Source organism: Vibrio glycogenivorans (genome assembly GCF_051660965.1).
In the GTDB taxonomy this organism is placed as follows: Bacteria; Pseudomonadota; Gammaproteobacteria; order Enterobacterales; family Vibrionaceae; genus Vibrio.
In genome coordinates this window covers 57,672-114,030 of sequence record NZ_JBPVIS010000004.1, presented here as the reverse complement: position 1 = coordinate 114,030, position 56,359 = coordinate 57,672, and the positions used below count along the sequence as shown (strand labels likewise).

Annotated in this window: 56 protein-coding genes and 1 pseudogene (2 of these 57 only partly in view); 24 read left to right on the top strand and 33 right to left on the bottom strand. The window is 47.6% G+C overall.

Annotated features, from left to right (window positions below; genetic code table 11):
* The 3 genes and pseudogenes from ACSTTG_RS11245 to ACSTTG_RS11235 form a co-directional block, all read left to right on the top strand.
* Positions 1-29, top strand: a pseudogene (locus ACSTTG_RS11245) (short chain dehydrogenase) (its annotated part extends 172 nt beyond the left edge of the window); the annotation flags it as partial.
* 416 nt (positions 30-445) lie between these two features.
* A complete protein-coding gene (locus ACSTTG_RS11240) occupies positions 446-2,689 on the top strand; it encodes an alkaline phosphatase (RefSeq protein ID WP_438474891.1) in 2,244 nt (747 codons plus the stop codon).
* 56 nt (positions 2,690-2,745) lie between these two features.
* Positions 2,746-3,225: a DUF3299 domain-containing protein gene (locus ACSTTG_RS11235; RefSeq protein ID WP_438457034.1), complete on the top strand. Its 480-nt coding sequence runs from the start codon at positions 2,746-2,748 to the stop codon at positions 3,223-3,225.
* A 52-nt stretch (positions 3,226-3,277) separates the two neighbouring features.
* On the opposite strand, the gene ACSTTG_RS11230 is transcribed toward ACSTTG_RS11235, so the two are convergent.
* The 7 genes from ACSTTG_RS11230 to ACSTTG_RS11200 all read right to left on the bottom strand — a co-directional run bounded on the left by ACSTTG_RS11230 (position 3,278) and on the right by ACSTTG_RS11200 (position 10,677).
* Entirely contained in the window at positions 3,278-4,150 is an 873-nt protein-coding gene (locus ACSTTG_RS11230; RefSeq protein ID WP_438474890.1) for a Brp/Blh family beta-carotene 15,15'-dioxygenase, read from the bottom strand.
* 13 nt (positions 4,151-4,163) lie between these two features.
* Complete coding sequence (locus ACSTTG_RS11225; RefSeq protein WP_438474889.1) at positions 4,164-5,321, bottom strand: lycopene cyclase family protein; 1,158 nt, start codon at positions 5,319-5,321, stop codon at positions 4,164-4,166.
* Positions 5,308-6,222, bottom strand: a complete 915-nt coding sequence (locus ACSTTG_RS11220; RefSeq protein ID WP_438474887.1) for a phytoene/squalene synthase family protein — start codon at positions 6,220-6,222, stop codon at positions 5,308-5,310. Before ACSTTG_RS11220 ends, ACSTTG_RS11225 begins: the two co-directional genes overlap by 14 nt.
* Positions 6,203-7,804, bottom strand: a complete 1,602-nt coding sequence (gene crtI / locus ACSTTG_RS11215) for a phytoene desaturase family protein (protein WP_438474885.1) — start codon at positions 7,802-7,804, stop codon at positions 6,203-6,205. The genes ACSTTG_RS11220 and crtI overlap by 20 nt, the downstream gene beginning before the upstream one ends.
* Entirely contained in the window at positions 7,791-8,657 is an 867-nt protein-coding gene (locus tag ACSTTG_RS11210) for a polyprenyl synthetase family protein (RefSeq protein WP_438474884.1), read from the bottom strand. The genes crtI and ACSTTG_RS11210 overlap by 14 nt, the downstream gene beginning before the upstream one ends.
* A 250-nt stretch (positions 8,658-8,907) precedes the next feature.
* On the bottom strand, positions 8,908-9,570 hold the full coding sequence (locus tag ACSTTG_RS11205) for a bacteriorhodopsin-like (protein WP_438475021.1): 663 nt from the start codon (positions 9,568-9,570) through the stop codon (positions 8,908-8,910).
* A 447-nt stretch (positions 9,571-10,017) separates the two neighbouring features.
* The gene (locus tag ACSTTG_RS11200) at positions 10,018-10,677 is read right to left on the bottom strand and encodes a CatB-related O-acetyltransferase (RefSeq protein ID WP_438457040.1); all 660 of its coding nucleotides are present in this window, start codon (positions 10,675-10,677) and stop codon (positions 10,018-10,020) included.
* Positions 10,678-11,342: 665 nt separating this feature from the next.
* Between ACSTTG_RS11200 and ACSTTG_RS11195 the strand changes: the two genes are divergently transcribed.
* The 6 genes from ACSTTG_RS11195 to ACSTTG_RS11170 all read left to right on the top strand — a co-directional run bounded on the left by ACSTTG_RS11195 (position 11,343) and on the right by ACSTTG_RS11170 (position 17,454).
* Positions 11,343-12,512, top strand: coding sequence for a porin family protein (locus tag ACSTTG_RS11195; RefSeq protein WP_438474882.1), 1,170 nt, complete (start codon positions 11,343-11,345; stop codon positions 12,510-12,512).
* Between the two features lie 25 nt (positions 12,513-12,537).
* On the top strand, positions 12,538-13,467 hold the full coding sequence (locus ACSTTG_RS11190) for a metal ABC transporter solute-binding protein, Zn/Mn family (RefSeq protein WP_438457042.1): 930 nt from the start codon (positions 12,538-12,540) through the stop codon (positions 13,465-13,467).
* Positions 13,468-13,479: 12 nt separating this feature from the next.
* Positions 13,480-14,256, top strand: a complete 777-nt coding sequence (locus ACSTTG_RS11185; protein ID WP_438475020.1) for a metal ABC transporter permease — start codon at positions 13,480-13,482, stop codon at positions 14,254-14,256.
* The gene (locus tag ACSTTG_RS11180; protein WP_438457043.1) at positions 14,257-15,504 is read left to right on the top strand and encodes a leucine-rich repeat domain-containing protein; all 1,248 of its coding nucleotides are present in this window, start codon (positions 14,257-14,259) and stop codon (positions 15,502-15,504) included.
* 382 nt (positions 15,505-15,886) lie between these two features.
* Entirely contained in the window at positions 15,887-16,906 is a 1,020-nt protein-coding gene (locus ACSTTG_RS11175; RefSeq protein WP_438474881.1) for a transposase, read from the top strand.
* 215 nt (positions 16,907-17,121) lie between these two features.
* Positions 17,122-17,454 carry a zinc-binding dehydrogenase gene (locus ACSTTG_RS11170; RefSeq protein WP_438474880.1) on the top strand — a complete coding sequence of 111 codons (333 nt, stop codon included), beginning with the start codon at positions 17,122-17,124 and terminating at the stop codon, positions 17,452-17,454.
* 38 nt (positions 17,455-17,492) lie between these two features.
* Here ACSTTG_RS11170 and ACSTTG_RS11165 read toward each other — a convergent pair whose 3' ends face one another.
* Entirely contained in the window at positions 17,493-17,906 is a 414-nt protein-coding gene (locus ACSTTG_RS11165) for a GFA family protein (RefSeq protein ID WP_438474878.1), read from the bottom strand.
* Positions 17,907-18,128: 222 nt separating this feature from the next.
* On the opposite strand from ACSTTG_RS11165, the gene ACSTTG_RS11160 reads away from it, so the two are divergent.
* Entirely contained in the window at positions 18,129-19,118 is a 990-nt protein-coding gene (locus ACSTTG_RS11160; protein WP_438474876.1) for a zinc-dependent alcohol dehydrogenase family protein, read from the top strand.
* An 8-nt stretch (positions 19,119-19,126) separates the two neighbouring features.
* Here the strand turns inward: ACSTTG_RS11160 and ACSTTG_RS11155 are convergent, their stop codons facing one another.
* The 4 genes from ACSTTG_RS11155 to ACSTTG_RS11140 form a co-directional block, all read right to left on the bottom strand.
* Positions 19,127-20,044 carry a DMT family transporter gene (locus tag ACSTTG_RS11155; RefSeq protein WP_438474874.1) on the bottom strand — a complete coding sequence of 306 codons (918 nt, stop codon included), beginning with the start codon at positions 20,042-20,044 and terminating at the stop codon, positions 19,127-19,129.
* Positions 20,045-20,276: 232 nt separating this feature from the next.
* The gene (locus ACSTTG_RS11150; protein WP_438474873.1) at positions 20,277-21,839 is read right to left on the bottom strand and encodes a hydantoinase/oxoprolinase N-terminal domain-containing protein; all 1,563 of its coding nucleotides are present in this window, start codon (positions 21,837-21,839) and stop codon (positions 20,277-20,279) included.
* Positions 21,839-22,966 (bottom strand): S-methyl thiohydantoin desulfurase family protein, encoded by a 1,128-nt coding sequence (locus ACSTTG_RS11145; RefSeq protein ID WP_438474871.1) that lies wholly within the window; start codon positions 22,964-22,966, stop codon positions 21,839-21,841. The genes ACSTTG_RS11150 and ACSTTG_RS11145 overlap by 1 nt, the downstream gene beginning before the upstream one ends.
* A complete protein-coding gene (locus tag ACSTTG_RS11140; RefSeq protein ID WP_438474870.1) occupies positions 22,953-24,254 on the bottom strand; it encodes a purine-cytosine permease family protein in 1,302 nt (433 codons plus the stop codon). Before ACSTTG_RS11140 ends, ACSTTG_RS11145 begins: the two co-directional genes overlap by 14 nt.
* A gap of 116 nt (positions 24,255-24,370) precedes the next feature.
* On the opposite strand from ACSTTG_RS11140, the gene ACSTTG_RS11135 reads away from it, so the two are divergent.
* On the top strand, positions 24,371-25,309 hold the full coding sequence (locus tag ACSTTG_RS11135) for a LysR family transcriptional regulator (protein ID WP_438475019.1): 939 nt from the start codon (positions 24,371-24,373) through the stop codon (positions 25,307-25,309).
* Positions 25,310-25,344: 35 nt separating this feature from the next.
* Here the strand turns inward: ACSTTG_RS11135 and ACSTTG_RS11130 are convergent, their stop codons facing one another.
* The 4 genes from ACSTTG_RS11130 to ACSTTG_RS11115 all read right to left on the bottom strand — a co-directional run bounded on the left by ACSTTG_RS11130 (position 25,345) and on the right by ACSTTG_RS11115 (position 28,365).
* Entirely contained in the window at positions 25,345-25,644 is a 300-nt protein-coding gene (locus tag ACSTTG_RS11130; RefSeq protein ID WP_438474869.1) for a DUF3861 domain-containing protein, read from the bottom strand.
* 51 nt (positions 25,645-25,695) lie between these two features.
* Complete coding sequence (locus ACSTTG_RS11125; RefSeq protein WP_438474867.1) at positions 25,696-26,187, bottom strand: DUF2798 domain-containing protein; 492 nt, start codon at positions 26,185-26,187, stop codon at positions 25,696-25,698.
* 363 nt (positions 26,188-26,550) lie between these two features.
* Entirely contained in the window at positions 26,551-27,606 is a 1,056-nt protein-coding gene (locus ACSTTG_RS11120) for a hypothetical protein (protein ID WP_438474866.1), read from the bottom strand.
* A gap of 261 nt (positions 27,607-27,867) precedes the next feature.
* Positions 27,868-28,365 carry a peptidylprolyl isomerase gene (locus ACSTTG_RS11115; protein WP_438474864.1) on the bottom strand — a complete coding sequence of 166 codons (498 nt, stop codon included), beginning with the start codon at positions 28,363-28,365 and terminating at the stop codon, positions 27,868-27,870.
* A 232-nt stretch (positions 28,366-28,597) separates the two neighbouring features.
* Here ACSTTG_RS11115 and ACSTTG_RS11110 point away from each other — a divergent pair, with 232 nt between their 5' ends.
* Both ACSTTG_RS11110 and ACSTTG_RS11105 read left to right on the top strand, forming a co-directional pair.
* The gene (locus ACSTTG_RS11110; RefSeq protein WP_438474862.1) at positions 28,598-29,782 is read left to right on the top strand and encodes an amino acid aminotransferase; all 1,185 of its coding nucleotides are present in this window, start codon (positions 28,598-28,600) and stop codon (positions 29,780-29,782) included.
* Positions 29,783-29,802: 20 nt separating this feature from the next.
* On the top strand, positions 29,803-30,474 hold the full coding sequence (locus tag ACSTTG_RS11105) for an ATP-dependent zinc protease family protein (RefSeq protein ID WP_438474860.1): 672 nt from the start codon (positions 29,803-29,805) through the stop codon (positions 30,472-30,474).
* Positions 30,475-30,567: 93 nt separating this feature from the next.
* Here the strand turns inward: ACSTTG_RS11105 and ACSTTG_RS11100 are convergent, their stop codons facing one another.
* The 3 genes from ACSTTG_RS11100 to ACSTTG_RS11090 form a co-directional block, all read right to left on the bottom strand.
* Positions 30,568-30,759 carry a hypothetical protein gene (locus ACSTTG_RS11100; protein WP_438457058.1) on the bottom strand — a complete coding sequence of 64 codons (192 nt, stop codon included), beginning with the start codon at positions 30,757-30,759 and terminating at the stop codon, positions 30,568-30,570.
* 254 nt (positions 30,760-31,013) lie between these two features.
* A complete protein-coding gene (locus ACSTTG_RS11095; protein ID WP_438475018.1) occupies positions 31,014-32,618 on the bottom strand; it encodes a VRR-NUC domain-containing protein in 1,605 nt (534 codons plus the stop codon).
* A gap of 70 nt (positions 32,619-32,688) precedes the next feature.
* Positions 32,689-33,930, bottom strand: a complete 1,242-nt coding sequence (locus ACSTTG_RS11090) for an L-lactate MFS transporter (protein ID WP_438475017.1) — start codon at positions 33,928-33,930, stop codon at positions 32,689-32,691.
* Positions 33,931-34,399: 469 nt separating this feature from the next.
* Between ACSTTG_RS11090 and ACSTTG_RS11085 the strand changes: the two genes are divergently transcribed.
* Positions 34,400-35,494: a patatin-like phospholipase family protein gene (locus tag ACSTTG_RS11085; RefSeq protein ID WP_438474859.1), complete on the top strand. Its 1,095-nt coding sequence runs from the start codon at positions 34,400-34,402 to the stop codon at positions 35,492-35,494.
* 33 nt (positions 35,495-35,527) lie between these two features.
* On the opposite strand, the gene ACSTTG_RS11080 is transcribed toward ACSTTG_RS11085, so the two are convergent.
* The gene (locus ACSTTG_RS11080) at positions 35,528-36,691 is read right to left on the bottom strand and encodes a threonine/serine exporter family protein (RefSeq protein ID WP_438474858.1); all 1,164 of its coding nucleotides are present in this window, start codon (positions 36,689-36,691) and stop codon (positions 35,528-35,530) included.
* 401 nt (positions 36,692-37,092) lie between these two features.
* Between ACSTTG_RS11080 and ACSTTG_RS11075 the strand changes: the two genes are divergently transcribed.
* Positions 37,093-38,130 (top strand): lactonase family protein, encoded by a 1,038-nt coding sequence (locus ACSTTG_RS11075; protein ID WP_438474857.1) that lies wholly within the window; start codon positions 37,093-37,095, stop codon positions 38,128-38,130.
* A 216-nt stretch (positions 38,131-38,346) separates the two neighbouring features.
* On the opposite strand, the gene ACSTTG_RS11070 is transcribed toward ACSTTG_RS11075, so the two are convergent.
* Positions 38,347-38,760 carry a nuclear transport factor 2 family protein gene (locus ACSTTG_RS11070; protein WP_438474856.1) on the bottom strand — a complete coding sequence of 138 codons (414 nt, stop codon included), beginning with the start codon at positions 38,758-38,760 and terminating at the stop codon, positions 38,347-38,349.
* A 222-nt stretch (positions 38,761-38,982) separates the two neighbouring features.
* Between ACSTTG_RS11070 and ACSTTG_RS11065 the strand changes: the two genes are divergently transcribed.
* Positions 38,983-39,549 carry a TetR/AcrR family transcriptional regulator gene (locus ACSTTG_RS11065; protein WP_438474855.1) on the top strand — a complete coding sequence of 189 codons (567 nt, stop codon included), beginning with the start codon at positions 38,983-38,985 and terminating at the stop codon, positions 39,547-39,549.
* Positions 39,550-39,736: 187 nt separating this feature from the next.
* Here the strand turns inward: ACSTTG_RS11065 and ACSTTG_RS11060 are convergent, their stop codons facing one another.
* Positions 39,737-40,267, bottom strand: a complete 531-nt coding sequence (locus ACSTTG_RS11060) for a cytochrome b (RefSeq protein ID WP_438474854.1) — start codon at positions 40,265-40,267, stop codon at positions 39,737-39,739.
* Between the two features lie 126 nt (positions 40,268-40,393).
* Between ACSTTG_RS11060 and ACSTTG_RS11055 the strand changes: the two genes are divergently transcribed.
* Together ACSTTG_RS11055 and ACSTTG_RS11050 are read left to right on the top strand one after the other, a co-directional pair.
* On the top strand, positions 40,394-41,785 hold the full coding sequence (locus ACSTTG_RS11055) for a glycoside hydrolase family 1 protein (protein WP_438474852.1): 1,392 nt from the start codon (positions 40,394-40,396) through the stop codon (positions 41,783-41,785).
* A gap of 31 nt (positions 41,786-41,816) precedes the next feature.
* A complete protein-coding gene (locus ACSTTG_RS11050) occupies positions 41,817-42,278 on the top strand; it encodes an NUDIX hydrolase (RefSeq protein WP_438474850.1) in 462 nt (153 codons plus the stop codon).
* Between the two features lie 41 nt (positions 42,279-42,319).
* Here ACSTTG_RS11050 and ACSTTG_RS11045 read toward each other — a convergent pair whose 3' ends face one another.
* The 7 genes from ACSTTG_RS11045 to ACSTTG_RS11015 all read right to left on the bottom strand — a co-directional run bounded on the left by ACSTTG_RS11045 (position 42,320) and on the right by ACSTTG_RS11015 (position 47,233).
* A complete protein-coding gene (locus ACSTTG_RS11045; RefSeq protein ID WP_438474849.1) occupies positions 42,320-42,793 on the bottom strand; it encodes a peptide-methionine (S)-S-oxide reductase in 474 nt (157 codons plus the stop codon).
* Between the two features lie 3 nt (positions 42,794-42,796).
* Positions 42,797-43,552: a BPL-N domain-containing protein gene (locus tag ACSTTG_RS11040; protein ID WP_438457068.1), complete on the bottom strand. Its 756-nt coding sequence runs from the start codon at positions 43,550-43,552 to the stop codon at positions 42,797-42,799.
* Between the two features lie 24 nt (positions 43,553-43,576).
* Positions 43,577-44,125 (bottom strand): biotin transporter BioY, encoded by a 549-nt coding sequence (locus ACSTTG_RS11035; protein ID WP_438474847.1) that lies wholly within the window; start codon positions 44,123-44,125, stop codon positions 43,577-43,579.
* On the bottom strand, positions 44,126-44,740 hold the full coding sequence (locus ACSTTG_RS11030; protein WP_438474846.1) for an energy-coupling factor transporter transmembrane component T family protein: 615 nt from the start codon (positions 44,738-44,740) through the stop codon (positions 44,126-44,128).
* A complete protein-coding gene (locus ACSTTG_RS11025; protein WP_438474844.1) occupies positions 44,715-45,476 on the bottom strand; it encodes an energy-coupling factor ABC transporter ATP-binding protein in 762 nt (253 codons plus the stop codon). The genes ACSTTG_RS11030 and ACSTTG_RS11025 overlap by 26 nt, the downstream gene beginning before the upstream one ends.
* Positions 45,477-45,808: 332 nt before the next feature.
* Positions 45,809-47,023, bottom strand: a complete 1,215-nt coding sequence (locus ACSTTG_RS11020; protein WP_438474843.1) for an MFS transporter — start codon at positions 47,021-47,023, stop codon at positions 45,809-45,811.
* Positions 47,024-47,032: 9 nt separating this feature from the next.
* Positions 47,033-47,233 carry a hypothetical protein gene (locus ACSTTG_RS11015; RefSeq protein WP_438457073.1) on the bottom strand — a complete coding sequence of 67 codons (201 nt, stop codon included), beginning with the start codon at positions 47,231-47,233 and terminating at the stop codon, positions 47,033-47,035.
* Positions 47,234-47,558: 325 nt separating this feature from the next.
* On the opposite strand from ACSTTG_RS11015, the gene ACSTTG_RS11010 reads away from it, so the two are divergent.
* On the top strand, positions 47,559-47,750 hold the full coding sequence (locus tag ACSTTG_RS11010; protein ID WP_438457074.1) for a hypothetical protein: 192 nt from the start codon (positions 47,559-47,561) through the stop codon (positions 47,748-47,750).
* A 143-nt stretch (positions 47,751-47,893) separates the two neighbouring features.
* Here the strand turns inward: ACSTTG_RS11010 and ACSTTG_RS11005 are convergent, their stop codons facing one another.
* A complete protein-coding gene (locus ACSTTG_RS11005) occupies positions 47,894-48,109 on the bottom strand; it encodes a cysteine-rich CWC family protein (RefSeq protein WP_438457075.1) in 216 nt (71 codons plus the stop codon).
* Between the two features lie 166 nt (positions 48,110-48,275).
* Between ACSTTG_RS11005 and ACSTTG_RS11000 the strand changes: the two genes are divergently transcribed.
* The 5 genes from ACSTTG_RS11000 to ACSTTG_RS10980 all read left to right on the top strand — a co-directional run bounded on the left by ACSTTG_RS11000 (position 48,276) and on the right by ACSTTG_RS10980 (position 54,451).
* Complete coding sequence (locus tag ACSTTG_RS11000) at positions 48,276-49,022, top strand: phosphatase PAP2 family protein (RefSeq protein WP_438474841.1); 747 nt, start codon at positions 48,276-48,278, stop codon at positions 49,020-49,022.
* Between the two features lie 271 nt (positions 49,023-49,293).
* Positions 49,294-50,979, top strand: coding sequence for a cation efflux transmembrane domain-containing protein (locus ACSTTG_RS10995; RefSeq protein WP_438474839.1), 1,686 nt, complete (start codon positions 49,294-49,296; stop codon positions 50,977-50,979).
* A gap of 11 nt (positions 50,980-50,990) precedes the next feature.
* Positions 50,991-51,875: a protease modulator HflC gene (gene hflC, locus ACSTTG_RS10990; protein WP_438474838.1), complete on the top strand. Its 885-nt coding sequence runs from the start codon at positions 50,991-50,993 to the stop codon at positions 51,873-51,875.
* Positions 51,875-52,789 carry a protease modulator HflK gene (gene hflK, locus ACSTTG_RS10985; RefSeq protein ID WP_438474837.1) on the top strand — a complete coding sequence of 305 codons (915 nt, stop codon included), beginning with the start codon at positions 51,875-51,877 and terminating at the stop codon, positions 52,787-52,789. Before hflC ends, hflK begins: the two co-directional genes overlap by 1 nt.
* A 165-nt stretch (positions 52,790-52,954) precedes the next feature.
* Positions 52,955-54,451, top strand: coding sequence for an alkaline phosphatase (locus tag ACSTTG_RS10980; protein ID WP_438474835.1), 1,497 nt, complete (start codon positions 52,955-52,957; stop codon positions 54,449-54,451).
* A 65-nt stretch (positions 54,452-54,516) separates the two neighbouring features.
* On the opposite strand, the gene ACSTTG_RS10975 is transcribed toward ACSTTG_RS10980, so the two are convergent.
* The 3 genes in view from ACSTTG_RS10975 to ACSTTG_RS10965 are tightly spaced (at most 11 nt apart) and all read right to left on the bottom strand, a layout consistent with a single transcriptional unit that may run on beyond the window.
* Positions 54,517-55,278: an iron ABC transporter ATP-binding protein gene (locus ACSTTG_RS10975; protein ID WP_438474834.1), complete on the bottom strand. Its 762-nt coding sequence runs from the start codon at positions 55,276-55,278 to the stop codon at positions 54,517-54,519.
* 11 nt (positions 55,279-55,289) lie between these two features.
* Complete coding sequence (locus ACSTTG_RS10970) at positions 55,290-56,240, bottom strand: iron chelate uptake ABC transporter family permease subunit (RefSeq protein WP_438457082.1); 951 nt, start codon at positions 56,238-56,240, stop codon at positions 55,290-55,292.
* A protein-coding gene (locus tag ACSTTG_RS10965) for an ABC transporter permease (RefSeq protein ID WP_438474832.1) crosses the window boundary here: on the bottom strand, positions 56,233-56,359 show its final stretch. Its footprint extends 833 nt past the window's final position; 127 of the gene's 960 nt are visible here — the last part of the coding sequence; its start codon lies beyond the right edge, outside the window; it ends in the stop codon at positions 56,233-56,235. The genes ACSTTG_RS10970 and ACSTTG_RS10965 overlap by 8 nt, the downstream gene beginning before the upstream one ends.

The window sequence follows — 56,359 nt, the reverse complement described above, 5'->3', positions numbered from 1 at the left end:
GCGGTCAGGTGTTATTTATTGATGCTTAAGCTTAGTTAGCAAATTATCGAAATAACACAGTAGAAAGGCATGCCTATAATGGTGTGTCTTTTTACATTTCGAATGCCTTTTAGAATGAAAATATAATACTCATCAATGGTATTAAAATAAAAGCTATTGTTCGCTCTATTTAATATGCGTAATATCTCTCGCAACAATTGTTATAATATAACATTTATAGGGGTTGATTTATTGGTTGTTTAGGGTGTAGTTGAAAGGATGGTAATAACCCTTACTTAACTAGAGGGGGAGTAGTTAATGTAATTAAGGGCTGAGTTTTTAAATTGTTTGGGGTTGAATTATTTATTGCTTTTAATTATTTCTGCCTGAAAATAAATTGTAACTTTTGTGAAGTAATTTGCTGATAAATTAATTTGTGCTTTGAACTAATTAAAGGAAAGAAAAGGTGAAAAAGAGCCCGTTTATATTTTCAGTACTGGCACTAGCTGTGCTCGCAGGCTGTAATGAAACAGATACCAAGTATGTTGAAGTTGATAGGGAAATTGCGGAAAGCATAGATACTGGCCCCTATGCCTGTACCGAAGAAGAGATTGCCACTTCACCGAACAAGGACTGCCGCCTATATATTAAAGGCTCAATGAACAGTTGGTCTGCGCCACCTGAAGCTCAGTTCCATTATCAGGGTGAGGGAGTGCATACAGCGCTGTTCAAAATGGAGTCGGGCTCGTATTCATTCAAAATATCTGATCCAGAATGGAGTGCTGAGCGTGATCTTGCCATTTCTGAAAGTGAAGATAGCCTAGTCACGACAGATGTCCTTTACGAATTACAGCGAAAATACGATGAATTCACCAACCAAAATATGGACATTAAGGTTGATGGCCAGGAGCAAATTTACAAGTTTTCTCTAGATGCAAGTGCGGGTATTAATAACCCTACCTTGTACATTGAGAACATTACCGACTCTGATGTTGATACATTGAGTTCGAGCGTATACTTAACCGGTAGCTTTAGTGACTGGGAGCTACAAGATCAATATCAGTTTGATTATGTAGGTGCTGGAAATTATCAGGTCACGATTAACTTTGAGCAGCAACAAGATATTCAATTTAACCTAGTGCAAAATCTTGACGGTGAAGAGTTGGTTTACGGTGGGCTTAAAAACCAATTAGTAGACCTGAAAGAAGGTGCTTCAGCACTAACGACTTATCCAGGTGGTGTGATGCACGCCTCTGTAGAGGCGGGTAGCTATGTGTTTGGCATCTCCACCTTAGGTGATGGACAAGTTGCGATACCGGTATCAATGTCTAAGGTTCGTGCCAATTCTGGTTATGACAAGCTAACAGCGCCATATACTCCAATTAATCTAGGGGCGGACGGCAGTACCCATGCTAATAGCGTCGATTGGGCAATCGTCTCTGACAACATTCAAGTTACGCTAGAAGATGATGAAACCCAAGACGAACCGGGCTTCCGTCAAATCGCAACCGCTGATTCGACAGGTCGATATCAGGTTGAACTCACCACCAACCTTGGCACAATTGCCGAGTCAAGCGATGCACACGAAGTTGATGTAGTCGATATGAGCCATGCGAATAACGTCATCCTCATGATTGGTGATGGTATGGGGTATGCTCAGCTGGATGTGACTCGTGCCTACAATGGTGAATTGCTGTTTATGGACTCGGCACCACACCGCGGCCAGATCCATACCGCCAGTGCCGATACGCTTGGGTTTGAGAAGCTAGCTGGACTAGGAATGAACTACTACACCGACTCGGCCGCTGCAGCAACTGCGATGTCTACTGGGGTTAAAGTTGTGTCGGGTACCATTGCGCAAGCAAGACCCGGTGACGGCTCGAACCTAGAAACAATCGCTGAACAGGCGCAAAAAATGGGTAAATCGATTGGCGTGGTTGCGACTTCACACTGTGTGCACGCAACGCCTGCAGCGTTTGTTTCTCATGGTCCAAACCGCAATGACTTTGCTCAGCTCTCTGAGAGCATGTTTGGCGATGTTCAACCTAACTTAGCCATCTGTGGCAGTAAGAAAGTGAAGGATGTTGATGTTATCAGTCAAGCGGCTGAGAACAACGACTACATTGTGGTGAAGAACAAAACAGACATGTTGGCGGCGATCGAAACATTACCAGCAACTGACGAAGATGCCTCGATTAAGTTTGCGGCGATCTTCGGTGAGGATGAGATCCCGTATGTGAAGCCTTCAGATTACCAAGTGGAGCAGGGATGGAGTTACGAGAGCCTCGATATCCCGCATATTGAAGAGATGACGGAAGTTGCGATCGAAATCCTATCGCGCAATCCAAATGGCTTTTTCCTGATGGTGGAAGGGTCTCAAATTGACTTTGCCGGCCACCTTAACGATGAAGAGCGCCTAATTATTGAGACGTTGAAGTTCGATGAATCTGTTGAGAAAGTGGCTAATTGGGTCGAGCAACGTGATGACACTATGGTCATTGTCACGGCAGACCATGAAGTCGGCGGGCTAGAGTTGATTAAAACCAATGGTGCTGGCGAAATTCCACAAGTGAGCTGGCTGTGGGGTAATCACACCAACGTCCCTGTACCTATGGTGGCTTGGGGCGTAAACAGTGAGGTCGTACACGGCCGATCTATTGATAACACCTCGATTCACGCAATTATGCATGGTGCATTCGTCGCGAATTAATCGCTAAAGCAGAGTAAAAGAGACGCCCTTGCGCAAGCAAGGGCGATACCATAGATATGATAAAGATGTTACTCGTTATCGGCTTGAGCGCATGGAGTAGTCTGGTGGCTGCAGCTTTAACGCCACTGTCATGGCAGGAGCTGATCCCACTAGAAGAGCGTCATCAGGGGCTGATTCAGCCGATCAACCATGATATTCCATTGGATGTACAAGCGCCTCAGATTAGGCAGGGCAGCATGGTGACTGATCTAAATAACACCGAGCAAACCCTCGCTGGTTTTGTGGTGCCACTGGGTATCGAAGCCAACAAGATAACCGAGTTTTTACTGGTGCCCTTTTTTGGCGCGTGTTTACATATCCCCCCACCGCCGCCAAATCAATTGATCCTTGTCGAGCAGGCTATCGATTATGTCGAGCCTTGGGAGCCAATCGTGTTGCAGGGGACGCTCAAGGTACAGACCCATACCTCTGATGATATCGAAAGTGGTTATCGTCTTGAGACAAAAGGTGAGTACACACTTCTCAGCAGCCTCTGATTGGGTAAACCATTGTGGTAGCGAGGCTAGATGAGTTCTAGTGCTCATTTATCTAGGTGTTTTGCTTTTCAATTAACCTCTGATAAACCAATGTCAAAATGAGGTGGGGGACAGTCAATGCGAACAAACCAATAAAAACCGTCGACAGCAGAGCATCGTTGGTGGGACCTTGTGGGATATAGGCAAAGAAACCACCTAGTATTAGACCAGTCCCAAGTAAAGGAGCAGTCGTTGCGTGCGCCAGTGATGGCCAAGACAGCTGGTTTTGCACCTTGATTTGCAGAGTATGCAGTGGCGCGTGCAGTGCACAAAAGTAGAGGCTAAAGAAATACAGAACCGGCAGCAAATAGCACGTTGAGACCAATACCAAAATCCACACCCGGGTACTGACACTGAGTTTATGAGCCATTGCGAGCAGACTAATAAGTACAAGAATACACACAAGTCTCATGCCAGTAATGACGCTCAGAGCATCAGTGTCAGTCAGTCCCAGTAAGGTAAACTGCTCGTGCAGAGATTCGGGGTGGAATAGTGCTGGCGCTGTGAGTACAAGAGTGCTGATTAACCCGCGGGCTTGTGGTGCCGACAGCCGCCAATCTGAGCTAAAGTGCACTGCTGCGAGACAGAAAAACAGGCATAGGCAGACCGCAGGGCTTAACCGCCATGTGCCGAGACAAGCAATCACTGTGATTGCGTAGCCAGCAGAGTAAAGAAAAAGCCGAGCATTGTTGATTTTGCTTGGTTTTGGGTGCGCCAATTGTTTTAGCATGATGATGTCTAGGGCGCCATGTGGAACGCCCAAGATAAGTATCGCGGCTAAGACAATGGTATGGGTGTCGTCGATTCTCGACAGCAATATCGAGAGCAAGAACGCGCCGGCAAACACTCCCCAGAACTGGTTTGCACTGTAGTTTTCTCGGTTCATAGGAGTGCCTGATTCATAGGTATACCTTGAGGGCTGCGCGCATAAACAGCCATTTGGGCATGCAGTTAATCACGGCTAATATGTCTCGCCAGTTGGCTTGTTCACTCATAAAGCGGGAAAATTGCTCCGGCGTCGTTCCCTGTGCCAAACGCGCAAAAATCTCCGGGGCGCGCTGCGGCTCGTTACGCAACACATGTAAAAACACGCCATCGAGCCATTGATAATAGCGGGGTGAGCGGGGTGGCGATGCTCGCTGACTCAGGACGATCTGTTTTGCAAGGGCTACGCTGCTACGCTGAATAGCAGTAAAAGCATATCCTGTTGCAGCTCGGATGCAGTGACCCCTTATGCCAATAGAGTGCCATCGCGCGAAAGGCGGGGTATCAGCTTGCGAGGGCTCAACCGTAGAGGTGTTTTCCACTGTCATTGGCAACACACCATGCTCCCATGTGATGATGTCATGTGCGCTGAGTCCAAGATGGGTTAACGCCGCTAAGGTCTCAGTTTCTAACTGGGAGCGGCTGACGGGTTGGGATGCAAAGCGCGTGATCTCTACTAACGCACTCTGTTTGTCGAACGGCAGAAGATAAAGAAACTGAGTGCCGCCCTCTACGGCTTTGATGTCCACCATCAACTTGGCGGTGCAATCTGAAAACTGAGCTGAAGCGCTTACAATCCAAGCTCCGGAAAAACACTGTAGCAGACCCTGCTTAGTGCTAGTCGCTGGTGCTTGGAAGCGACTGTCAAAGCCCATTTTAGCCACTATGGTATGGGTGTTACTGTAGACAGTGACGCCGTCGCTTTGCTCGCCAGTGGTGTGGATATCGCTATTGAAAAGCAACGTAATGTTGTCGGCGCTTGAGAGCTGTGCAAGGCAGTAGTGAAAGAAATCAGTGGCTCGGATGCAGGCGTAACTGGTTGAGCCGCCTTGAGTCTTGTGGGTAATGTCTGCAATTTGCCAAGAGGGCCAGCTTTTGCAGATTAATGGTCTCAAATAGTGAGGGATATGCTCGCCATCCCAAAAGCACCAAGTTTTATCACTGTTGACGCGTGCTTCCCTCTCTAACATCACGATATCGCCACGATAGCCTTTTTCGAGTAATGCCAGTGCCAAGGAGCATGAAGAAAGACCAATGCCCAACATCACAATGTCGGCTTTAAGCGCCTGCATCTGAGATGATCTCAATCGGTTGATATGCTGTCAGTTGGCGCAGTGGTAAATGAAGGGTTTGATCATGGCCCTTTGAAGAGGTTTGAGTGCGACGCAACAGATTGACAGCAGCGATGTGAATTTTCGAGGTCAAGGCGACGGTTGTTCTACCCTCCCAATACCGAGTGCCTTGCTGGGTGAGCTTGACGCCGATAGCTCGATAGACAGATTCAGCGACAATAATTGCCCGGCGACTGCGACGGGGAAGGTGAGTATAGCCTTGGCGCGCACTGGTATAATAATGCTCAGCAAGGGCGAGCACACGCTCAATCGCTTGCATGACTTGTTGGCGCGTCTCAACATCGTTGCCAAGCGTAACTTGCTGAGCACTCATCGGACACCATTCGTAAGGCAGGTAACGCCGCCCCATTTGCGCATCCTCCAAAACATCACGGGCGATGTTGGTCAACTGCAGTGCAATGCCTAAATCGATGGCGTAGGGCGTGCCGCGAGGGTCTGCACCAAGAATCGGGCACATCATCAAACCAACCACACCAGCGACCTTGAAGGCATACTGAACCAATTCGCTCTCGGTCTGAATATCGACTCGACCAAGGTCGCTGGTGACACCATCGATAAGGGTCGAGGCGTAATCTTGTGGCATGTTTAACTCTGCACTAAGTGCCAGAAAGTCCTCAACAAAGGCATCTTGTGGGCATTGATTGGTAAGCTGCCGTTTGACGGCCTTGAGTTGCTCAGTGGCTTTGCACTTGTCGGTTGCATTGTCAGCGATATCATCGATGCAGCGGCAAAAGTGGTACAGCCGCGCAGCCTGTTCTAACTGTGTTTTGTTGAGTAGTAAGCCGGCAAATCTGAAGGTCTTTCCATGTTTGGCTAGACTATTAAGCGCCTGGTTTTTCATACTTCTCTCCAGCATTCAACGTCGGTACACCGTGCTGATCATCAGCTGTGGCCTGACTCAATGATAGCTCACTCATTTCAGCGCAATCTGCCGTCGGTACCAGCTTGTCCAACACCTTCGCTGAGCAGAGTACACCGGGCAATCCTGCGCCAGGGTGACTTCCTGCCCCGACCACATAGAGGTTTTTGGGGCCCTCCCCCCGATTATGGAAACGAAAGTATGCCGACTGCGTTAGCGTCGGCGCTATAGAGAAACCCGCCCCGTGAAGACTGTTGTAATCTTGAGCAAAGTCTTGTGGCGTCATACAGAAGCGCTCGACGATACACTTCGAGAGCCCCGGAAGCATACTTTCCTCGAGTGCCTTGATAATCTTGTCTCCGTATTCGGTCTTGGTTTGCTCCCAATCGATGCCAGATTGCAAGTTTGGGACTGGAGAGAGCACGTAAAAACTATCGCAGCCCTCTGGTGCCATGGTTGGGTCTGTCGCTGTGGGGCGGTGGACATACAGCGAGAAGTCGTCAGCGAGCTGCTTGGTATTGAAAATATCATCAAGCAAGCTCTGGTAGCGTTTCCCGAGCCAGATAGTGTGGTGAGCAATATTGTCGTACTGTTTTGTAGTGCCGAAATACAACACAAACAGCCCCATGGAAAACTTGGCGTACTTAGATTTAACCTTGGCAGCCAGCGTTTGGTCTTTCGGTTTGACCATTTTTCGGTACAGGAATGCGGGATCTGCGTTAGAGACCAGTACATCACATGAAATAAAAGTGCCATTAGTTAGCCCAACACCGGTGACGCTCTGCTGCTCAGTGACAACGGTTTCCACCTCCGCATTCAGCTTGATATCGATACCTTGCTCAGTCATGAGCTGCTCTAATGCGTTGACCAAAGCTCCCATACCTCCCAAAGCAAAATGAACCCCCCACTTTTGCTCCAAAAAATGGATCAGGTTATAAATGCTGGTGGTGTCAAAGGGGTTACCCCCAACTAGCATGGGTTGGATAGAAAACGCCTGTCTGAGCTTCTCATGCTCTAGATGATCACAGACCAGTTGCCATACGCTTTTATAGCAGCCGAGTCTGACTAGGTTGGGTATTTGTTTAAACATGGTGAGTGGGCGGTCGAAAGGTTGATCGGCAAGCTGGGTGAAGCCCACGTTAAATATCGCCTTGGAAGTCTCAAGTAGCCTTTGATAGCCATCAACGTCTCTGGGTGAGAGGGCTTTGATGGCAGCGAGGGTGTCTTCGTATGTGCTGCCGTAATCGAAACAGGTACCATCACTGTAATGGAAGCGATACCAAGGGGCGACAGGCACAATTGAGACGTAGTCGGAGGCGGACTCGCCAAACAGCGTAAACAGCTCCTCGATCAAAAACGGCGCGGTGATCACAGTTGGACCGGCGTCGAACGTAAAGCCGTTACGACGAAAGACCTTGGCTCGCCCCCCTAATTGGCTACCCTTATCAATCAAGGTCACGCTATAGCCCTTGGCTCGTAGCCTCAACGCTGCGGCTATGCCACCGAATCCAGCGCCAATCACTATCGCTCGGGAACCTTTGATAGGTTGGTTAGGCGCGCTCATCATTGACCTCCCTGAGCTTAGCTAGCTTATGCTGCGTTGCTTGCAAAAGACCTACAGCGCAGTCATCGGGGAGTTTACTGAAGTCTCGCTCACAGCTTTTTAATAAGTAATAGGCTCGCTGTTTAGTGAGTCGAAGCGCCGCTACTTTGCTGTTGTCGGAGAGGTAAATATTGAGTAGGTTGAGACGGTTGCATTTGAGGTCATCATCGTGGTCGCTGATGTCGTCTAAGATCTGATAAGCAATAGCGAAATTTCTCGCTGCACGCTTGGCAGTATTGATATAAGTGTCGCCATAACGAGACAACAGCGGCAATACAAGCGGCAGAGACAAAAGAGGCCCTGCCTTTCGAGCCGCAATTTCTTCATAGTCACGCGGACTGACGCCGCCTTGCAATGTGATATCTTCAAGTTGGCCATAAATGGTTTCAGCAACGGCTTGCTGGGTCACTTCTAGCAATTGCGGCAGGCGCTCACTAGTTGTTATTTGTGCTAACAGCCCAAAAGCTTTGGTGATCATCAGGTCACCGGTACAAATCGCAACATTAGCGCCATACTTTGCCCAAACGGTAGGGCTGCCGCGTCGCAGGCGATCCCCATCCTGAATATCATCGTGGATCAAAGACGCATTGTGCAGTAACTCAATCGCTGCGGCGAGAATCACCGAGTCGCTCTCTGCGAGTCCAAGCGCAAGGGAAGCATCGATGCAGACTCGCATTCTTACCCGTTGCCCGCCTGTACTGAGGTGATACTGGGCTGGCTCGTGCTGCGATACCGCTGTTAAGAGCACTTGCTCGCAGTGTTGATATATTTGGTTTTGCTGGGTACTTCTCAATATACTTTTGGGATTGCTCATGACGACCGCCTGTATATTAATGTCTTGAGTAGAGACTGGTTGTGAACTAATCCAACTGAGCACATTAAATGCTGTGAAAGAGTGCTTGCCGGAGAGCTTCTTGTCGAATCCCTTGTTACGACACCCCTGACCAGACACCTTTGCAGGTAGATGGCAATCGCTAGCTGGTGACCCGAGCCAGCGAAAACCAATGTTGAGTCTGTATCGTGCGTTTAATGTGGTTGCAGGAGAACCGATGAGCGACTGACCATCAATTCTGGCCTTGACTCTCTGACGTTGCTGCGTACCAGATGAGCAGACCAAACGCTATTTTGTTCACCACGTCCGCCAAGTTATACACTAGGTTCAAAGAGGCAGCGTCGACGGTGCCCATCATATAACCCAGGACGTAACCGATTGGGTAGATTGCCCAGCCTACGGTAACAATCCAACGCATTAAGTTGTAAGCAAATTTCACCGAATCACTGGCTTGTTGACTCGCAGCCTTGCCGGCCTCACCCAAGAAGATCTCGTAGAGGATGTAGAACCAACCGAGCATGCCGATGATGAACCCTATGGTCACGTTGATGTAGCCTGCCTCGCCCATGTAGCCGGGTATCAACATGACTAGCGTACCAATGAGGAGTCGCCAAAAAATGCCTGGTGATGCAGCGCCGATCGCGCGCAGGATTAGGTAGAACTCTATCATTAGTAGGGGTACGGTGAGCAACCAGTCAATGTAACGGTATACCGTAGGCGTGTCGCCAGTGGCTACCCATACATCGCGCATGTAGAAATAGTGTACCGCGGCAATCAAGGTGACGAGCGCTGACACTGTGAGGGAGGTTTTCCACTTGGCTGTCACTCCTTGGGTTTCCCACAAGAAAAATACAGTGGACGCCATTAGGGCCATCGAAATAAGCCAGAATGAGATGCCGACAAAATCATCGGGTTGGAGATTGGCTGCAGCAAAAACGTTAGATGAAAAGAGGAGGCTGACAGACCCGAATCCCAGGCAGGTTAGCATTGTTTTGGCGCTTTTATGTTTTATTTCCCACGCCCTTTCAGTAATCAACTTATTCATAATAGTCTCACTATCGCGTTGGTTGGTGCGAGGACTACTTGGATTTACTCTCGCTTGTCGTGAGAAAAATACGGTGTAACAAGTTAAGCTGATCAACGAGCAGGTAAAAAGGGGGTCTTTGCCCGTTCGACATCTGGACATGACTAGTCGTCTTAGTGGAGAGTTTTCCCGACTGTATATCTATCTGAATAATCGGCTCATTGTTGATGCCTCAATAGGGGAAAGAAGGAGTGTGTTATATGAGAAAAGTTGATGCAAACACACTCAAAAATAAATTAGTCCAAGGGCAATGGATTTCTATTTTACTAATCCATTTGTTTGAGCAAACTCTAGTAATCTAGGGATATCACCTTTAACCAATATTGGCATTGCTCGCTCAATCAGTTCAATCTCCCAGTCCCACCATGCGAGCGCTAACAGGTTTTCTCGGTCAGCATCATTAAACCTAGCCTTAACGACTTTCGCCGGATTACCAACCGCTATGCTATACGGTGGGATATCTTTTGATACCACTGATTTAGAGCCAATAATTGAACCATGACCAATAGACACACCCGGCATAACGGTGACGTCATAACCTAGCCAAACATCATTGCCAATAATCGTGTCTCGGTACTTTTTGAATGGATATTCCGCCAAAGGTAAAGTTTCAGCCCATCGCTCACCAAAGACAGCAAATGGGTAGGTGGTAATACCGGCAGTGGCATGATTTGCATCAGGCATTATAAACTGAACGCCGCTGGCAAACGCACAAAATTTGCCGATATGAAGAGCATTACCTGAAATGCCGAAATTGTACAAAACATTCTTGGTTAAAAAATTCGTCGGGTCTTCAAAGTCACTGTAGTAGCTGTACTCTCCAACATGTACGTTGGTCACATCACTTTGAGCAATAAGCGGCTTTAGGAAAACGGTATTGTTAAAATCTTTGATGGGGAAAATATGGTCTGGTTCCATAGTTGAATCTCGTCATTGCTTAGCTGAGTTATCTGTGTGACAAAGTCACTCCCTCTATGAGCGTATAGTAGCGTATTTATGAGCACCAACATTGCTTTTTCATAAATATATGACTGCAATTATCGATATTGATTGAGTTATGTTTCCTTCGTAAGGTTGACAGCATGTCAGTCAGTGTTTCAACATGACCAGCATGTAGCCTTATATGAATATTTGATTACAGCAATATCAATTTTCTCAATTCCTATTAGTCATTAGGTTGATTTTTCATCAGATTTGACTCTTGCATGGATGGTGATGTTATGGATGGTTTTATTTATTTTACTTTGCGTTAACCAATAGGGAGGGGTGTTTAATTCTGATAAGCATATGGCTGCTTAATAACTTTTGTATAAGTTATTGATGTATCTGGCTCAATTCGATGGTGCTACTAGATGTTGTTGATAGTAAGCTATCTACTCGAAACCTATTTGATAGAATTACCCACTTCTATCTCGTTAAATATTTGCAATTAAGTTAACAAGTTAACACAAGTTAAATATTTATGGCTTGGTTAAGTTGGTAATATCTTGTTACTTTTTGGTGGTTTGTCTTCTATATAAATCTCTCTAAACTCCGCCCTGAAATGAAATGTTATAACATAACAATGAAAATCGGGGCTTAACTTGAACAAAACACTTCTAGGAGCAGTGGTATCGACCTTGCTCACTCCATTAGCATTCGCTAACACACTCTCTAATCCACAGATAGGCGTTGTCCTTGACGGCTACTATCAAAATGGTGAGCGCAACCTGTCCGAGCGCGAAGAGGGTTTCGGTATCGGGCATACGGAACTGAACTTATCAGCCAATATCGATGATAAGTTTCGCGGCTCGCTCACTACTGTGCTTGAAAGCCATGGTGACCATACCGATATCCTGATTGAAGAAGCATTTATCGAGACTACTTCTCTTCCATATGGATTGAATATTAAAGCGGGTCGATTCTTATCAAGCTTTGGTTATCTCAACAGCCAGCATCTACACGAAGATGCATTCGTCGAGCGTCCGGTTGCCTACCGAGGCTTCCTTGGCGGTCATTATTTTGATGATGGCGTTTCGGCAAATGTTGTACTGCCAACGGACGTTTATGTTCGTCTGGGAGCAGAAGCATTTAGTGGTCAAAATATGGTCTCAGTGGAAGACCCATCAGCGGTAGGTATTTACTCTGCAACTGCAACGGTGGGCTCAGATTTCTCTGCTTCCTCAAGCTGGCAAGTAGGCCTGAGCTACCTGTATAACGACAACGGGCAAATCAAAAGCTTTGGTGACGACGATCATGACCACGATCACGACCATGGTCATCCACATTCTTTCAGTCACGACCATGACCACAGCCACAGCGCTACAGTAACGGGTAAGCATCTTTATGGCGTTGATCTTGTTTGGAAATGGGCACCAGCGGGTAACTACAAATATCAAAATCTGACCATCAGTGCTGAGTGGTTAAGACTGAATGGCGCCACGACCCGCGAGTTTAGATATGACAACGATTATCCGGGCACGCTTGATGCTTATTATGTATCCGGTGTGTATCGCATTAACCCAAGCTGGTCAGTGGGTACCCGTTACAGCGAAGCTGATAACTTTGATTTTGTTTCCTTTGGCGAATACCCGCTCTTTGAGCGTGAAACAGACAAAGAGCTAGACTTCATGGTGGCATGGGATTCATCGCATTTTGGCACGATTCGAGCTCAATACACGCGCGCAGAGAATCAGCACCAAGACCGCGAAGACAATGTCTTTACGCTGCAATACGTGATGACCTTTGGAGCGCATGGTGCCCATGCTTTCTAATGCTCCCGTTCGTCAAATGAAGCTAATGAGCAAGCGCAGATCAGGCATCGTGTCAGTGTTGCTTGGCGTTTTGGCCGGGAGCTATTCGCTACCGAGCTTTGCTTTGAACGCTTTTGTTTGCGAACCAGAGTGGGAGGCGTTGTTGCGAGCTCATGCGCCGCAAGCTGAGGTCTATTCAGCAACAACCTCAAAACAGGACCCTCACTATGTGCAGGCGAGGCCATCGCTGATTTCACAAATGCGCGGTGCAGATATGGCTATCTGCTCAGGCTCTGAACTTGAAATTGGCTGGTTACCCATGCTCCAGGCGCGCAGCAACAATGCCCGTGTCCAAGATGGTCAGGTGGGAATGTTCTATGCGTCTGACTATGTCTCTATGCTCGATACTCATAGCCATGTGGATCGCAGTATGGGGGATATTCATGCACATGGTAATCCTCATGTGCAATTTGCAGTTAAAGACATCCCTCGGATCTCGAGTGAGTTAACCAAACGACTCATTGAGATAGACCCCGACAATGCTCAGCAATATCAAGTTAATGGTATTCGCTTTCGCTCAGAGTGGAGACGCAAAATCCCCGAGTGGGAAGCACAGGTTGAGACGTTGAGAGGGCTCAAAGTCGTTGGCTACCACACCACCTATCGTTACTTGTTTGAGTGGTTAGGGGTCGTGCAAGTGGCGGATCTGGAGCCGAAACCTGGCATCTCTCCGACGACTTCGCACCTACAGAGTTTGACGAAGTTGGATGCAGAGGCGGTTGATATGATTGTCTACTCATCGCATCAAGACAGTCGAGCTGCTAACTGGTTACAGCAGCGAATCGATAAGCCAACACTGCAACTCCCCTTGACCGTTGAGGGTAAGCAAACCTTGGTGGAGATGATAGATAGCATTATCGAACAGCTTGTTGATGCGGCTGGTGAGCATTCAGCTGACTCTGGTGAGGAATCTTAGATCGCTATGGCAATGCTCAACGATTACGCTTGGCTATTACCTGCATTTATCTGCGGGACGATTGCGCTAATAGGTAATGTCATCCTCGGCCATCAGGTCATTAAGCGCGGGATCATCTTTATCGACCTTGCGGTTGCACAGGCGGCGGCAATGGGGGCAGGTGTCTTTCATTATTGGTTGGGCTGGTCCAGTGAACTTTGGTTCAGTGACCTCTATGGGCCCTGGTCGATCGCTTTTGTCATGTGTGCGCTTATCGCCCTAATAGAGCGCTACGCGAAGCAGCACTTGGAAGCGATGATTGGTTGCTTGTATGTGGTCAGTGCCTCTACGGCAATGCTGATGGTGAGCCACGACCCACACGGAGCTGATTTTATTCATCAAGTGCTTAATGGGCAACTACTGTGGGCAACTTGGCAAGATGTGGTTGAAATTGGTGTTGTTACGCTGGGATGCGTGATTGTGCTCATTCTCAAGCCTAGCATCTTATCAGGATACGGATTTTACATCCTATTTGCCCTTTTGATGCCTATTACCGTGAAGCTGACCGGGGTTTACCTGGAATTTGCGCTGCTTGTGATCCCCGCGCTTTGTGCGGCAAAACACCAAGGTAGTCGTTTTTATGCCATCAGTATCGCCATGGGAATAGCCGGAATTTTGCTGGGTCTGGTTCTATCAAGCATCTATGACTTGCCTAGTGGGGCAATTATGGTGATATGCCTGTTTGTTGTAGGTCTCATAGGGTCAATGGTCCCAGCTAGAAAAATCAAATTAACAGATAGGGATGATTAAATGCCTATCAGAGCAAAGTATTTAATGTGCGCCACAGGGCAGCACAATAGCAAATTGGAATTTTTTATGAATAATTTTAAATCAACGCTTCTATGCACCGCGACTATCGGTGTATTGGCAGGCTGTCAATATCATGATCAAGAGCGCATGTCTCTATCAGATCTTACAGTACAAGACCCAAAGCTACAGGCATGTATAGATTTTGCAGTTGACATCGAGCCGGAGAATGCCGGTGCGAAATACGCGGACGAAATAAAGGTACTTAAATGTAACGACGTTGTAAGCCTGAATGGTATTCATCGTATGCCAAACTTAGAGTTCCTGCGTTTTAACTCCGGTGCGCACCGAATAACAGAAGAAGAGCATGCAAAACTAGAGCATGAACGAAATCTATTTCATGAAACAGCACGTGGAAAATCAAGACAACCTGAAGCTTACCACCCTGACCACGGCGATGGTTATATGCTTGAAGACCTTACTCCACTTACCGGGCTTAAGCATTTAACTACTCTCCAACTGGAAGATCAGGAGCTAATGGACCTCAGCGTGTTGACTGAAGTTGAGAGCCTTGAGCACTTTATGTATTACCGAAGCTATGACTTTGAGGATATTTCTTTCATTGCTGGTATGCCACAGCTTAAATCTATCCAATTTTTTGAAAATAACATTACTGATATCACGCCTCTCTTACAGGCTGAGCAGCTAGAGTTTATTAGGTTTGTTGATAACAAAATCAGTACAGATATTAGTCTGGAACATATGACCAATTTAAAACGTGCTGATTTCACTGGTGCTTTTGATATTAACGTTCCAATTACAGATTTGGTAAGAAGCATTGCGGCCCATGATGGTCTTGAGGACCTAGATATGAGCTATAGTAATCTTGGAGGGTTTGCTAATTTGACCGGCAAAAACTTACATCGCTTCAGATTTGACCACAATCCGGTCGGTTATCTTTCATTCTTAGCAGAGAGCAATGTCAAGCAAATCTATATGATTGGGGCCAGTTTAGAAAATATTGATGAAATTTCAGAATTAAAGGATTTAGAGATTATCGATTTTACACGAAACAATATTACACACCTATCAAGCTATGCTATCGACAACTTCGCCACCAATTCGCCTAATATGGAAGAAATCACTCTAAGATGTACGTGGATTCCTGAGGATGAAATTGAGTTGCTTCGCGAGGCAATGCCAAATACTAAGGTAAATTATTCACACTCTAGCTCATGCCATCATTGGTAGGCGAAACCTGGTCAAACGACATTCTATCGGTACAACGCCTCTAAACAGCAGACTCCCTTTCTTGGGAGTCTGCTGTTGCCCTCATCTCTTTTCTTCTTTTCTCGGCAACCACATTAATCTATGCGCAGTCTATTGTCAGTGATGGGACACGGTTCAGCTTCTAAATCTGAACAGCAATACCTGTAGTGTCCTAATTACGATTTTTTCACGGTTCGCGACTACTATTTCTCTCATAGATAAAGAGTCAATCGGCAAAACGTTAGCGGAGTAATAGCAATGAAAGCAATCGTGATCGAACAAACAGGTGGTAGTAAGAGTAATAAATAGACACCCATATTTGAGCAAAATAATGAACACAGTCTACACTTGAAATCGGTCCCCTATGAGTAACCTGACGATGCCGAAAGCCCGATGCGAACAAGTTAGCCTTGACGATACCGCCTATTACCACTGTGTTTCGCGTTGCGTACGTCATGCGTATTTATGTGGTGTAGATCAAATAACAGGGAAGAGCTTTGAGCATCGCCGAGGCTGGGTAGAGCAACGCCTTCTGGCATTAGCGGAGGTGTTTGCTATCGATATATGCGCCTATGCAGTAATGAGCAACCATACCCATGTTGTGCTTCACATTAATCGTGACCAAGCCTTAAGTTGGGATACACGTCAAGTTCTTGAACGTTGGCATAAATTACACAAAGGTACATTGCTTACTTCCCGGTTTCTCGATGAGGAATCGTTAGATGAAGCTTCACTTCGAGCAGTGATGGAAACGGCAGAGGTTTATCGAAGCCGATTACACGATGTGAGTTGGTTTATGCGGGACCTCAACGAGACAATTGCTCGCCAAGCAAACAAAGAAGATGGCTGTACAGGGCGTTTTTGGGAAGGGCGGTTTAAATCTCAAGCATTGCTTGATGATGCAGCTTTGTTGGCCTGTATGGCGTATGTTGACCTCAATCCTATTCGTGCCAACATTGCAAAGACACCTGAAAACTCTGATTTTACAAGTATCAAAAAACGTACAGATAAACTAAAGCACTCTAGAGTCATGCCGAATTCACCAGTTCATCAGCCTGAATGTTTATACCCATTTGTTGGCAATGAGAGTGAACATACGCCAGAGGGGTTAAACTTCACTCTTAAAGATTACCTACTGCTAATTGATATGAGCGGAAGAGTAATTCGAGAAGATAAACCCGGCGCAATATTGCCAGATTGCCCTCCTATACTCTCCAGGCTCGGGATTGATGAAGCACTTTGGACGGTATTAGTTACCTCGCTAGAGGAAAATTTCAGCGGTCCAATTGGCACTGAGGGCGCTTTGCGGTCATTTCAGCACAACCATGGATTACAGCGAATGCAGGGGATCAGTGCTGCTAAACGTTGTTTTAGATGCGCATAGAGCAATCCTCACTGGCAAATGATTTAGCTCGCAGCACTTTTTGATTAAAGCGGGGGATACTCTCTCGTGAATGAGCCTATGTGACTTTTATACCCAATTTGCTCCTACCACTCTGCTAGCTTCCTTGGTAAGTCAACGATCATCTAGTGTTTCGTATTTAGTAGTACCTGTTTAAATATGGGTGTCTTAGTGTTATTCCTAGCGCTTGTTTTAATATGGGTGTCTATTTATTGTTTCTTGGCCACATCGTGGTTTTTGGTTTTCTGGCTGGGGTAGGCGAAACCAATTTACAAGCCGAAGCCGTCAAACACTTTTCGAAGGCTCCAACCATCTCTTATTCCGAGATTTACGCAACGTATTTTAGTCACTTCGATTTAGTCAAAACATCGTTAGAGAAGGTCTACCAGATGCTTGCAGAAGGTCAGGTGAAACCCGTTTACTCAACCATACCACTTTCACAAGCGAGCCAGGCCCATGATCAGATAGAGAGTGGTAAGGTCATGGGTAAGCTGCTACTTACCCCAGAAACATCAGTAAGTGCGCGATGACCGCCGTTCAACTTCTTGTTAAACCATGCTAAGTGCAATCATGCCTCTTCTGGAAAACCTTCTAGCTTGATAGCCTCCATCCCGGCTTTGTGCCAAGCGGTTTGCTCAGAGCAGAATATCTGAGCATCGGGTTTTCTAGAGGGTTCGGCATTTAAGCAGCCTGCTGGCACTATCAGGAACTTGTTGCTTTTTGATAAATAAGGTAACCGAGAGCCACACTGTTTACAGAACACATTGGAAAAGGTGCGAGTGGGGTCATCATAACGTACGGTATTGTCGACTCCTTGTGTCCACTTGATATTTGTCGGTGACGTAAATAAGTGCGAAACATGCGCCGATCCTGTTAGCTTTCTGCATTGCTCGCAATGGCAAAAATAGAACTTTACGAAATCATCTTGGACGACAAAGCTCACATTCCCACATAAGCAACTACCGGTAATTTCCCTGTTCACAAATTAACTCCCTATGCTCATTTTTCTCGACAAACCTGTCATGGTTAAAAAATAACCTATTGAGATAAGGTACTCGGATTTTTAAAAACAGGTCAAGCATCCATTCAAAGACTTTAGAGATATCACAGGACTACTTTGTTGCTGATCAAAGCTGGACATTGGCGAAAAAAGTGTCAGCATAAAGGGCACGACATATATTGCTTCACCACTCATAGCTAGCCCATGACAAAAGCCACAGTCAATACAAGAGTTAATCAACATAGCTTTGGTCCAGCGAGCGCGTCATTAGCACTAGAGGCCGTGCCCTTAAGTGCGCTTAATCAAGATAAAGTGCGAGTCAAAGTCGAAGCGACCAATATTAATCCAAGTGATCTATTGTCTATCCATGGCGTCGGGCAGTATAGGCATACACATCAGCCGCCCAGGGTGCCAGGGTTTGAAGCGGTTGGCCGGGTTATCGAATCTAGGCATCCAGAGTTTAGCGTAGGTGAGAGAGTCGTGGTGGCGAGCAGTGGGACTTGGCAAAATTATATCGATGCCTCACCAGATAACCTTTTTAGTATTCCTGAGCATTTAGAAAGTGGCTATGCGTGTCAGCTGTATATCAATGCGTTAACTGCTTGGGTTTTGAGCACAGAAATCGTTCAGTTGACTCAAGGTGATGTGTTGATCATCAATGCCGCCAGCTCAGCAATAGGGAAAATATTCGCCCAGCTATCCTTATCGCTTGGTTTTACGCTTATTGCTGTCACCTCACAACCTGAAAGCTATCCATTTGATACTCATTATGTCATCGACGCTAAACAAGACCTAGTCTCGCAAATTCAACGCCTTGGTTGCCCGAGGCCCAACATTGCTTTTGATGCTATCGGTGGTCAGGCCGGAGCTGAGCTGGTTTATACCCTTAGTACCAATGGTCGGTTTATTAACTACGGAACCCTATCGTTAGAGTTTTACCCGCCCAGCTTTTTTGAACATTCAAAACAGCAAGCAATAGATTTCAGTACCTTCTTCCTTCGCTACTGGGAGAATAAGGTGGGCAAAGATCTGCGACGTGAAAAGTTCACCATGATGTTAGACCACTTTATAACTCACCAAGTTAAACTGGATGTTGCGCGCTATTTGCCATTGGAGCAAGTCTATGCCGCGATTGAGCTTATTGAGTCTAATCCCTTCACCTTGGATGGAAAAATCATTCTGACTTCAGCTTAGGAAACGAGTTACAAGTTATCACTGACCTGAGTCTTAAGGTTTCTGCGTTGCTTCCTTGCACACAGAGCAACCCCGCTTGCGATCAGAATTATCGCGATAAAATGATAGCTTTCAAGTCGCTCACCGAGGAAAAATACGCCAAAGCAGCCACCGGAAATAGGGATCAGATGGGTGAAAATATCACTCTTACTGGTGCCCACTTTGCCAGTACCATAGTTCCAGAATACATAAGAGAGCCAGGACGGGAAGATAATTAAGTAACACAACCCCGCGACACTAAAGTAATTGAGTGAATCCATCGCTTGGTTGATATTAAAACTTGTGGATGAGGTATATAGGCCAAATATGGGTACGAGTATTAGCGCTGCAATCCCAGAGGTATAGGCGACGAAGGAGGTATTAGAAATGTCCTTTTGCTTAAACCTAAGCAGTGAGCTGTACAGCGACCAACTGAAGGCGGAAAAGAAGGCCAGTCCATCACCAATGTTGAAAGTAAAACTCTCGGCATTGGCATTCATGATCGAAAGATATAGTACTCCCGCAGTACTGACGATCACACCCAAGATCTCGTTGGCATGGACCCTGTCTTTAAATACAAAATGATTAATCGCCAACACCATACTTGGCGTAGTGGATATATAGATGGCGGCGTTAAGTGAGGTTGTGTATTGCAGGGCGAAGTAAAGAGACAGTGGAAAGAAAATCTGACCTAAAATTGAATAGATCAAATTAAACGGTAGATGAGCTCTAAACGCCCGCCAGTCTTTTATCACCGAAGTGCGGTATATGAGAAAAATAATGCAAGCGGCACCCAGCCAGCGGATCAAAGTGATACCGACCGGGTCCAACGCTTGGGCCATGACTTTACCGACAACATAGTTGCCACCCCAGAAGACTGCTGCCATCGCTAACGCCAGGTAATGCATAGGGCTATCATCCTTAATCAATCCCACATCCGCTGAGTAGATATTAATTAAAACAGGCAGTTGAGACTAGTGTTAATAGCGTGGACGAATAAAAACCTTTTCAATAAATTGTCTATCGATGACTCCTTTTCCCGAGCGCGATATCTGTCGCCATTGATCTGGGCTTCTACTCGAAAAAGTTAGTAAACAAGTAGATGCCCATCTCTGTTCGACGGTGTTGACGGAGTCGAGGCTAAGCGATTTTTCCTGCCGCTTTTATTTTTACGTGCACCATATTCCCTTGCAGGTAGCTCAAGGGGATCTCGCTCTTGTCGATCACCGTAACACTATCCTGACATGCACCCGCCTCAATGGCTAAGCGGCAGGCTTGCTGCTCTAGGTTTGCAAGTACTTGCGTGCGCTGATTAGGAGCGATAGGGACAATCTTATCTAACTGCCCCGAAATCTCGCCAAGCGCCACACCGATGGCATTGGCCACCTCAAAGTGTTCTGGGCGGATCACTCGGCCTACTCCTTCAAAATGATTGGGCATTAGGGCACTGCCGCCGCCCACTAAAATGACATCCACCTCAGCCGCTGAGGTCTTCATCCGGTCAATCGCATCCTCTACATTCAGTACCATTTGGTGGTAGATAGCATCAGCGCTTGCCAAAGTCAGAGGGATCGGGCGCGGCGCGGTTGTACCCGCCCAACTCATCACGCGCTTGGTCAGTGCGACATCGGTCAGCGTGAGTGTATCGCCACCAAAGCTTTGTGCCTTCTCAAGTAGCTGATGACCAACACTCGCAGGGCCCAGCGTTATCTGGCCATCGCCCAAATCAACGCTTGTGCCGCCACCAATGGCGATCGCGAGTATGTCTGGCATTCTAAAGTTGGTGCGCACCTCACCAAGCTCAACCGCAAGACTCGATTCTCTTGGGTATCCATGGGTCAGTGCGCCGATATCTGTCGTCGTGCCGCCCACATCCACGACAATGGCATCGGCTAATTGGGTTAGATGGCTCGCGCCGCGGATCGAATTCGTGGGCCCACAAGCTACGGTCAGGATTGGGTATTGGAGCGCAAAGTCCTGTGACATCAAGGTGCCGTCATTTTGTCCAAAATACGGAGTCACATCGATGCGATGCTTTTCAAGGGCGTGACAAAACCCCTCCACAAACCGTTTTGCTGTCCCTTGCAGCGCGGCGTTGAGAATAGTGGCATTTTCACGCTCAAGGATCCCAAGACTGCCGACTTTGTGTGACAGCGAAATATTCACGTTGGGGAGTTCCTCGCCAACCCATTTGGCGACCACTTGCTCTTGTTCGCTATCGACTGGGGAGAACACCCCACAAATGGCAATAGAGTCAATCTGACCACGCATCTTTTGACACAAGGCGCGGATCTCTCGCTCGTTTACTTCTGCAATTTTTTGCCCGTCGTACTCATACCCACCATGCGCTTGATAAAAGTGCTCACCCAAGAGAGTCTGCCATGACTCACTCCAACCACAAAGGGGAGGGACAGCACTACCACTGGGCAGGGCGAGACGGATCATACCGATCCTATCTAGCCCACGCTTCTCGACAATCGCGTTGGTACACTGAGTTGTCCCGAGCATGGCATATTTGATTTTCTCACCGGTCACTTTAGCCTGACAAAGTAGCGCCTCAATTACGTTGTCGATACCCGTGGCGATATCGGCGGTGGTGGCAACTTTGACTTTGGAGATGACTGATAGCTGCTCATCCAAAAGCACTCCATCCGTGTTGGTGCCACCGACATCAATCCCAAGGCGATATTTCGCAACTGTCATTATGCGTCCTCCTGATCAAGTCGTGGTGATAATGCCTCGATCGGTGTGTAGTCGACGGGGTAGCCAAAATAGCGGGGACCGGCGACGTCGATCCCTTTGGTGGTTCGCCACTTAGGGTCACAAGGGTAGGCGATGAGGTCGATGCGTTGACCGTATCGCAGCTGCTCGGTGGTGATAGGCTGGCCAGATTCATGGTCAAGAATGCTGATCAAATCCGGGGTACACGCCAGTAATGATGCCTGACTGATTTCATCGGCACTGCAACCTTTATGGGCTAGGAGTAGCTCATTCTGGAAGTGAACAAAAACCTTATCGGTTTCACCCCGCGTAGCGAGCGGCTCAATCACCACCCCTCCGGTGACGAAACCACCACTGGTACTGCGCTCTATATCGATGATTTTACCCGTTATCACGCGGCGTCCTTTGACCAGCTTAAGTACCGCTTCAACGGCACTGTCGCCAAGGGCGTTGGCTTGACGAATCGAGCGACCAATCTCCATTGCTTTTGTCAGTGTACCGCCCAGTGCGCTGCGTTTGAGCGCTTTGCCCAACATGGGGTAGTCACACATGGCCGCGGAACCCCCCATCTGCTCGGTGATCGGCCGAGCAAATCGCTCAGACCAAAGCCCATCAACAGGATGAAGTGTCACCACGTTGCCTTTCTCATCGGCAAGGGTATTTGGCGCAGATGGCAGGCCATCGAGATAAAAAGTCACCATTTGTGATTCGGGAAAAGCGCGCCCCATGGCATCACAATCCACAACGGGGATACCCTTTTGCGCGGCAACGAGTATGGGGATCAGAGAGTTAAATCCACCAACCTCGATAGGGAATGTAGCCCCAATAGGGCAGCCAACTGCTTGCTCCATCGCTTCAAATGCGACCAGCATCTGATCTTGCGAGTTGAGCTTCTCGATTGCCACGGTCGGCGCGCCGATCATCGAAGAGGGAACGGTCATCCAATCGTCGGCGACTTGATCTAAAGCGATCAGCTCAACTGGCTGCTTCGCATTGGCTATTGCGGCCTTGGCCATCAGCGCGCCGCTATACGGGTCACCACCGCCTCCGGTGCCCAATACGGTGGCACCTAAGGCAATATCATCAATCATTTGGTCATTGAATATCACAAACCGTTTCCTTTTTTGTTACTGACAGCTTAACAAGCACAATGTAGGTAACGAATGACGCAAGAATGCCGTCAATCGCTGAGATAGTGGTTAATGAGAACAGGTTGAAGAACTCTCCGGCGGTGCAGGCACTCACGGCGCTGCCGAACGCCCACGCGACAAGCCCTTTGGCTAGCCAGTCTGGAACACTTTGGATGTGGGCGAAATTTAGCGCCTGTTTGTCTAGGCAGTAATACTGTGCCAAGTAGACACCTGCTGAGGGAGCGATCGTGACACTCAACAGCGTGAGAAAAACGGTGAACATGTCGATCATGCCAAATTGAGCAATAGCGATACCCAAAATGGTCATCATCACGACTAAGACCGGGCGCGGCACCTTAGGTAGCAACACTGATAGGCCAAGCGCCCCTGAGACAAGGTTACTGCTATTGGTGGTCCACTGAGCAAACACCAGAATGATGATCGCCGCTAAACCCAGCCCGAGACCAAAGAACACGTCAACAAGGTTGTCGGTGCCGGTCATTTGAGTCAGTAGCAATGCGACGACAATGGTGGCACTGTTGCCAAAAAAGAAGCCAAAGCCGGCCCCTAAGATGGCATCTTTACGGGTCTTTGCGTAGCGCGCAATATCAGGCGCTGCCACTGCTGCGAGGATCCAAATCGACATCACGTAAGAGATGGCTTCTCCCATCGACAATGGTGCTTCGATTAACTTACTGCCCTCAGTTTGCATACCTGCGGCCATATACAGACCAATGGTAATTAGAGTCACCATCAGCGGTACCGAATAGGTGCTTAATTTACCAAGCGCGCGTACACCATAAATGGCAGTCATCATCATTAAACCGCTGCCCACAACCAATGCGGCAAAGTGCGGTACGATCAGGTCATACTTTCCTAGGGCTTCAACCAAGATATAGGCGAAGAAATCGGCCTGGAAAGCAAACCACCCCACCAAGGAAACACCATTGATAGCACCAAGCAACTTGCCACCATAACGCCCAAAAACAGAGCTGCTCATTAACGGGGTGGATACACCTGACTGAAAGCCAATATTCGCGCACAGCATCGCGAGGATGGCTAAAAGGAAAGAGCCCGTGAAGGTAGCGAATAGTGCATCATTGATCGACAGGCCACTACTGAGAAAGGCCCCTAAGAAAAGCCCTGAGATATCGATCCCAATGGCCAACCAGATCAGGCTGATCACCCACCATGAACGCTTGGCCTTGGTGGGTACGGGCTCTAGTTCAAAGTCATCAATCTTATGTGCTGTTGGTGAGTTTGCCATCCTTGTTCCTCAATAATTATCCATTAAATACACATAAATAATCTATCAGCTTGATACATTTAGTTAAATATATATTATTGAATGCAAGTATTTGCTTTTGACTATGTATGGAAGTGATGGTGATTCATTTCGAAAAACTGGATAAACGCGACCTGAGGCGATTAGAGCTTTTCTGCGCAATTGTCGAGCAGGGCGGGATAAGCACGGCAACTGTCACGACTGGACTGAGTCAACCTGTGCTCAGCAATCAACTCATCGAACTAGAGAAGAGCCTTGGGGTGACGCTATGCAAGCGTGGGCGCAGCGGCTTTGAGCTGACGAGTGAGGGGCATACTGTGTATGGTTATGCAAATGAACTTAATAGCCTTCTCAGTGATTTTGCTCAAAAGCTGAAAGGCGTGCAGTCGACGCTAAGCGGCCATGTACGGGTGGGCATTCTCGATAACACCATTACGTTACCTAACAACCCGCTTCCTGCTGCAATTGAGGCCTTTTATCGGCTGAGCGATAGTGTTGAAGTGAGCTTGGAGGTGGGCGACTACACAGTGCTCAATGATAAGCTGTCAAAGCACCAGTTGGATATGATGATTGTGGTGGTTGCCGAAAATCACGACGGTGCCTTTGCCCACATCGACCCCTTGTTCAGTGAGAAAAGCTACCTATATGCAAGGCGTGATGTCGCCCAAGCAATTATCAGCAGTGATTTATCCCTTGAGGGGCGGCGGATTAACATCGGTGGTTACTCCTCTAAGCTGATGAATCAGCTCCTTGATGTGACGCAATATCGCACCATCAAACTGATTGACGGCTGGAACGTCGAGTCTGGCGTACTGTTGACCCTGGCGGGCACACACTTAAGTTTTCTGCCTGGGCACTTGATTGAAAACAGCGCGCTCAATCAATCCTTGGTCGCGCTCAACCCGAGCGTATGGCACTTTCACAGTCACTTTTCACTGGTGCTGAACAAGCCGAAGAAAGCACTATCATTGGCCGCGTTGGCATTTTACGATTGCTTAATGGAGCAAAACCAGCCAAGCGAGTATTCATCTCAATAGGCTGGTTTTGCGAGACATAGCATTACCTGCTGCGCTTATTTGCGACTTTTAACTGTTTGCTTCAGGTTTTGCATAAACTGCTTAAAGTGCGGGAAGAAATCAGCAAACAATGGGTGCTTGCGATCTTTCATCATCTCCGGACCTAACAGGCGCAGCGCAACAGAGACTTTAGTTGCAGCTGCTGGCTCAAGTCCGCTGCCGTTTTTAATGCTCTCAACAATCTTGAACAGGTCTTCACGGTCTTGGTAGTCAAACTCAAGCGTTCTTGGCTCATCGACGTTGATTTCCTCAATCGTTACCTTGTATTGCTTGTCTTTACGAATAGTCGGGATCATAGTAATTACCTCGATAAATAGATTGTGGTATTCGGTTCTAGTGTTGGGAGATCAACTCTTTAAGAACTTCTCAACCTTAGGTTTGATTGTCATTGATACCGTGATCATTAGCACTAGTGCCACAGGCAGTGCCCCAATCACGCCATCGATCCATGCGTTGAAAAACTCAGTTTGATTGTCCAAACCAACACTGTGGTAGGCACTTGTCAATGCCATCCCTGACTCCATAATCAGCGCCATAATTATGCCCACCAGCGCATCACGCTTCTTTACGGCTACATTAGGTAGCAGCTTCGCTGCTCCCTTGGTCAACAGCACCATCATGGTGAAACCCAATGGGATCACTGTAACGAGTGCGGTTAGAAAATTGGTTGCCCAGTCAACAAAGAAGGTGTCAGTAAACCCAAGGTTTAGGTAGGTCATTGTGCCTGTGATCGTGCCACCCATCAGGCTGATCATGGCGAGCATCACCAAGATCTTTTGGATAATTGGCGTCTTCTGTTGCTCAACAAGCGATTCAGTCGTCATCGTGTGTTCAGTCATTATGCTCTCCCGTGTTGAACTTGTTTATTTGGTTGATGTAGTCAACTATAATTGATTGGTTGATATTGTCAACTAATAGTTTGAGAAAACCCCGTCTTGTGAACAGTCACCAGATGACCTGTTTGCACGAATACGTCAACTCAAGAAGGGTAGGCAAAATGAGAACAGCCCTTTCAAGAAAGCTGTTCTAACCAGTGTTGTTTTAGTAAGTTTATGATTTTTTTGAGCGATCTTCGCTCTGAGTATAGTGACCTTCGCTCTAGGTATCGCGATAAGCCAAAGCTAATGGTGCCGAATCGACTGTCAGCATACTGACAGTCGGTGGATGAATATCAAAGTGATAAAATTAGGGGAGGGTAAGAGTTATCCGTTAAAGCAGGATAAAACATCTTGCTCAAAGTAGGGCTCTTGGTTGACCCAAAACAGATAATCGACATTGAGAAAATCGTCTGCAAAGGCGTGTAGCATCGGAACGATATTGTTACGCTCACCTTCTACGCGAGTTGTCCCCGTTTGACCAATATAGTTACCATCTTGAATGGCAATACCCAGCGGCACGCTATAGTCAGATTCATGCATCATCGCCAGCGCATGGTTGAGTTGCGCACGGCGTTGGATCATCAGATCCGGCGCACCCATTGCAACACCGATTTCTTCGCCATAAGCATAAAGGCTCTTCAAATACCCCTTGTCATCCCACGGCAACCACTCACCATTAACGAAATTGGCGTATTGCATCGTGGTTGAGTTAGGAAACGCCTTTTTGAGCGCAAGCATGTTGTCTTTAAGCCCCTGCACATAGCCCACTTCAGTAAAACTGGCGTCGTTACTATGCGCAATACCAATCGCGCTCTCTTGCAGGTTGATCCCTTCAATTTTGCCGTCAAACTCCTCACCTAACGCTTGCATCAGCAGAGCAAATCGCTCACGCACTTGTGGATTCCAGCGCTTCGCCACCCAGCCCTCAGGCTCTCCGTCTTGGGTATATTGCTCGATAGCGCCGCCATCAAACTCGTCGCTAAACAAGTAGTCGGGCACGCCCTTATTCACGCTTACGAACGTCGCGTCTTGAAGCTGGACAAACAGCTTTTTACCGTACTTCACCAAGTATTCGTAATCCTCACGTATGATGGAAAAATCATACTCGCCTCGTCTTGGCTCAAGCTTGGCCCATGGGTACATGATTTGCGCGCCACTGAAACGCTCATGACTGAGCAGTGGATGATCGTGGATAGCAGCTCTATCGATAGCGAAGTAGACGAAGTGTTTGATGTCGTTGTTGGCAATCGGGCACGTCGCGTCTTGATACTGCTTATATTGCTCGATATATCGATCGGCATGGGCAACATGGGGCTCAGACGAGGCAGCAAAACTCAGGCTCAATAGTAGGATTGAGGGGATAAAGACAGACTGATTCATTCTTGTTTCCTTGTTCACTTAGATATCAGCGGAGTACGGTGCTTATGAGAAGTCTTGGTACGCGAGCTGATTATTATTGTAAACGCATACTAAACAGTACTTTAGTTAGGATTTTGCCTAGTGGGTCACAAGAATGAATATTGGCTTAGTGCTGAGGTTTAAAGGGCGGTGCAGCTATTGGCAACACCGCAATAGGAAAGGTGCGCTAGGACATAACATGCCGAAGCAGATAACTTTCAGTGACTAAGAGGATTGTGACAATCACTCTTGCTCAACGGTTACGCGCTCAATCACAATATGCTCGGCAGGCACATCATCATGACCCATGCGCGATAAGGTCTCGACCTCAGCGATCTTGTTCACTACATCCATACCCGCGGTCACTTTACCGAACACCGCATAGCCCCAACCTAGGTTCGTTTTAGCGGTGTGGTCGAGAAAATCATTGTCGGCGAGGTTGATAAAAAACTGCGCTGTTGCTGAGTGCGGGGCATCGGTGCGTGCCATGGCAATCGTGCCGATGGTGTTTTTCAGTCCGCGGTTGGCTTCATTGGTGATTGGCGCACGTGTCGCTTTCTCATCCATCAGTTCAGTCAAGCCGCCACCTTGGATCATAAAGCCCTTGATCACTCGATGAAAAATGGTGCCAGTGTAAAAGCCCTCTTCGCAGTAACGCTTGAAGTTTCTTGAGCTAACAGGCGCCTTGTCTTTGTTGAGTTCAATATGGATATCACCGAGGTTGGTGTGCAGAGTAATCATAGCTAGGCTACCGTGTTGATTGAAATGGGGCGCAAGTATATCGATATAAAATCCAGTTTAGTACCTCAACCTAGTTGGCGAGGTGTTTTCTACCGCTCTTGCAGCCTGGTTAGCCGCTTTAGTGAGCTTTTTCTGCCAGCCTAAAGAAAGGCTCAGATTGATGTTGCAGTTATTTGGGGCTGCGTGCTAACTTTGTGAGCTATTAGCGGAATTTCAAAGGGTTGTGACTTTCATGTTTTCTCATCTACCAACACCAGCGTTGGATCCTATTCTCTCTCTTTCGGTCGCCTACCGAAACGACACACGCAGCGACAAGGTTGACCTTGGTATCGGCGTGTACAAAAACAGCCAGGGTGAGACGCCAATTATGCAGGCGATCAAGCAGGCGCAAACGATTGTGACCGAGAATCAGCAAACTAAGGCATATGTGGGCTTGGCTGGCTGTGAAGAGTTTAACCAGTCGATGGTGGACTTGCTGCTAAAAGGCACATCAGCGATGGATCGCGTTTCTGCAATCCAAACCCCCGGCGCGAGCGGTGCACTGCGAATGCTTGGTGACTTGATGGCGGTCGCTCAACCCAATACCACGGTTTGGCTATCGAACCCAAGTTATGTTAACCACCGCCCGGTGATGGAAGCGGCGGGATTGAAAGTGAAGTTCTATCGCTACTTTAGCCCAGTCACCAAGCAGGTTGACCTTGAAGGCATGCTAGCAGACTTGGCCACAGCCGGTCAGAATGATGTCGTGCTGCTGCATGGCTGTTGTCACAACCCAACCGGGGCGGATATTGATTTTGCCACGTGGCAGGCCATTACTGAGCTAGCAGCGAAAAATGGTTTCACCCCATTTGTCGATATTGCCTACCAAGGTTTTGGCGATGGCTTAGAGGAAGACGCCAAAGGCCTGCGTCATATGGCGGATAACCTGGAAGAGATGATGATCACCACCTCATGCTCGAAGAATTTTGGTCTGTATCGTGAGCGCACCGGTGCGGCGATTGTGGTGGGTAAAAACCAGCAGGATGTCGCCAATGCGAAAGGCAAACTCCTGACCCTAGCGCGTGCGACTTACACCATGCCGCCCGATCACGGCGCGGCGTTGGTAAAAACCATCTTACAAGACGATACGCTTACTCAGCTGTGGAAACAGGAGCTCAATGAGATGCAGCAGCGTCTGGTTTCGCTGCGCTCGCAACTGTGCCAAACCCTTAGAAATGAGTACCATACCGCACAATTTGACTTTATCCAGCAGCACAAGGGCATGTTTACTGTGCTAGGATTTAGTCAAGAGCAGATGTCTAAGCTGCGCGAGGATTATGCCATTTATGGTGTTGGCGATGGGCGGATCAATATTGCTGGCCTGACTGAGCAACATATTCCTTACGTCGCTAAGGCCATTTTTGAGGTCGCACAATAATTAGTTTACTGAGGGACGCAATGAATCAACTGCGCAATCTGATGATGACCCTGTTGGTAACGGGCGGTCTTGCCGCCTGTTCTACGCCGGTGCCGATTGACCCGGAGCCTGAGCCCCCGCAACCGGAGATCGAGCAGCCGATTGAACGACCGGATATCGAGCAACCGATTGAGCGAGAGGTGGAAGAGCCGTTTGAGGTTGAGCCAGAGCCAGAAGCTGAGCTAAAACCAGAGCCCAAACCGCTGCCAGTCAAAACTGCCGATGGTAAATTGATCCTCGGTGCGCAGGAATGGGTGTATTTTCCAAGCATCGATAAACACATCAAGGCGGGTGTTGATGAGAGTATTGCCAATTCGTCGGTCAGTGCCGTCGATGTGACCCCGTTTGAGCGTGATGGCAAAGATTGGGTCAAGTTCAAGATCAAGCACCAAGATCTGGAGACCAAGGAGTTTGAAGCGCCAGTGCAGCGTTGGCTTAAGGTCAAGCAAGCCAATGGTGATGACAGCCAGCGTCGCGCCGTTGTGGTGGGCTGGGTGCAACTGGGCGATCTTCGTGAGCAGGCAGAGTTTACCTTGGTCGATAATGGCCAGATGGCACATCCGGTTCAGTTAGGACGTAACTTCTTCAACGATGTCGCAGAGCTTGATAAAAGCCGAACCTTTGTTCAGGGTAAAGCAACCCCGCAAAAGTAACGATGCATCGATAAGCTAACTAGCAAAAATAACAAACAAAAAGAGCGCTTCTCATTCGAGTCAGCGCTCTTTTAGTCTGTGTGGGCTATGTCACTAACTGCCATACCAGTCATCCATAAAGTACTGTCCTTCAGGAGCGTAAGGATCATCATCAAAAGGATGCTCGGCCTTTGATTTGAGTGATTCCAACTGCTGCTCTAGCATGTTGATAGTGTCATAGTCACCCTCTGAGCTAGCAATATAGATTTGCTGCTCGAGCATTTCGATTCTCTCTTGTAGCTTCATAACTCCCTCCTGAACCGAATTGGTTCCCCCAACAAAATGTCCACGTCCATTTTTCATTCGATTATAGTTAAGCGCCGCAAGAACGATCAGAAAAAATTGCACAAAAAAAGCGCAACGCTGATGACTGAGACTGCTGGGTGAAAAAGAGTCTTGATTCGCTGGTTGTTTTTTAACGACTTATAAGCAGAGTCTCGACGAGTTGTTGAGACAAGTTTCCTTTTTCACGGCTTTCCCTGCGTCATTAGGCAAGAAGGCTATTGTGCGCTAACCCAGCAGACCGAGAAAGGTAGGCTAAGGCGTTGAAAGTGCTTGATCCAACGCCATTGATTGTCTTGAAGTTTGTCACCCGGCCCCTTTACCTCCACCCAGCGAAACTCCGTGTCATTAAACAAGATAAGATCTGGCATACCGTTGCGGTACAACTTGATGTCCGAGAGTATCACAGAGAATAGCTCGGCTAGGATTGCAGCAGGTATGCGAGTTAAGGCCAATTCAACTAGGGTAAAATCGAGCCACTTCCACTGGACAAAGGGGTTGGCGAGGCCAAACTTGGCGTGATAGTTATCAAGGATGAACGTGAGTTCACCTTCACGAACTCTCTGCAGTGTTTGCTCAATCAGAGCACGACGTTTGTCAGAAAAATCACCGTGGTAGAGATCCAGTGGTCGGTGTTGGTAGCGATTGACAAAGGCATTATCAACATCGGCAAAGATACACGACCAAAAAGCTAAACCAAACAGGCCATTGAGCAGGGTATTTTCACTATAGAACACCTGCCAACCTTGCTGCTGATAGTACGCCAGTGCTGCGTATTCAACGCGCTGAGAAGACAAATCGAGGCTGAGTTTATCTTCGGTTAATGTAGGTTTTGGCGCACGCGGAACGCGTTGTTTGCGCTTACGTTTGACGCGGGTCTCTAATCGCTGTGCAACCTCGAGCTCTTCGATATTGTAGGGGGCATCGAGCATCGACTGAACCACCTCTGCCATCGCATCGACGTGCTCAAGTTTATCCAATATACGCGCCTGTCGCTCTCTGGCTGGTGGTAGTTGGCTGAGCTGAAACCAATCTAATGCGGATTGATAATGCTCTAGGCGCTCAAGATCTCTGGCAAGCAGATTGATTAATCGAAAGGCCTTACGTTTTAGACTCGGGTGGCGACTGATAGGGATCGACTCGAGTAATGCAAGCAGTTTGGCAGCCTGCTTGTCCTCAAGCAAATAGAATTGCTCTGCTATCTCAGTAAGTTGCTTGAGCTCTTCTACTTGTTTACGGTCGCTAAAGTAGCGTGCACTGCGAGTCAATGGGTAGTGCTCAAATTGCTGCAGGCCAAGATCACTAATGACAAACTGGCTGAGATCTTGGCGTGAGTTAGCAAAAAACAGCGCGAGCAGAGTGGCGATCATCTCATTGTCGAGTAGATGGTAAAACACCACGTCATCAAGTGTGATTGCCGCGTTTGAGGGCAGTAGTTCAATCAACGCCGCTTTGGGCAGAGTGCGTTTAAGTTCTGGGTAGGCTTGGCTAATCTCAGGTTTGGTCAGAAGTTGGTTGATAGCGCTAACATCAGACAGTGTACCGTAGCGGGTGATAAAGCCATGTTGCTCTAGCTGATAGCCGACCGCGGCCAGATTGGGGATTTCTGAGTAAATCAGTTTATCGCTACGAAACCACTCACCTTTGCGCGACAACATTCTAACCAATAAGCAGCGGCTGTGATTATCGAGCTGGTCAAAGCGGGCAATCCAGTCCAGTTCATGCGGGTTGAGCAAGTCTGAGTACAGCTGGGTAGCATGCTCAATCAGCTTTAAAAAGTTAGTCAGGTAGTAGTCGGGCGCGAGATCTAAGGCGTCAGTCATGGCATCAATGAGTGAGAAACAAAAAAGGCTTAACCCTAAGGTTAAGCCTTTCATCTAACAAAGCCAATGATTAAGCGTTAGCGCCTTTAAGCTGCGCCATCTTCTCTTCTGAGATTGGCTTAGTCACCAGTGATAGTGCCACACACACGCCCATCATCACAGCAGAGATAGTGTACGCTAGGGTGTAGCTGCCGCCACCTTGCGCCATTGAGTAACCAACCACGCTCGCGCCGATGGCACCACCCATACCCCATGCGGTGTAAAGGATGCCGTAGTTAGTACCATAGTTTTTCAGGCCGTAGTATTCAGACGAGATAGATGGGAATACTGCCAGTAGGGTACCGTAACCCATTGCCGCAATTGCCGTACCGACAATCAGAGTGAACTCTGAAGTGAAGGTCGCGAACAACACCATGTTGATGCCTTGTAGGGCAAAGGCTAGGAACAATGTGCGCATACAGCCAATCTTGTCAGATAGGATACCCGCTGCAACGCGACCGCCTGAGTTAAATACCGCAAGGATAGACGCTAGGTAAACCGCGTTCGGTAGATTCGCTTGTACGCTTGCGATGTTGGTGATATTACCGATGATCATCAGACCAACAGAAGCTGCAAATGCATACATTACCCACAGTGAGTAGAACTGAGGTGTTTTTAGCATTGCGCTCCATTTCAGATCTTGAACAGGCTTGAGTGCTTTTGGTGCTTGGCCCGCTTTCACTTTAGGTGCTGTAGGCGTGTAGTCCGCTGGTGGGTTGTTGATGGTGCATGCCAGTGGCACTGCAATCACCAGTACACCAACACCAAGGATCAGGAATGCGTTGTTGATGCCTTGCGTCTCAATCAGAAGCGAAGTCAAAGGTGCAAGGTAGATAGCGGCAAGACCAAAGCCCGCAGCAATAAGACCGTTAACAAGACCTTTCTTGCTTGGGTGGAACCATTTCATCGCTGATGGAGAAAGACAGGCGTAACCAAAGCCGATACCCATACCAGAGATCACACCAAAGGTAATGTTAAGACCCAGTACTGAGTCAACAAAGCCTGATGCAATCATGCCAAGACCAGTCAGTGAGGTACCCAAGATAAGGATTTTACGTGGACCCATACGGTCTTGCAGAATGCCCGCTACCAAAAGAGAAATTGAAAAGACAATAGTAGCAACCGCATAAGGTGATGACGCATCAGCAGCGTTCCAGCCGAAGTCTGTCACTAGGGCTTTGTTAAATACACTCCAGGCATATAGGATGCCAAGACAAAGGTTGATACTGAATCCTGCTAGTAGGATGCTGGTCGCTCTATCAAACTTGCTCATCATTTTTCTCGTCTGTGCCACTCAAACGGAGCAGCGGGTTAAGGGTGGGTTCATTCAAATATTTTTTACTTTATCAACACCAGTGATAAAGCAGCGCGGATTATAACCAATAAAATTGTGATTGGAATCTCTTTTTTTACGTGCTGCGAAAATATTTCAATTTGTTTCGGCGTGAGAGTGGGGTTAAGCCTCGATCTGAACGATGTATGAGGCCTAAAAGTGCTGTTTATCCGAAGTGGGTTTTGATTAAGTACCTGATTTTATTCGATAATCAGTTTTATTGATTATATTTTATTTTTATATAAGAATTACTCAGAGCAAGTAGAGTTAAATTGTTGAAAAAATGAGCGATCTGTTCAATTCTCGACTTTGGTGCACTCTGGGTGTTGGCGAAAGATTATACTGATGTCAGACTCAACTTTTGTTGAGTGAAATGCAGTTTTGACGAATAAATGAACGGGATGTAGCAGTGGAAAATCGTTTTGCGTTAGTGGTACAGGGCGGTGGCCAGAAGGGGGCGTTTGCCGCTGGGGTATTAGACTATTTTAAAAAGCAGCAGTTTGATCCCTTCTCTCTTTATCTGGGTACGTCAGCCGGCGCGTTAAATATCGCTGCATACGTGGCGGGGCAGCAAGGCTTAGGTTTGGACTTTATCCTCAATTATTCAACCCACAATCGCTTTTTTGATCTGAATAAATTTCTGCGTAAAGAGCAGCCAATGGATCTTGATTGGGCGTTCCAGTTTGTCGAGACGGGGGAGTTTCCTCTCGATATCGAACGAGGAAGACAGCGCCTGGGTTCAACTCGCGAGGCACTGGCATGTATTACCCATGTAGAAGAGATGAAGGACTATTATTACCCGATCTTTGCCGACAATTGGTTTGATGTGCTTCGAGCAACCTGTGCTATCCCTGTGCTGTATTTCAACGATATCGAATTCGATGGAGCGACCTGGGTGGATGGTGGCGTGACCGCCTCCGTTCCTATCCAAGAGGCTTATCGACGTGGTGCCACTGAGATCGTGGTGATCACCACAGAGCAAATTCTAGAGACTAAACAGCCTGATCGCTTTGATGTTTCAATTGAACGGTTTAAAACTGAGTTAGAAACGGGGCTTGAGCCCCTGATAGCCAAGTATGGCCTGCATGGTCATCGTGACAAGTTGGTAGACTTTCGCAATCAGTTTGTCGATAAGCTCTCACACTGGCAGCAAACCAGTCGTGAGGATATTTTTGGCGTGGTGCCTCGGGAGTGGCTGCCTGATACCGATAAACTGACCCAAATGCTAGCCGAGCAAAAGCATCGCTTAAATCTGTCCAAACCAAGCTCACAAAAAGTCGATATGTTGGTTAATCACTATGTCAATCATGAGGCGGTGAAGGAGTTTATGCGAGAGCCGCCCCAGGGCGTGATCATTCATGAGATTGCCCCCAGTAACAGCTTGCTTACTAAAGGCTTAATGAGCAGCCGCAAGGAGATTCTATCTGATTATGAGAGCGGTCAGCTGGCGGGTTTTGAGTTCCTCAATCGTTTACAGGAGCGCGAGGTTATTGCAAGTCAATAACGACGCGCCATGTCACCGCTCTAGACGCTTAGCCTAGTGTTCTATCTTGGGTGCGTAGATCGAGTAAGCTGTGATTTGCCCGGCAACAATTGCCGAGAACATAAACACGGCGGATAAACCGATATCAGGGATGGGCAATACCGACTGCTCAAACACCGATTGGCTGGCACTGACTAAAACGCGACTACCTGGGACTAGGATGATGATGCCTTGGACAATGTAGATAGAGCCGGTGAGCTCGAGGCGTTTCGCTACCCAAGTCCCGTAAAGGGTGATTAGCACTGTGGTCACCCAGGTCCCAACTATCCAGCCGCTGTCAAAGCCAAGGTAGAAGGGGCCCCACATGCCAAGTACCGCAACGGGCAAACCAAGCAAAATATCTCTTGGTCTGGCGTTAAAGATCACGCCAATCGAGGTCGAAATCAACAACAAGCCAAAGTAATGCATCCAGGTGGGGATCTGATTGGTGTATGAGATCGAGTCCACCTGACCCCACCAAGCCTCACCAATATTGAGACCAATCACCACGCCAACAAACAGCTTGATCAGAGTCAGCGCACTTTGACCCAAGAGCGCAGTACCTGAAACCAAGTCATTAAAGGCCAGACACTCGAGCGAGTTGGCGATCGATAAGCCCGGCACGAAGAGGATCACCGAGGCAATACACAGTGCCCAAACCGGCACGCTGGCTCCCATACCGACAATAAAGGCGACAAAAATACCCGTTAGCAGCGCAGCAATAAACTCAACCGCAATAGCGCGATGCCCCTTGCAGACTTGCTGCACCATCCACACCATCAGACCCAATAGACCCGCATAACCCACCGCTTCCAGCGTGCTGCCAACCAGCATCAGGTACGCAGGAGGAATACCGATGTTAGCCATCGCAACCACCCACGGTGAATATGAGTGCGTCTCTGCTGCCGGCTCTTTCGATGGGCGATTAATTCGATCAATAGTGTTGGCAAGCAGCCCAAGATTGATTGATGCAGGCTTGAGGCGCTTAAGCACCACCGTATTGTGCTTATCGGGAAACTGATAGTTAATTGCCGTCGGAGTTGCCTGCACCAAGACATCCACACCATGCTTATTAGCATAGTATTGCGAGTATTTTTCCACCTTATAAGCAGGACACCCACAACGATGCAGGGTATTACCAATCTCTACGATTTTATTGATCTTGTATTGCGAGGGCATAGCGGTCTATCAGTCATTACCAAAACGCGCGTAAGGTACCAAAGACCAGCGCAATATACTAGGGGGGCGGGGTTCGGGTTACACTTCGTTCCGAGTATCGAGTAGTCCGTCATATGTGTTTAGTTTATAACGCTTCTGTGAGCTGTGGCTTTAAGCGTACGTGTTTATCTAATGACCAAGTGATATTTTGCTCCGAGATTATAGATATTTCATAGGTCTGCACCTTGTTCCCCGAACATAACGCCACATAACGAACTCCTCGCTCCTCGTAGGGCAAAGCCCGTCCCCGCGCCTCGCCCCTTTGTTTTTGCGCGGTGCCACATTTTAAGAGATTGAAATTGCGACTTATATCCCCGATAGGTGAGACTAATCGAATAATTTTAACCTTTCGGTAATACGCAATGTCAGATGCACAGTTTTTGGTGGGGTGTTATACCCCAGAATCGGCGCCCGCTGGTGTGGCGCGTCTCACGCTCAACAATGAGAGTGGTGAGCTGAGCTTTGAGAGTTGGGAGCATCTCACCACCAGTCCTTCCTATCTGTATAGCAACGAGAAAGGTATTTATACCTTTAATGAGATCAGCCAAGCCAAAGGTTCTCGATTAGAGTTTGTCGATAAGCAAGGCAAGGTGCATACGCTGCCAAGTGGGGGGAATTACCCGTGCCATATCGATATCGACAGCCAAGGGCAACTATTGGCACTGGCTCACTATGGCTCGGGCACGGTCACTGTGTTCAGCTTGAATGAGACCGGCGCGATGCAGGAGCAAATTGACTGTCTGAGCAATCCTGGTTCGGGTCCTAATCTCGCCAGGCAAGAGGCGGCACATGCGCATATGGTGAAGTTCTTGCGCGAAGATGATCAACTTGCTTATGTCGATCTCGGCACCGATAGCATCCATTTTTATCAGCTCGATAGGGCTAGTTTGAGTCTTGAGCTATCTCAAACTGTCAGATTGTCTTCAGGCAGTGGGCCAAGGCATATGGTGTTTAACCGTGATGAAACGCTGGCTTATGTCGTGTGTGAGTTGACGGAGACCTTGGTGGTGCTCGCAAAGGTGAACCAACAATGGCAAGTGCTTTCTGAGCAGCGTTTACTGCCGGATCACGCGGTGACAGAGACAGCGGCGGCAATCAAGCTGTCTGCAGATGAGCGCTATATTTATGTCTCGTGTCGTGAGCAAAATATCTTGGCCTGCTTCACGGTCACCGAGCAAGGCTTATCATCGATACAACAAGTGAAACTTAAAGGGCAGTTTCCACGTGATTTTACCATCAGCCAAGATGGCCTGTGGGTTGTTGTTGCTAACCAGCATTCGAGTAGTCTCGAGGTATGGGCGAGAGATAAGGATAGCGGGTTTTTAAGTGAAACGCCGAACCAATTGGACTTCCATCAACCCGTATGTGTGGTGGAGATGTCTAGACACGAAAGGCTGTGAGCACAAGTCACTCCACACACAACTAACCGTCAGTAATCAACTGAGTTAATGCACTGGCTAAAGGCAAGGTGATAACCTTGCCTTAGACTAAACCACATCCCTTGCTTATCTGTCGCCTGATCCAACTGAAGCTCTATTGAAACGGTTCCTCAGCAAGCAGTTTTTACTGATTATTTAGCAATAAGGTTGTGCTTATCTCGATAGTGCGAGGGAGTATCAATCAGACAACTTGGTAAAACTAGTGCCAGCGTAATCTATGTAATCAGTATGACTCACCACTTTTTCACCATCTAGGTGAAGGACCGAAAAGCCAGTCGAGACATACTCTACTGAGCCTTCACCCATTCCTACCATACTCGCTGGTATGACGCCTTTTAGCTGAATTTGTAAAACAACTTGATCATTGGAAGCAAATTTTTGCGAGTAAGTAACTTGCGTGGGGCCTTGCACGTTTGACTCGAAGAAATTTAGGAAGTTGTCTAAGGTCTCTATCTTGTTGGGAACACCATATCCATCGGGCGCCGTTGAGTCCTTAAAAATCAAATCTGGAGAAGCAACTTCTCTTACGGCGTCGTAGTTGCCGCTAAACAGGGAGTCGTAGTAGTTAGTCGCTATGTTGATCTGTTTCATTTGTCTTACCTCTATCTTTCGAGACGCGTTAAGTTTTTTCCCTTATTTATTGTCCATTTGATCAATACCCTATAAGTACATTCTGTGTTGATAAGAACTTGATCATTATTTTATCGGTCATGTGACCGATAAGTATTGTCGGTCAAGTGACCGATAAAGTCAACATGACGGATTTTTTCCCGTATACTGTTGCCTTAACTCGATGAAAATAATGAGGTAGATGTGAGCATAAGGGCGAAGCGAATAGATCAAATTATTGAAAAAACTCTAGAAGTGTTGAAAACAGAGGGTGATTACGGAGTAACGATGCGCAAGGTTGCTTCTCGCTGTGGCATAACTTTAAGCTCTCTACAGTACTACTACAAAACCAAGGATGATCTTCTAAAAGCGGTGGCAGATAAGTATTTTCAACAATGCATCGCCATGCTTGAGGGAATGCCTGAAATCACCACACAAGACGAGTTAGGGGCAGTGCTGGACAGCTTTCTCTCATACGCATTTGAAGACTCAGATTTGACCAGGATTTTTAGAGAATATTGGGCAATCTCGTCGAGAAATGAGATGATTAATAAGTACTTAGCAAGATACTATGTTTCCTTTTCAGAGATAATGACAGAAAAATTGAGACCGCTAGCGGATAATGATGAGGCGCTTGCCCAAGCGGTTTCGATTCTGATTCCCTATGTTGAAGGTTACTCAATAGTCGCGTTATCGTTGCCTAATGGGATAGATTCGACAAGTGAACGGTTAAAGGTCATTATTTGGCGATGTTTGAGACAAGAGCTATAGGCTCAGCCTTTACTCATTTTATCTTTTTTCAATATGTTGGGTTAAACACTCACCGGAATTTACGCACACGCAGGGCTCTGAATTATCTGCAATTAGCGACGTAACCTCGAAATACCAATCTTAGGTATGTTGGTCAATTTAAACTGCCAGAGTCAACGGCCTCACTCTGGCATAATTCACTGTTAACTTAGCGGCCCAACATGCGTGTGAGGGTGCCGTCTTTATCAATCAGTTGATGCTTAAGCGCGCCAGCGACATGCAGGGCAAAGATGACTAGCAAAGCATTGACGGCAAAAGTATGAACCGTATTGGCGCTTTGCTGTAGGAGAGGCATCTTTTCTCCAGCGGCAATAAGCTCGAGACCAAATAGCTCAATCGCACGTCCGCCACCGATACTCATCAGGATGCCCGATAGCGGCATCGCAATGGTCGCGAGCATTAAGATCCCATGCACGGCTTTACCCAGTTTTTCTTGCCATGCTGGCAGTGAAGAAGCAGGTTGAATCGCGCCCTCTTTAAGACGCCAGATGATACGCGCCGCCGCAACAAGTAAAATAAGTAAGCCAACCGATTTGTGAATTGCGTACAGCTCAAATTTATCCGGGCTACGTGGCAGGTCGACCATATACAGACCTAGACCAAAGACGCCAATAAACGCCAGTGCCACAAGCCAATGCAGGACCACGGTGGGTTTAGACAGTGAGCCAGTGTTAAGCATAGAAATTCTCCATATTTATCAGTATTTTTTATTTCTACTATTATGTGATCACTTAGATGTTGAAACTATGATCGCTGGTGTAAATTAGCGTAAATTTTATTCAGTAAAGCGAGTTAGGAGCGAGGTATGGATCGATTCCCAGAGTCATTTTTGTGGGGCGGGGCAATTGCCGCCAACCAAGTTGAAGGCGCCTACGACCTCGATGGAAAAGGTCTATCAACGGCTGATATGTTACCTAACGGCATTCTAAGCCCCCATCAAGCTCGTGCGCAGCGCACACCAGGGATCAAAGACCTAGCGATAGATTTTTATCACCGTTATCCAGAAGACATCGCACTTTTCAAGGAGATGGGGTTTACTTGCCTGCGCTTATCTATCGCATGGACACGCATCTTCGCTAATGGCGATGAGCAACAACCGAATGAAGCGGGGCTGGCTTACTATGACAAGATCTTCGATGAATTAGCCAAGCATGACATCGTACCTTTTGTGACCCTGTCACACTATGAGATGCCTTATGCTCTAGTGGAGAATTATGGCGGTTGGGCAAGCCGAGATACGATTGGCTTTTTTGAGCGCTACGCTCGCAGTGTGCTTGAGCGCTACAAGGATAAGGTTAAGTTGTGGCTGACGTTTAACGAGATCAATATGTCGACCCATGCACCGTTTACGGGTGTTGGGCTAGGGGAAGACGCCGATCAACAAGCCATCTATCAAGCCATCCACCATCAGCTCTTGGCCAGTGCCCAAGCCGTGAACCTAGTGCATGAGATCATACCCGATGCCAAGGTGGGTAATATGCTGCTCGGCGCATTGGTTTACCCCTATACCTGCAACCCTGACGATGTGATTGCGGCGATGCACAAGAATAACCAATGGCTGTTTTTTGGCGATGTTCAGACGCGCGGTCGCTATCCCGGTTATATGTGGCGCTATTTCCGCGAGCACGACATTATCCTCGATACGGAACCGGGCGATCTTGACCTGCTTGCCTCGGCCAGCGTGGATTTTATCTCGTTTAGTTATTACGCTTCTGGCTGCGCTAGTGCTGATCCACAGCAAACGGAAGTTGGCAATATCATCGACAGTGTCCCTAATCCGTATCTAACCAAGAGCCAGTGGGGCTGGTTGATCGATCCCAAGGGGCTAAGGGTCTTGCTCAATTTTCTGTACGATCGCTACCAAAAGCCTCTGTTTATTGTCGAAAATGGCCTGGGTGCACGCGATGAAGTTGATAAAAATGGCCAAATCATCGATGACTACCGGATTGCTTATCTTAATGATCACCTAGTTCAGGTGCATGAGGCGATTTTGGATGGGGTCGAGGTGATGGGCTTTACCAGCTGGGGACCCATCGATTTGGTCGCCAACTCAACGGCAGAAATGAGCAAGCGCTATGGCTACATTCATGTTGATCGTGATGATGCGGGACAGGGCAGCTTGGTGCGTACGCGTAAAAAGAGCTTCTATTGGTATCAAGAGGTAATCAAAACCCGAGGAGCAAGCCTGAAAGATTAGGCGTTTAATTAATAGGCAAAGGAGTGCAAAAATGATCCCACTAAGTACACACTATGTGTCTGGGGTAGTGCTATCAGAGATTGATGGCGAGATGAAAATGCTACTGCTCAAGCGGGTGAAAGGCGACTACTGGTGCCACGTCGCAGGCAGGATTGAAGGCGATGAAACGGGTTGGCAGGCCATTGTTCGAGAGTGTCGAGAGGAAACCACGATTGAGGTTGGGACACTGTATAACGGGCAGTTTATGGATCAGTTCTATGAGCCACATGTCAATGTGATAGAACTTATCCCGGTGTTTGTTATCTACTGTCCGCCCAATCAAGCGGTGACGCTCAATCATGAACATACCGATTATCGTTGGTGCGGCTTAGCGGAGGCGATTGAACTCGCGCCATTTGTGGGCCAGCACAAGGTTTACCAGCACGTTTGGCGTTACTTCGTTGACGCTAAGCCTCATCCACTTTGGCAGGTCAACATAGTCAGTGAGGACTAATGCATACCCAACTGACCTCGAGGTGCTGTTGGGTTTACACCTTATGATTTGTACTTATGCAACAGGTCTAGTGGGATATGGCAGTAGTCATCAGGGCGTAGGGTGAGCCGGTCTTGATGCTCGTCATCGCTTTTGACGTAGTTGGATAGCAGGCAGACCTCGACCGCAATCTTATCGGTGTCGTCTCGCTGCTGGATGTAGTCACTGGCTTGCTGAAGATGGGCAGGGTCTTTACTGTAGACGCCGGTTCGATACTTTTCGCCCACATCTTCGCCTTGCTTGTTAATGCTGTATGGGTCGATGATCTCAAAAAAGTACGCCATTAACTGCTCAACAGACACCTTGGCTGGGTCAAACTTGGTGCGCACACACTCAGCGTAGCCATCGTAGGGGCTAGCGGTGGAGTCGGTGCTGCCGTTGGCGCGTCCAGCTTCGGTCTCGCTCACGCCGGGAAGGTGGCGCATATATTCCTGAACGCCCCACAGGCAGCCGCCAGCGAAGTATATTTCTTCCATCTTCTATCTCTCTAGGGTTTTCAGTAAGTGATCGAGCAGGCTCAGGTCAGGCAGTCGCTGTTTGTCCACTTGGCTGTAGGCTTGGTAATCATTCCCGACGACATCAAAGTCTAGTAACTCCAATGCCTCACGGTCATATTCAGGGTGTGAAGAGCATAATAGCCAGCGTCCGTGGCCATACTCACCGTACACGATAGCCGCTGGTTTATCTGGCAGCTCAGCAAAACGCGCCAGTACCTGATAATCAGACTTTTCATCGGAATCGTCTGATGGAGCGAAATAACAACCGCCGATATACAGTGACGCCGTATGAGTCAGCTCTGTAGAGCTCATTTGCAACTCAACCACACGCGGTTTAGTCTGGTTGTAGTTATCTCCGCGGCCAAACGCTTCCACTGGACCTTTGGCAATACCGTTGAAAAAGCCCAACTCGTTTTGAGTCACGATCTCAAATGGTTCACCTTTTGCCCAATGGGTGGTGTCACAGGCCATATAGGCACCAGCGCAGATCCCCATGTAGCGACCACCACGTTGAACATATTCTTTGATCAACTGATTGCCGCGCCCATCGAGCTTGGCAGACTTATAGCGACTCGCCCCACCAGGCATCACCAATAGATCGACATCGGCATCTAAGGCACCAGCGAGTATCTCGTTGGCATTGACGAAATAGATGCCTTGTTTGCCCCGCAGTTTACTCAGTGAATAGTACAGCACGTGGTTGTTCGAGACATTGTCCGAGTAGATGAGAATATTCACAAACTGCCTTCGCTTTAGCGCTTATTAGGCCGCACGTGATAGCACACTGGCTGGGCGCGCTTTGGCAATGGCAGAAGTCAGGCTGCCTGCAATCACAGCTTTAACCAGATCGCCCGGGATAAACACCCACATCAGCATCGCAGACTCAAGCAGTGTCTTTTCTAGCACGATTGCCATACCAATGATGCCGAAGAGGTACATCACGATAATACCGCCAATTACAGAGGCGACGGTTGCCACAAGCGCAAGCGATCCACGGCGCCATTTTTCAACGATTAAGCCGGTAACGAAGGCAGACACAGGCCAGCCAATCAAAAAGCCACCCGTAGCAGAGACAAACATGCCTAAGCCGCCATGACCGCCAGAGAGCAGCGGTAGGCCGAGGGCAACCAGCAGCAAGAATAGCAGTACTGCCAGTGCGCCGCGCCGGGCGCCTAGCATGGTGCCGCACAGCATAATGCCTAGACCCTGGGCGGTGATTGGCACGCCAAAGCCAAGCGTGATACGCGGCATCAAGCCCAGCGCCGCAATCAGGGCAGCAAACAGGGCGATATAAACAACATTTTTTTCCATCTATTCTTCTTCCATGTTAGTTAGACCACCACGCGCGCGTAGCGCTTCTGCAACGTGGTCGGCATCATCAAGAGCCAGTACAGTAAAAGGCAGGATTATCCGCCAACTTGAGCGGCGATGAGAGCGAGCGCGCCAAGCCTGAGATAAATTCCGTCCTTTAGAGATCAGTGTCGGTGTCATACGGATCACCAGAGCCATCGCCAACTCCAAAGCGCGGGTGTTGAGACCCAATCGGCGCAGGGGACGAACCAGCGTACGCACTACTTCTATCATGTCAGAGAGACGAGTAGTCATGGTAACGAGGTTGGCTAGTGCTACAGCAGAGAGTAATCGCATTGCGATCATTGTGCCTTGGGTCAAATCAGCCGTCCACCAATGCCAAACTAGTAAGACCACCACAAACGGCCAGAGGATTTTGAGTTGCTTGATACCGTTGAGGAAAAACGCCTTACCAGGTAGAGCATATAGGGTGAGCACGAGCAGCAAAAATCCAGCATGAACGGCGAGGTGCTGAACAAAGAACAACCCTAGCGTGGTGATACTCAGTGCCGCAAGTTTAAGCCCTGCACTCCATTGATGAGCCCTGGTTTCAACTGGCGAGCTGAGAGATATCATCACCGTCTCCGATTCTGTGCATTTCTTCTAAATAGGCAGGCAGTACATCTTCTGTCGGGCCAAAGGCCGCCACTTGGCCACTCTCGAGCCATAACAGTTGATCATAACCGTCAAGATCATTGGGATCGTGGCTGATATGCACTAGTGTTCCTGGGAAGGTATTAAGGTAGCGCTGCAGCTGCTTTTTAGTTGGGATATCCAGTCCAGCGAACGGCTCATCTAGGATGATCAGCCTTGGCTGCATCGCCATCACCGCCATCAAGCACACCAGGTGTTTCTGTCCGCCAGAAAGAGCAGAGGTGTGTACGTCTTGCCAGTGGGTTTTACCGAAAGCGGCCAGCGTTTCAAGGGCGCTCTGCTGCGCCTGCTTTTTGCTCTGACCGAGTTGGCGTAGGCCGAACACTATCTCTTCGATGACAGTAGGAAAGATGATTTGGTGATCAGGATTTTGGAACAACAAGCCAATGCCACGCAAAGCGGCTTTACGATCAGTAAACGGGTTAATACCACCAACCTCTAGCTCACCGGATTGGATCTCAATCAGACCAGAGAGCACCCGCGAGAGCGTCGACTTACCCGAGCCATTACGCCCAATCACGCCTAAGCGTTTAACCTTAGTCTCCAAAGAGAGGCCATGCAGAATAGATTTGCCTTCTATCTCAAGGTGAACCTGGTGAAGTTTTATCGATTCGCCGCCATCATCGGCAGCCTTGCGGTTAAGGTGAGTAGTGTTCATGTTCCCCTGACAGCCAAACATCTATAGAGTTGATATGCGGTCACATATTATCAACTTTGTGGTGGTAGGGGAATGATCTCCTTACGGGAGATAGGGGAGATAGGGGCGAGGAGCGAGGACACTGCGTTTCGGGGAGCGAGGAGTCCGTAGTCAGAACAGGTTAGTCACTCCCAAAACAAGAGTGAGCGTCCAGACAAACCAAGGACTTAGCAACAATATTTAACTTGCAAGTAGCGAATTACATACAGCGTACACTAAACTCCTCGAACCTCGAACCTCGAACCTCGAACCTCTTAGGGCGAAGCCCGTCCCCGAACCTCGCCCCCTCGCGTTTAAGCGGTTTTAGCAACCAACTCCACCGGACGATCATCAATCGGAATATGAATCAATCCAGCAATCACCGCGAGCACGACCGTTGACCACCAGATTGGCTCGTAGCTGCCGTAGTAGTCGTAGATACGACCGCCAACCCAGGCGCCTAAGAAGCTGCCGACTTGGTGGGTGAAGAACACTAGGCCGTATAGGGTCGACATGTATTTTACGCCGAAGATGTGACGGACTAGGCCTGATGTTAGTGGTACGGTGCCAAGCCAGACGAAGCCGATTGCGCCGCCGAAGATGGCTGCAGTGAACTCGCTAATTGGTAGAACTACAAAGCCTGCGATAACGACAGCGCGCAGCATGTAAAGCACACACATCACGTGACGTTTGCTGTAGCGGTCCGCCATCAGACCCCAGAAGTATGAGCCAAAGATGTTGAAGATACCGACATACGCTAGCGCCATCGCTGCGCTTGAGGCGGGTAGCTGCTTGTCAGCCAGGTAGCTTGGCAAGTGGGTAGCAATAAACATGACGTGGAAGCCACACACAAAGAAACCTGCGTGGATCAACCAGTAGCCTTTGTGATTAAACGCCTGCTTAAGCGCTTGCTTAAGTGTCATTTCTGATTGGACAGACTGAGTTTTCACCGCCGCTGCAGTAGGCTTACTAGTCTTCATAAAGGCAGCAAAAGCAATCATCAAGGCACACAGCATAGCAAAGCCTTGCATCGCGCCCTGCCAGCCCCAGTTTGTCATCATAGCCTGCGCGCCTGGGATCATGGCGAACATACCAAATGAGCCAGCGGCAGTTGTTAGACCAAAGGCTTTAGCGGCGTGCTCAGCCGGTACGACTTTCGCTACCGCACCAAGGATGATCACATAGCTGGTGGCACTCAGACCAAAGCCGACCAGCGCACCAAGAGAGATGTAAGCCATCGCAGTAGATTGGGTCACTGACATCAGTGCCAGACCCAGGGCATAGGCTATCGCACCGATAACAACGATACGCTTTGCGCCCCACTTATCGGCAGCCATACCGACAAAAGGTTGGAATGCGCCAAACAGTAGGTTCTGTAGAGCAATCGCAAGGCTGAAAAACTCGCGACCTGTGTTGAAGTGCTCTGAAATAGGCATCATAAAGATACCGAAAGACTGCCTGATCCCTAGGCTAATAATAAGTGTACCGATCCCTAGCCAAACCAAAATTGGAAAACGAAATATACTCATGTTTGACTCTTAGTGTTGATGATGGTTGTGGTGTTGATGATGGCTGTCCAATGCGCTGTGGTCTAATGTATCGTGGCTATGGCACCCCGCATCCATTGCCTGCTCAGCGAGCACCTGCAGAAGGAATGGCGAGTGATGAACCGCGGCCAAAGCCATGACCAGCAGCAGGGTCATGCGAACCAGTTGCGCCGTCAATGTCTGTGAGAACATACCATTTCAAAGTGAATTAATGATGTTGCAAATTGTAAATGGCTCAGCTGTATGAGGCAAATGATTAATTGTCGTATGGGGTATGCATAAAGCGCATAGATGCGAGAATCGAGAGGCGAGAAGCGAGATTGATTGATAGTTGTGGCGAGCTCCTCGCTCCTCGGAACGAAGTGTAACTCGACCCTCGCACCCTAAAAAGTTCCAACGAAAAAGTGCAACAAGTTGAACAATTTTATCCACTATTAAGTGACTCATAGGGCGACTAACATTAATGGTGTCCGGACAAGACATTGATTTGATTAACTGTGATGAAGGAAGCCCGACTATGAAATTTAATTCGATAACACTGACCAGCTTAATGATTGTTGCTTTGTCCGCGCCGGCTGTTTTTGCGAATACGTCAGATAATGACAGTGGCAAGCGAAGTGGCATTACTTTTCGTTTAGATTGGCAAGACCCTGCGGAGAAAACAGGCGGTGGTTATTATGACCAAGGAGAGGCGAATCGTAAGCATTAAATAGCTAGTGAACCAAATGTTTTTCGGGCGTTGGAGTCCCCAAACGCCCGAATCATGCAACAAGTATGGGGGTACGAGGACTTTATCACGCCAATGCCTCGCCTCTCGAAGTACAAAGCACGTCCCGCTTCCCGCCAGGCGGCTTAGTCTACAGATTTAGCAAACTTTTCTGCGCAGCTTTGGCAGATACACGCGATACCTTTTTGATCTTGCGGTACTTGATCGAGGAGTGCCTCGGGAAACTTTATGTTTTGGTCAAAACACCAACACTGATCGCCGCAGCCTTGTGTCTTAGGTTGACCACATCGGTTGTCCTGCTGGCAAATTGGGCATTTTGTTGCTTGGTCTTGTGGTTTCATTGTTGTCTCTCTGTAGGTCACTTGGGCAATTATCATTGGCTATGCACACAGATGACAAGTTATTTTAAACTCTGACATTTTCTCTGACACAATAGGGATGTTACTTAATCTAATAGTTGCGTATGATGCCTGCCTTTAATTTTTGCATGATCAAAAGGAAGGCGCGATGAGCGATAAAAAACACGGCTTGGTAATGATGTTACTGTTTACCCTAACATTGGCTGTGATCCCTTCTTTGACCCACAGCATTGATCTCAATGCCTCCGTTGGGCAGGTGAGCGGCATTTTGGTCACTCTGGTGACTGACTCGGCCGGGCACAGGGGCTTTTTATTTACGCTCGCGGGATTGACGTTGCTCTCGCTGAACTTAAAGATGTCACGCCGTGACTTAGTGATTCGATTTACCCAACTTGCGGTGATCTTAGTGATTGGTTTTTTGAGCAAAAGTGGCTTAAAACAGCTGACGGAAAGTCCTCGTCCTTACACAGAGCATATTGCCCAGCAGCAAGTTATTCCGAGTGCGGAACAGTTCTACCAATTGGACATTTCTGAACAAGCCCAAGTGATTGCTCACGTATCTGACCAGGTTAGCGACTGGCGTACTCGCCATTGGCAGGGTGAAAAAGACTACTCCTTTCCTTCCGGCCACACTATCTTTGCCGCCATTTGTGTGGCGTTTTTTGCTGGTCTGTTTTTTCAAAAGGGGCGAGTCTATCTAGCGTGCATGGTTGTTGTATGGGCAGCAAGCGTTGCTTACACCCGCATTTGGATCGGTATGCACCGACCAGAAGACTTGTTTGCTTCGGCGGCGTTTGTCACATTGCTGTATATCCTGATCCCCACCTTTCCACGACTGGCTAATCAAGCGCTCCGCCTCGCTCCGGCGCGTGTTCGTGTTTACCTAGGCCAATAAACCGACCAGATATCCTCAAGACGCCGATTTGATCGGCAGCTTGAGGGTGGTTGCAAATATTGTTTTGATAAGAATCAAATAATCCTCGTTTAAATATAAACAATATTGATATTGAAGCACGTAGAATATATTAATATAAATGGAGATGGTAATGGCTATCATTATCTATTTCCGTTGATGGATAGGTTAATATAAAAGTGTCATTGAATTGAAGTAATAGCTAATTAATATTTGCTCGGTTGTTTTATCGATTATTTTATCGAGTAGTTATATGTTTAGTGATAAGCGATTATTGACATCTTTGACCACCATAGCTGCAGATGTACTCTTAACGATGTTAAGGGTAGGGCTAGCTTATATAACCGGCAGCTCAGCGTTAATGGCTGATGCGTATCACTCGATAACCGACTTATCGACATCGATAATATTCTTAGTCTGTATGCTAATCAGGGTATGGCAAGATAAAACCGGCAACCCAACACGGATGAGGATAGCTAAGTATATCGAGTCTTGGACGGTGATCATCGCTTCGATCATAATCCTATTTATACCATACCGAGTTGTGAGTAATGCGCGACAATATTCATCCGATAATATTGAAAATATCTGGATAGGTATTTTTGGTGTGATTTTTATTATAGTGTGCGTGTTTGCTATTGCGAGACTAAAAACTTATGTCGGCCGTAAAACAGGTTCAATTTCACTTGAAGCCGATGGCTATCATAGTATGGTCGACCTGTTTACTTCAATCGCCGTTCTGATCTCTTTGGTCGGTCTATTAATTGGTATTGATTTAGAACAACTTGTCGCTGTGGTTATCGCTGTGCTGATCGGCGTATCGGGTGTAGAGTTGCTAATATCAGGAATCACGAGCCTATTTAATTCCACCCGCGTCGAGCCGATTTCTCTGTTTGAGCTCTTTAAAACCTGGTACAAAAATAAACGCCATACTTGGCGTTTGTTTGACACTACCGCTCATTATGGGCACTGGATTATACGTAAAAAGTACCCGTTGATATTCGCCTCGATTGCTATCTATTTAACCACCGGGTTTGTCCAAGTAGGCCTTGGGCAGCAAGCGATTATCCAGCTCTTTGAGCGTACAGTTTACATTCAGCAGCAACCAGGCCTTGCCTATGCACTGCCTTGGCCTTTTGGGCGAGTGATTCCGGTGTCATCGGGTGATATACGCAGCGTCATTATTGGCAGCACGGCCTCCGATTACACGCGCAGAAATGGTCGCAGGATGTGGCTTGAGATCCACGCTAATAGAGTTAGTCGTGACGATAGTAGCTATATCCAAACGGGTGATGACAATCTGCTGTTTTTGCAACTCGAGGTGCAGTATCGCCTGACAGAGCCCGCCATCAGTTACTTTGATTTTGACGATATCGATAGCCTAGTCAAACGCGCCTCAGAGGCCGTCCTATGGCGTCAAGTGGCAATGAGCCACTATTCTGATTTACTCGCCACCAGCTACGATCAGTTCGCCAGCCAGTTGCAACAAAAGCTCAGCGAGAGCTTGGAGCAATTAGCGCTACCTGTGCAGGTCCAAGGGATCTTTGTGCAAAACCTTCAGCCTCCTGCGGCGCTTGTTAGCATTTATCGTGATGTAGTTAATGCTCATCAAGATAGTGAAGATCAAGTCAATCAGGCCATCTCTCAGTCCTTTGCCACCCTGCCTTTGGTCAGAGCGCAAGTGACTGACCAGCTTGGGCGTGCCAAAGCAGACAGTATTGACACGCTATGGTCTGCCCAGGGCGATTCCGCTCGCTACGCGTTACTGTCCGAGCAATTTAAGGCCAACCAAGTCGCGTTCAGCTTTGAGCAATACATTAAAGCGATGACCGAGTCCTTGACCGGCAAAGAGCTGATTATTGCCGATCCGAGGTTTGATAAGCGCGACTATCGTGTGTGGAAAGAACAACATTTACAACCCGTATTATTCAAAGATTAATGAGCAGTCCTATGAAAATCTATAAGTGGATGGCAGGTGTGACTTTACTGTGCCTATATTTACTCAGCACATCGCTAATGTTTGTCAAAGAAACCGACTTTGTCATCGTTAGTCGCTTTGGTAAGCCGGTGCGTTTGATTGAAGAAGCGGGATTAGCCTTTAAGCTTCCTCTGCCGATAGAAAACACCATTCATGTCGACAAACGAGTTAGAATGCTTGATTTGGCCACGTCAGAGTACGGCACCAAAGACCGAAGAAACGTGGTCGTGGACGCGTTTTTGGTGTGGAAGGTGATTGACCCACAGCGCTTTGTCTCAAGCGTGCGTAATATGGAGACGGCTGAGCTACGCATAGAAGCAATGACCAACTCGCAAATTGGCGCGGCCATCGCGTCTGCTGAGCTCAATCGGATCTTCAGCCTCAATGCCGAAGACAACAAGATCCAAGCCTTGTTCGAGGGTGTCACTGAGCTTGTCGATGCGCAGGCTCAGCGCGAGTTTGGTGTCGCGATTGCGTCAATCAGCCCTAACCGATTCTCCTTCCCAAGCCAGAATCTTCAGGCCATCTACAAACGCATGGAATCGGAGTGGGATCGCCTGGCTAAGCAGTACCGAGCTGAGGGTGAAGAGGCGGCGTCACAAATTCGCTCGGAGACAGAGGTTGAGGTGGCGAGAATCAAAGCCGAGGCTTACAAGCAAAGTCAGAAGTTAAAGGGCGAGGCAGATGCAAAGGCGTCGAGTATTTATGCTTCCGCGTTTGAGTCAAACCCTGAGTATTACAAGTTCGTGCGCTCAATGGAGGCGTACCAACAGATATTCAATCAGCAGACTCAATTGATCTTGTCCACCGACTCGCCCTTGTTTGAGCCACTTCTTACCCCACCCGAGGCGGAATAATGTCACTGCAAACTCTCTCAACCCAGCTTGGTGAAGATGCCAAGCTGGTCGCACAGCAAACCGTTAAGCTCTGCCGGTTACTGGTGCTTGTGGTTGTTCCGTGTATTTATTTCCTCAGTGGTTTTTACACCGTAGGGGTTGATGAACGCGCGCTGGTGGTTCGATTTGGTCAGGTGCTTGATGACAATGTGCTGCCGGGGATCCACTATCGTATGCCGTGGCCTATTGATGAGGTGCACAAACTCTCAGCGACCGAGCTGAAATCCATGACTATCGACTACGATAAGATCTCTCGCTCTCGCTATCTACAGCCTGAGCTCATTACTCAAGAGGGCGATTTGATAGACGTCAAATTTGATGTCCAATATAACATAGAGCGGCCAAGTCAGTTTTTTTATTCTGTCGAAAATCCAGAGGAAATAGTAAGACAAATGGCTATTTCTGAGGCGATACATTATATCAGTAACCATCAATTTCAAATGCTACTTACCGTGGGTCGAAGTGACTTTCAAAACCAGCTGAAAAATAGTTTACAAGAGAAAGTTAGGAATTTGGGGATGGGAATTAATATTATCGGGGTTCTTATTACCCATTTAGATGCGCCCAAGAATATAAAGGCGGCTTTTGATCGTGTTCAAATAGCGCCGGCAGAAAAGAGTAAAATAATTCAGATGGCGGAAGGAGAGCAAACGACACAAGTCGTTGTGGCTCGTAGTAATGCCGCAGCACTGCTTGCTGAATCACAAGCCTATGCTGAGTATACAGTTAATAGGGCTAGAGGTGATGCAGAGCTATTTTACGAAAAAAGTAGTGTGCAACAAAATAGCCCGGAAATAATTTACATCAAAGAATATATAGCGGCTATTGAGTCTATTCTTAATTCCAGTAGGGTTAAGCTCGTCGAGGCAAGGTGAATCTGAAATAATTTATTTCAAATTGATTAATCTAAGATTTAACTAATATTTACCAATCGTGTACTTTTAATTAAAGCCAGTAAAAATTGTCTTTGATCAAATTTAATATTGATTTGATCTTTAATATTAAAGCCGTACTTAAAACATTTTGTAAAAGGCAAAGTAATGAAAGGCAATATTTTTAAATTAAGCTCAGTGGCATTAACTGTTTCGGCTCTATTAATTACTGGTTGTAATTCTAGTAATTCAAATGAGGAAGATAAGGAAGTTAAACAGGCAAAAAATATCATTCTTATGATCACTGACGGTGCGAGCGATGGTGCATGGGATATCGCATCTTACTGGCAAAATGGCACGCTAGCGAATGACTCTGTTCCTTATGTTGATATTGAAACGCGTTACGCGATGACGACGTTCCCTCTAAATACTAGTTCAAGCCCTGCGGATATGTGTACTGACGAGAACGGCCGTCCACAGGTTTCTTATGACAAGAACCAAGCATGGGACGATACGCCGGTAGAGGGCAGCCGCCGTCCGTTTGAGGGGTACGAGTACTTAAACAAGGGCTACACTGACTCGGCAGCTGCAGGTACTGCACTATCTACTGGCCAAAAAACTTACAACAATGCAATTGCTGTCGACTTCTGTGGGCGTGATTTAAAAATTATCTCTGAGTATGCGAAAGATCAGGGAATGAGCACTGGGGTTGTTTCATCAGTTCAGTTTAACCATGCAACACCAGCGTCATTTGGCGCGCATCATGTTAGCCGTAATGCTTACGCAGAGCTTGGCAGTTATATGCTGCAAGAAGGCATACTTGACTTGATTATGGGCGCAGGACACCCGGCGTTTGATGGTCAAGGCCAAGAGCGTGGTACAAATAATTACAACCACAAATACATCTCTAAAGAAGACTGGGCACTCTTGAGCGACAATGAGCTGTTTGCAAAAGGCAGTGAATTGCCTTGGGGCATGATTGACACAAAAGCCGATTTTGAACGCTTGGCCAACAACGCAGCAAGCCTTGATCTTATGCAAGCACCTCTATTGGGTTTAGTACAGAATGACTCCACCCTGCAGCAAGGCAGACACTGTCAAGAAGGTGAAGACCGTGATGTGGCTTTCTCATGCAGCATGCTAAATAACGTGCCAACGCTAGAGGTAATGACCAAAGGTGCATTGAACTATCTATCACAAAACGATAATGGCTTCTTTGTTATGATTGAAGGCGGCGCAGTTGATTGGGCAGCACACGCTAACCATACCGCGCGCATTATCGAAGAGCAGATTGATTTTGATGACTCAGTTGCAGCGGTAATGGACTGGGTTGAGCAAAACAGCTCATGGGATGAAACTATGCTAATTATCACTACTGACCACGGTAACTCTTATGTGCTTGGTGAGCAATCAGACCAAGTCGCTTATGCAAAAGTCGAGAATCCAGGTATCCATGCCATGCCAGAGGTTCAGTACTTCAGTGGTGACCACACCAATGAGTTGGTTCGTGTTTATGTGAAAGGCGTGGGTGAGGACATGTTTGAGCAACACGTTGTCGATACCGACAGCAATTATGCTGAGCATTACCAAAACACAGGCGCGTCGGGTGAGTTCTTTGATAACACCAACATCTTTGATGTAATGAAAGAATATATTGCTAAATAGCTGATAATCATAGGCTAACATAACTCCCTTAGGTGTTGTCACCCAAGGGAGTTTTTGATTTAGGTTTAGCCGGTGTAATACATACAAATACTGTTACCGTCGATTTCACGGATCACAAACGGGATCTCGTAGATCTCACTCAGCACGGCCTCTTGGATCACCTGATCTTTTTTGCCGCTGATGATCACCTCACCCTTTTTCATCGCGATGATATTGTCTGAATAGCAAGAGGCAAAGTTGATATCGTGGATCACGATAACAATCGCCTTATTGTGTTCATGGGCAAGGCGTTTTAACGAGGCCATCATATCGACTGAGTGTTTGATGTCGAGATTGTTGAGTGGTTCATCAAGGAAGACATAATCGGTATCTTGCGCCACCACCATCGCGATAAATGCCATCTGTCGTTGTCCACCTGAGAGCTGGTCAATAAACCGGTCTTGGATCGAGGTGATCTCGAGCTGTGCCAGGGCATTATCAATGATTTGATTGTCGTTGTCTGTTAGACGACCGTGCGAGTAGGGGAAGCGACCAAAAGCGACCAACTCACGCACGGTAAAGCGCATGTTGATGTTGTTTGATTGACGCAATACTGCAAGGTGCTTGGCGAGCTCTTGCGTGTCCCATTGATTAAGGGGCTTGTCTCCGATGACGACCATGCCTGCGTCGCTTTGGGTTAAACGGCTTGCCATAGAAAGCAGGGTACTTTTCCCCGCGCCATTAGGACCAATAATGCTGGTGATCTCCCCTAAAGGAAACAAGGCATCGGCATTTTTGACGACATACTTCTCATCATATTTTTTGCTTAAACCAGTAATTTTTATCATGTCGTCAGATCCTAATTAAACTTTTGCTTGCTCAGCAGAACAAGGAAGTACACGCCACCAACAAAGTTGATGATCACACTGATGGTGGTTTCAAAATCAAGCAGGTTTTCCACCACCCATTGTCCACCAACCAGCATGACGATCGAGAGTATGCTTGACGCGAGCAGCAGAAAACGGTGCTGAAAACCAGAAAATAGCTGTCGGGTCAGGGCCACGACAATCAAACCAAAGAACAACACTGGCCCAACGAGTACCGTGGATATTGAAACTAACAGCGTGATCACAAACATCACTTGCATAGTGACCTTGTGGGTATCGATACCCAGGCTTTTCGCGTTTTCTATACCGAGCCAGAACACATCGAGCTTTGGAGCCAAGTACATCAGGTACAAACTGATCATCGCTAGTGGGATCAAACTCCAGTAAACCAGCTCACTATTCACATTGTTAAAGCTGGCAAACATCGAGCCCTGAATCATGGTGAACTCGTTTGGGTCTACCAACATAGTGAAAAAACCGGTAACACTGCTAAACAGGCTACTTAAAACAATACCTATGAGCAGTAAGGTAAAAATATTGCGATTGGCGCGGCGAAAGTAAAAACCAAACAGTGTCATCGCCAGCAAGAGCATAATGCTGGTGGTAACCAGATAATTTAGGCCACTGTTGATGATCAACGGACTCATACTGCCGAACATCACCACCATAAGGACTTGGATCATGACATACAATGAATCAAAACCAAGAATACTAGGGGTCAGGATGCGATTGTTAGTGATGGTTTGAAACACTAAGGATGAAGAGGCGATGGCTACCGCGGCAATCACGATTGCTAATACCTTAGGGATTCGCCGCGATAGGAAAAACTGGTAATTATCCCAGGTTAGCCCTTTACCAACAAACACGGCAATGAGTAACACGGCGCTAAGAGCAAATAGGGTAATCTTGAGTGAGTTACGCATTGGACTTATCCTTCAAAATTAAGCCAATAAAAATAATCCCACCGAAGATACTGATGATCATCGAGATTGGTATCTCGTAGGGGAAGATCACCACTCGGCCAATCACATCGCACACAAGC

What these genes read in the sequence shown, in the direction of transcription:
- ACSTTG_RS11235 (WP_438457034.1), top strand. Translation starts at nt 2,746, where the DNA reads ATGATAAAGATGTTACTCGTTATCGGCTTGAGCGCATGGAGTAGTCTG.
- ACSTTG_RS11230 (WP_438474890.1), bottom strand. Translation starts at nt 4,150, where the DNA reads ATGAACCGAGAAAACTACAGTGCAAACCAGTTCTGGGGAGTGTTTGCC.
- ACSTTG_RS11225 (WP_438474889.1), bottom strand. Translation starts at nt 5,321, where the DNA reads ATGCAGGCGCTTAAAGCCGACATTGTGATGTTGGGCATTGGTCTTTCT.
- ACSTTG_RS11220 (WP_438474887.1), bottom strand. Translation starts at nt 6,222, where the DNA reads ATGAAAAACCAGGCGCTTAATAGTCTAGCCAAACATGGAAAGACCTTC.
- crtI (WP_438474885.1), bottom strand. Translation starts at nt 7,804, where the DNA reads ATGAGCGCGCCTAACCAACCTATCAAAGGTTCCCGAGCGATAGTGATT.
- ACSTTG_RS11210 (WP_438474884.1), bottom strand. Translation starts at nt 8,657, where the DNA reads ATGAGCAATCCCAAAAGTATATTGAGAAGTACCCAGCAAAACCAAATA.
- ACSTTG_RS11200 (WP_438457040.1), bottom strand. Translation starts at nt 10,677, where the DNA reads ATGGAACCAGACCATATTTTCCCCATCAAAGATTTTAACAATACCGTT.
- ACSTTG_RS11190 (WP_438457042.1), top strand. Translation starts at nt 12,538, where the DNA reads ATGAGCAAGCGCAGATCAGGCATCGTGTCAGTGTTGCTTGGCGTTTTG.
- ACSTTG_RS11185 (WP_438475020.1), top strand. Translation starts at nt 13,480, where the DNA reads ATGCTCAACGATTACGCTTGGCTATTACCTGCATTTATCTGCGGGACG.
- ACSTTG_RS11180 (WP_438457043.1), top strand. Translation starts at nt 14,257, where the DNA reads ATGCCTATCAGAGCAAAGTATTTAATGTGCGCCACAGGGCAGCACAAT.
- ACSTTG_RS11175 (WP_438474881.1), top strand. Translation starts at nt 15,887, where the DNA reads ATGAGTAACCTGACGATGCCGAAAGCCCGATGCGAACAAGTTAGCCTT.
- ACSTTG_RS11170 (WP_438474880.1), top strand. Translation starts at nt 17,122, where the DNA reads ATGGGTGTCTATTTATTGTTTCTTGGCCACATCGTGGTTTTTGGTTTT.
- ACSTTG_RS11160 (WP_438474876.1), top strand. Translation starts at nt 18,129, where the DNA reads ATGACAAAAGCCACAGTCAATACAAGAGTTAATCAACATAGCTTTGGT.
- ACSTTG_RS11155 (WP_438474874.1), bottom strand. Translation starts at nt 20,044, where the DNA reads ATGCATTACCTGGCGTTAGCGATGGCAGCAGTCTTCTGGGGTGGCAAC.
- ACSTTG_RS11150 (WP_438474873.1), bottom strand. Translation starts at nt 21,839, where the DNA reads ATGACAGTTGCGAAATATCGCCTTGGGATTGATGTCGGTGGCACCAAC.
- ACSTTG_RS11140 (WP_438474870.1), bottom strand. Translation starts at nt 24,254, where the DNA reads ATGGCAAACTCACCAACAGCACATAAGATTGATGACTTTGAACTAGAG.
- ACSTTG_RS11135 (WP_438475019.1), top strand. Translation starts at nt 24,371, where the DNA reads ATGGTGATTCATTTCGAAAAACTGGATAAACGCGACCTGAGGCGATTA.
- ACSTTG_RS11130 (WP_438474869.1), bottom strand. Translation starts at nt 25,644, where the DNA reads ATGATCCCGACTATTCGTAAAGACAAGCAATACAAGGTAACGATTGAG.
- ACSTTG_RS11125 (WP_438474867.1), bottom strand. Translation starts at nt 26,187, where the DNA reads ATGACTGAACACACGATGACGACTGAATCGCTTGTTGAGCAACAGAAG.
- ACSTTG_RS11120 (WP_438474866.1), bottom strand. Translation starts at nt 27,606, where the DNA reads ATGAATCAGTCTGTCTTTATCCCCTCAATCCTACTATTGAGCCTGAGT.
- ACSTTG_RS11115 (WP_438474864.1), bottom strand. Translation starts at nt 28,365, where the DNA reads ATGATTACTCTGCACACCAACCTCGGTGATATCCATATTGAACTCAAC.
- ACSTTG_RS11110 (WP_438474862.1), top strand. Translation starts at nt 28,598, where the DNA reads ATGTTTTCTCATCTACCAACACCAGCGTTGGATCCTATTCTCTCTCTT.
- ACSTTG_RS11105 (WP_438474860.1), top strand. Translation starts at nt 29,803, where the DNA reads ATGAATCAACTGCGCAATCTGATGATGACCCTGTTGGTAACGGGCGGT.
- ACSTTG_RS11100 (WP_438457058.1), bottom strand. Translation starts at nt 30,759, where the DNA reads ATGAAGCTACAAGAGAGAATCGAAATGCTCGAGCAGCAAATCTATATT.
- ACSTTG_RS11095 (WP_438475018.1), bottom strand. Translation starts at nt 32,618, where the DNA reads ATGACTGACGCCTTAGATCTCGCGCCCGACTACTACCTGACTAACTTT.
- ACSTTG_RS11090 (WP_438475017.1), bottom strand. Translation starts at nt 33,930, where the DNA reads ATGAGCAAGTTTGATAGAGCGACCAGCATCCTACTAGCAGGATTCAGT.
- ACSTTG_RS11080 (WP_438474858.1), bottom strand. Translation starts at nt 36,691, where the DNA reads ATGCCCTCGCAATACAAGATCAATAAAATCGTAGAGATTGGTAATACC.
- ACSTTG_RS11075 (WP_438474857.1), top strand. Translation starts at nt 37,093, where the DNA reads ATGTCAGATGCACAGTTTTTGGTGGGGTGTTATACCCCAGAATCGGCG.
- ACSTTG_RS11070 (WP_438474856.1), bottom strand. Translation starts at nt 38,760, where the DNA reads ATGAAACAGATCAACATAGCGACTAACTACTACGACTCCCTGTTTAGC.
- ACSTTG_RS11060 (WP_438474854.1), bottom strand. Translation starts at nt 40,267, where the DNA reads ATGCTTAACACTGGCTCACTGTCTAAACCCACCGTGGTCCTGCATTGG.
- ACSTTG_RS11055 (WP_438474852.1), top strand. Translation starts at nt 40,394, where the DNA reads ATGGATCGATTCCCAGAGTCATTTTTGTGGGGCGGGGCAATTGCCGCC.
- ACSTTG_RS11050 (WP_438474850.1), top strand. Translation starts at nt 41,817, where the DNA reads ATGATCCCACTAAGTACACACTATGTGTCTGGGGTAGTGCTATCAGAG.
- ACSTTG_RS11045 (WP_438474849.1), bottom strand. Translation starts at nt 42,793, where the DNA reads ATGGAAGAAATATACTTCGCTGGCGGCTGCCTGTGGGGCGTTCAGGAA.
- ACSTTG_RS11035 (WP_438474847.1), bottom strand. Translation starts at nt 44,125, where the DNA reads ATGGAAAAAAATGTTGTTTATATCGCCCTGTTTGCTGCCCTGATTGCG.
- ACSTTG_RS11030 (WP_438474846.1), bottom strand. Translation starts at nt 44,740, where the DNA reads ATGATATCTCTCAGCTCGCCAGTTGAAACCAGGGCTCATCAATGGAGT.
- ACSTTG_RS11025 (WP_438474844.1), bottom strand. Translation starts at nt 45,476, where the DNA reads ATGAACACTACTCACCTTAACCGCAAGGCTGCCGATGATGGCGGCGAA.
- ACSTTG_RS11020 (WP_438474843.1), bottom strand. Translation starts at nt 47,023, where the DNA reads ATGAGTATATTTCGTTTTCCAATTTTGGTTTGGCTAGGGATCGGTACA.
- ACSTTG_RS11015 (WP_438457073.1), bottom strand. Translation starts at nt 47,233, where the DNA reads ATGTTCTCACAGACATTGACGGCGCAACTGGTTCGCATGACCCTGCTG.
- ACSTTG_RS11010 (WP_438457074.1), top strand. Translation starts at nt 47,559, where the DNA reads ATGAAATTTAATTCGATAACACTGACCAGCTTAATGATTGTTGCTTTG.
- ACSTTG_RS11005 (WP_438457075.1), bottom strand. Translation starts at nt 48,109, where the DNA reads ATGAAACCACAAGACCAAGCAACAAAATGCCCAATTTGCCAGCAGGAC.
- ACSTTG_RS11000 (WP_438474841.1), top strand. Translation starts at nt 48,276, where the DNA reads ATGAGCGATAAAAAACACGGCTTGGTAATGATGTTACTGTTTACCCTA.
- ACSTTG_RS10995 (WP_438474839.1), top strand. Translation starts at nt 49,294, where the DNA reads ATGTTTAGTGATAAGCGATTATTGACATCTTTGACCACCATAGCTGCA.
- hflC (WP_438474838.1), top strand. Translation starts at nt 50,991, where the DNA reads ATGAAAATCTATAAGTGGATGGCAGGTGTGACTTTACTGTGCCTATAT.
- hflK (WP_438474837.1), top strand. Translation starts at nt 51,875, where the DNA reads ATGTCACTGCAAACTCTCTCAACCCAGCTTGGTGAAGATGCCAAGCTG.
- ACSTTG_RS10980 (WP_438474835.1), top strand. Translation starts at nt 52,955, where the DNA reads ATGAAAGGCAATATTTTTAAATTAAGCTCAGTGGCATTAACTGTTTCG.
- ACSTTG_RS10975 (WP_438474834.1), bottom strand. Translation starts at nt 55,278, where the DNA reads ATGATAAAAATTACTGGTTTAAGCAAAAAATATGATGAGAAGTATGTC.
- ACSTTG_RS10970 (WP_438457082.1), bottom strand. Translation starts at nt 56,240, where the DNA reads ATGCGTAACTCACTCAAGATTACCCTATTTGCTCTTAGCGCCGTGTTA.